Source organism: Rothia sp. 27098_8_161, from assembly GCF_041432905.1.
Lineage (GTDB): Bacteria > Actinomycetota > Actinomycetes > Actinomycetales > Micrococcaceae > Rothia.
Window position 1 is genome coordinate 57672 of record NZ_JAPWAL010000002.1, and the last position, 57671, is coordinate 115342.

Annotated in this window: 48 protein-coding genes (2 of these 48 cut by a window edge); 26 read left to right on the plus strand and 22 right to left on the minus strand. The window is 59.1% G+C overall.

Annotated elements, in window-relative coordinates:
• A protein-coding gene (locus tag O3648_RS01060; RefSeq protein ID WP_371567880.1) for a peptide MFS transporter crosses the window boundary here: on the minus strand, nucleotides 1-274 show its start. The gene continues 1187 nt to the left of window position 1, outside the view; the window shows 274 of its 1461 coding nt (coding positions 1-274); its start codon is at nucleotides 272-274; its stop codon lies beyond the left edge, outside the window.
• Nucleotides 275-507: 233 nt separating this feature from the next.
• Here O3648_RS01060 and O3648_RS01065 point away from each other — a divergent pair, with 233 nt between their 5' ends.
• The 5 genes from O3648_RS01065 to O3648_RS01085 all read left to right on the plus strand — a co-directional run bounded on the left by O3648_RS01065 (nucleotide 508) and on the right by O3648_RS01085 (nucleotide 5045).
• A complete protein-coding gene (locus tag O3648_RS01065) occupies nucleotides 508-840 on the plus strand; it encodes a rhodanese-like domain-containing protein (protein ID WP_279741896.1) in 333 nt (110 codons plus the stop codon).
• Nucleotides 841-867: 27 nt separating this feature from the next.
• Nucleotides 868-2448, plus strand: a complete 1581-nt coding sequence (locus tag O3648_RS01070) for an anthranilate synthase component I family protein (protein ID WP_279788267.1) — start codon at nucleotides 868-870, stop codon at nucleotides 2446-2448.
• Nucleotides 2449-2513: 65 nt separating this feature from the next.
• Nucleotides 2514-3095: an orotate phosphoribosyltransferase gene (pyrE, locus tag O3648_RS01075; protein ID WP_005507935.1), complete on the plus strand. Its 582-nt coding sequence runs from the start codon at nucleotides 2514-2516 to the stop codon at nucleotides 3093-3095.
• Between the two features lie 123 nt (nucleotides 3096-3218).
• Nucleotides 3219-3965, plus strand: a complete 747-nt coding sequence (locus tag O3648_RS01080; RefSeq protein ID WP_279788269.1) for an RNA methyltransferase — start codon at nucleotides 3219-3221, stop codon at nucleotides 3963-3965.
• Nucleotides 3966-4187: 222 nt separating this feature from the next.
• Nucleotides 4188-5045, plus strand: a complete 858-nt coding sequence (locus O3648_RS01085) for a hypothetical protein (protein ID WP_371568016.1) — start codon at nucleotides 4188-4190, stop codon at nucleotides 5043-5045.
• A gap of 206 nt (nucleotides 5046-5251) precedes the next feature.
• Here the strand turns inward: O3648_RS01085 and O3648_RS01090 are convergent, their stop codons facing one another.
• From O3648_RS01090 to O3648_RS01100, 3 genes are all read right to left on the minus strand, one after another.
• Nucleotides 5252-6304, minus strand: coding sequence for an ornithine cyclodeaminase (locus O3648_RS01090; RefSeq protein ID WP_279754444.1), 1053 nt, complete (start codon nucleotides 6302-6304; stop codon nucleotides 5252-5254).
• A gap of 279 nt (nucleotides 6305-6583) precedes the next feature.
• Nucleotides 6584-8179: an amino acid permease gene (locus O3648_RS01095; RefSeq protein WP_371567885.1), complete on the minus strand. Its 1596-nt coding sequence runs from the start codon at nucleotides 8177-8179 to the stop codon at nucleotides 6584-6586.
• 306 nt (nucleotides 8180-8485) lie between these two features.
• On the minus strand, nucleotides 8486-8872 hold the full coding sequence (locus tag O3648_RS01100; RefSeq protein WP_279741890.1) for a cobalamin ABC transporter ATPase: 387 nt from the start codon (nucleotides 8870-8872) through the stop codon (nucleotides 8486-8488).
• 261 nt (nucleotides 8873-9133) lie between these two features.
• On the opposite strand from O3648_RS01100, the gene fbaA reads away from it, so the two are divergent.
• Nucleotides 9134-10159 carry a class II fructose-bisphosphate aldolase gene (gene fbaA, locus O3648_RS01105; protein ID WP_012902702.1) on the plus strand — a complete coding sequence of 342 codons (1026 nt, stop codon included), beginning with the start codon at nucleotides 9134-9136 and terminating at the stop codon, nucleotides 10157-10159.
• A gap of 202 nt (nucleotides 10160-10361) precedes the next feature.
• Here the strand turns inward: fbaA and O3648_RS01110 are convergent, their stop codons facing one another.
• Nucleotides 10362-10946 (minus strand): arsenic metallochaperone ArsD family protein, encoded by a 585-nt coding sequence (locus tag O3648_RS01110; protein ID WP_279790779.1) that lies wholly within the window; start codon nucleotides 10944-10946, stop codon nucleotides 10362-10364.
• Between the two features lie 337 nt (nucleotides 10947-11283).
• Here O3648_RS01110 and O3648_RS01115 point away from each other — a divergent pair, with 337 nt between their 5' ends.
• From O3648_RS01115 to O3648_RS01125, 3 genes are all read left to right on the plus strand, one after another.
• Nucleotides 11284-11796, plus strand: a complete 513-nt coding sequence (locus tag O3648_RS01115; protein WP_279741888.1) for a PTS glucose transporter subunit IIA — start codon at nucleotides 11284-11286, stop codon at nucleotides 11794-11796.
• 343 nt (nucleotides 11797-12139) lie between these two features.
• Nucleotides 12140-12583 (plus strand): glycerophosphodiester phosphodiesterase family protein, encoded by a 444-nt coding sequence (locus O3648_RS01120; RefSeq protein WP_371567888.1) that lies wholly within the window; start codon nucleotides 12140-12142, stop codon nucleotides 12581-12583.
• A 187-nt stretch (nucleotides 12584-12770) separates the two neighbouring features.
• A complete protein-coding gene (locus O3648_RS01125; protein ID WP_371567890.1) occupies nucleotides 12771-14432 on the plus strand; it encodes an NAD-dependent succinate-semialdehyde dehydrogenase in 1662 nt (553 codons plus the stop codon).
• Between the two features lie 215 nt (nucleotides 14433-14647).
• Here the strand turns inward: O3648_RS01125 and O3648_RS01130 are convergent, their stop codons facing one another.
• Together O3648_RS01130 and O3648_RS01135 are read right to left on the minus strand one after the other, a co-directional pair.
• Nucleotides 14648-15757, minus strand: coding sequence for a sucrase ferredoxin (locus tag O3648_RS01130; protein WP_371567892.1), 1110 nt, complete (start codon nucleotides 15755-15757; stop codon nucleotides 14648-14650).
• Nucleotides 15758-15871: 114 nt separating this feature from the next.
• The gene (locus O3648_RS01135) at nucleotides 15872-16495 is read right to left on the minus strand and encodes a TetR/AcrR family transcriptional regulator (RefSeq protein WP_371567894.1); all 624 of its coding nucleotides are present in this window, start codon (nucleotides 16493-16495) and stop codon (nucleotides 15872-15874) included.
• Nucleotides 16496-16654: 159 nt separating this feature from the next.
• Here O3648_RS01135 and O3648_RS01140 point away from each other — a divergent pair, with 159 nt between their 5' ends.
• Nucleotides 16655-17806 (plus strand): ABC transporter permease, encoded by a 1152-nt coding sequence (locus O3648_RS01140; protein WP_371567895.1) that lies wholly within the window; start codon nucleotides 16655-16657, stop codon nucleotides 17804-17806.
• Between the two features lie 132 nt (nucleotides 17807-17938).
• Here the strand turns inward: O3648_RS01140 and O3648_RS01145 are convergent, their stop codons facing one another.
• Nucleotides 17939-18757 (minus strand): UDP pyrophosphate synthase, encoded by an 819-nt coding sequence (locus O3648_RS01145; RefSeq protein ID WP_371567897.1) that lies wholly within the window; start codon nucleotides 18755-18757, stop codon nucleotides 17939-17941.
• 406 nt (nucleotides 18758-19163) lie between these two features.
• On the opposite strand from O3648_RS01145, the gene O3648_RS01150 reads away from it, so the two are divergent.
• From O3648_RS01150 to O3648_RS01160, 3 genes are all read left to right on the plus strand, one after another.
• Nucleotides 19164-19556 (plus strand): RNA-binding S4 domain-containing protein, encoded by a 393-nt coding sequence (locus tag O3648_RS01150; protein ID WP_279754454.1) that lies wholly within the window; start codon nucleotides 19164-19166, stop codon nucleotides 19554-19556.
• An 85-nt stretch (nucleotides 19557-19641) separates the two neighbouring features.
• Nucleotides 19642-21033 carry an MATE family efflux transporter gene (locus O3648_RS01155; protein WP_279754456.1) on the plus strand — a complete coding sequence of 464 codons (1392 nt, stop codon included), beginning with the start codon at nucleotides 19642-19644 and terminating at the stop codon, nucleotides 21031-21033.
• 126 nt (nucleotides 21034-21159) lie between these two features.
• Nucleotides 21160-21816: an NAD(P)H-dependent oxidoreductase gene (locus O3648_RS01160; protein ID WP_279754458.1), complete on the plus strand. Its 657-nt coding sequence runs from the start codon at nucleotides 21160-21162 to the stop codon at nucleotides 21814-21816.
• A gap of 258 nt (nucleotides 21817-22074) precedes the next feature.
• Here the strand turns inward: O3648_RS01160 and O3648_RS01165 are convergent, their stop codons facing one another.
• The 7 genes from O3648_RS01165 to O3648_RS01195 all read right to left on the minus strand — a co-directional run bounded on the left by O3648_RS01165 (nucleotide 22075) and on the right by O3648_RS01195 (nucleotide 29974).
• Nucleotides 22075-24582: a heavy metal translocating P-type ATPase gene (locus O3648_RS01165; protein WP_279754564.1), complete on the minus strand. Its 2508-nt coding sequence runs from the start codon at nucleotides 24580-24582 to the stop codon at nucleotides 22075-22077.
• Nucleotides 24583-24774: 192 nt separating this feature from the next.
• Entirely contained in the window at nucleotides 24775-25161 is a 387-nt protein-coding gene (locus tag O3648_RS01170; protein WP_005504270.1) for a hypothetical protein, read from the minus strand.
• 29 nt (nucleotides 25162-25190) lie between these two features.
• Nucleotides 25191-25406: a heavy-metal-associated domain-containing protein gene (locus O3648_RS01175; protein ID WP_279754460.1), complete on the minus strand. Its 216-nt coding sequence runs from the start codon at nucleotides 25404-25406 to the stop codon at nucleotides 25191-25193.
• A gap of 63 nt (nucleotides 25407-25469) precedes the next feature.
• The gene (locus tag O3648_RS01180) at nucleotides 25470-25907 is read right to left on the minus strand and encodes a metal-sensitive transcriptional regulator (RefSeq protein WP_256500171.1); all 438 of its coding nucleotides are present in this window, start codon (nucleotides 25905-25907) and stop codon (nucleotides 25470-25472) included.
• Between the two features lie 264 nt (nucleotides 25908-26171).
• Nucleotides 26172-26837 (minus strand): hypothetical protein, encoded by a 666-nt coding sequence (locus O3648_RS01185; RefSeq protein WP_371567902.1) that lies wholly within the window; start codon nucleotides 26835-26837, stop codon nucleotides 26172-26174.
• A 499-nt stretch (nucleotides 26838-27336) separates the two neighbouring features.
• On the minus strand, nucleotides 27337-28047 hold the full coding sequence (locus O3648_RS01190; protein WP_371567904.1) for a DUF6318 family protein: 711 nt from the start codon (nucleotides 28045-28047) through the stop codon (nucleotides 27337-27339).
• 424 nt (nucleotides 28048-28471) lie between these two features.
• Nucleotides 28472-29974, minus strand: coding sequence for a Sau3AI family type II restriction endonuclease (locus O3648_RS01195; RefSeq protein WP_314078116.1), 1503 nt, complete (start codon nucleotides 29972-29974; stop codon nucleotides 28472-28474).
• Nucleotides 29975-30167: 193 nt separating this feature from the next.
• Between O3648_RS01195 and dcm the strand changes: the two genes are divergently transcribed.
• On the plus strand, nucleotides 30168-31487 hold the full coding sequence (dcm, locus tag O3648_RS01200) for a DNA (cytosine-5-)-methyltransferase (protein ID WP_371567906.1): 1320 nt from the start codon (nucleotides 30168-30170) through the stop codon (nucleotides 31485-31487).
• A gap of 77 nt (nucleotides 31488-31564) precedes the next feature.
• Here dcm and O3648_RS01205 read toward each other — a convergent pair whose 3' ends face one another.
• Nucleotides 31565-32647 (minus strand): HNH endonuclease, encoded by a 1083-nt coding sequence (locus O3648_RS01205; RefSeq protein WP_371567909.1) that lies wholly within the window; start codon nucleotides 32645-32647, stop codon nucleotides 31565-31567.
• Nucleotides 32648-32982: 335 nt separating this feature from the next.
• Here O3648_RS01205 and O3648_RS01210 point away from each other — a divergent pair, with 335 nt between their 5' ends.
• The gene (locus tag O3648_RS01210; RefSeq protein ID WP_371567911.1) at nucleotides 32983-33423 is read left to right on the plus strand and encodes a hypothetical protein; all 441 of its coding nucleotides are present in this window, start codon (nucleotides 32983-32985) and stop codon (nucleotides 33421-33423) included.
• Between the two features lie 147 nt (nucleotides 33424-33570).
• Here the strand turns inward: O3648_RS01210 and pta are convergent, their stop codons facing one another.
• Together pta and O3648_RS01220 are read right to left on the minus strand one after the other, a co-directional pair.
• Nucleotides 33571-35661, minus strand: a complete 2091-nt coding sequence (gene pta / locus O3648_RS01215) for a phosphate acetyltransferase (protein ID WP_371567914.1) — start codon at nucleotides 35659-35661, stop codon at nucleotides 33571-33573.
• Nucleotides 35662-35854: 193 nt separating this feature from the next.
• Entirely contained in the window at nucleotides 35855-36478 is a 624-nt protein-coding gene (locus tag O3648_RS01220) for a GNAT family N-acetyltransferase (RefSeq protein ID WP_371567916.1), read from the minus strand.
• A 140-nt stretch (nucleotides 36479-36618) separates the two neighbouring features.
• On the opposite strand from O3648_RS01220, the gene O3648_RS01225 reads away from it, so the two are divergent.
• The 11 genes from O3648_RS01225 to O3648_RS01275 all read left to right on the plus strand — a co-directional run bounded on the left by O3648_RS01225 (nucleotide 36619) and on the right by O3648_RS01275 (nucleotide 51042).
• Nucleotides 36619-37497, plus strand: a complete 879-nt coding sequence (locus O3648_RS01225; RefSeq protein ID WP_371567918.1) for a spermidine synthase — start codon at nucleotides 36619-36621, stop codon at nucleotides 37495-37497.
• Nucleotides 37498-37628: 131 nt separating this feature from the next.
• Entirely contained in the window at nucleotides 37629-38576 is a 948-nt protein-coding gene (gene pheA, locus O3648_RS01230) for a prephenate dehydratase (RefSeq protein WP_371567920.1), read from the plus strand.
• A gap of 101 nt (nucleotides 38577-38677) precedes the next feature.
• Nucleotides 38678-39985, plus strand: a complete 1308-nt coding sequence (gene serS / locus O3648_RS01235) for a serine--tRNA ligase (RefSeq protein WP_371567922.1) — start codon at nucleotides 38678-38680, stop codon at nucleotides 39983-39985.
• Between the two features lie 223 nt (nucleotides 39986-40208).
• The gene (locus O3648_RS01240; protein WP_371567924.1) at nucleotides 40209-41297 is read left to right on the plus strand and encodes a diacylglycerol kinase family protein; all 1089 of its coding nucleotides are present in this window, start codon (nucleotides 40209-40211) and stop codon (nucleotides 41295-41297) included.
• Nucleotides 41298-41926: 629 nt separating this feature from the next.
• A complete protein-coding gene (locus O3648_RS01245) occupies nucleotides 41927-43063 on the plus strand; it encodes an acetate/propionate family kinase (protein WP_371567926.1) in 1137 nt (378 codons plus the stop codon).
• A 252-nt stretch (nucleotides 43064-43315) separates the two neighbouring features.
• Nucleotides 43316-44947, plus strand: coding sequence for a M48 family metalloprotease (locus O3648_RS01250; protein ID WP_371567928.1), 1632 nt, complete (start codon nucleotides 43316-43318; stop codon nucleotides 44945-44947).
• Nucleotides 44948-45194: 247 nt separating this feature from the next.
• Nucleotides 45195-46190, plus strand: coding sequence for a bile acid:sodium symporter family protein (locus tag O3648_RS01255; protein WP_371567931.1), 996 nt, complete (start codon nucleotides 45195-45197; stop codon nucleotides 46188-46190).
• Nucleotides 46191-47049: 859 nt separating this feature from the next.
• Nucleotides 47050-47850, plus strand: coding sequence for an exodeoxyribonuclease III (locus O3648_RS01260; RefSeq protein ID WP_279754480.1), 801 nt, complete (start codon nucleotides 47050-47052; stop codon nucleotides 47848-47850).
• Between the two features lie 302 nt (nucleotides 47851-48152).
• Entirely contained in the window at nucleotides 48153-49115 is a 963-nt protein-coding gene (locus O3648_RS01265) for a metal ABC transporter substrate-binding protein (RefSeq protein ID WP_254756574.1), read from the plus strand.
• A 211-nt stretch (nucleotides 49116-49326) separates the two neighbouring features.
• Nucleotides 49327-50157, plus strand: coding sequence for a metal ABC transporter ATP-binding protein (locus tag O3648_RS01270; protein WP_371567933.1), 831 nt, complete (start codon nucleotides 49327-49329; stop codon nucleotides 50155-50157).
• Nucleotides 50158-51042, plus strand: coding sequence for a metal ABC transporter permease (locus O3648_RS01275; protein WP_279788314.1), 885 nt, complete (start codon nucleotides 50158-50160; stop codon nucleotides 51040-51042).
• An 87-nt stretch (nucleotides 51043-51129) separates the two neighbouring features.
• Here the strand turns inward: O3648_RS01275 and O3648_RS01280 are convergent, their stop codons facing one another.
• The 4 genes from O3648_RS01280 to O3648_RS01295 all read right to left on the minus strand — a co-directional run.
• Nucleotides 51130-51861 carry a metal-dependent transcriptional regulator gene (locus O3648_RS01280; RefSeq protein ID WP_279788315.1) on the minus strand — a complete coding sequence of 244 codons (732 nt, stop codon included), beginning with the start codon at nucleotides 51859-51861 and terminating at the stop codon, nucleotides 51130-51132.
• 193 nt (nucleotides 51862-52054) lie between these two features.
• Complete coding sequence (locus O3648_RS01285; protein WP_371567936.1) at nucleotides 52055-52675, minus strand: recombinase RecJ; 621 nt, start codon at nucleotides 52673-52675, stop codon at nucleotides 52055-52057.
• 241 nt (nucleotides 52676-52916) lie between these two features.
• Entirely contained in the window at nucleotides 52917-54158 is a 1242-nt protein-coding gene (locus O3648_RS01290) for an MFS transporter (RefSeq protein ID WP_279742233.1), read from the minus strand.
• 612 nt (nucleotides 54159-54770) lie between these two features.
• Nucleotides 54771-57671, minus strand: partial view of a DEAD/DEAH box helicase gene (locus O3648_RS01295; RefSeq protein ID WP_371567940.1) — the 3' portion only. The gene runs 159 nt beyond the window's last position; the window shows 2901 of its 3060 coding nt (coding positions 160-3060); the start codon falls outside the window, past its right edge; its stop codon occupies nucleotides 54771-54773.

The window sequence follows — 57671 nt, forward strand, 5'->3', positions numbered from 1 at the left end:
GGCCGAGGAGACGGTCACCGAGGATGCCGCCAAGAATTGTCATGAGGTACACGACTGCGCCGTACGCGCCGATAACGCCGGTGGCGAGGGCCTGGTCGAGGCCCAGGCCACCCTTGTCGGCGGTGTAGTACAGGTAGTAGATCATGATGCCCTGCATGCCGTAGAAGGAGAAGCGCTCCCACATTTCTACGGTGAACAGGTTTGCGAGCATGCGTGGGTGGCCGAAGAAGGTCTTGGTTTCCTTGGGTTCGGCACCTGTGGTGGTGTGAGACATGTTGGAAATCTTTTCTCTGAAAGCCCAGGGTTCTGTGTGACCCGGGCAATATGTGTTTAATTCTATATCCTTATAGGTGCATACGTATGCACCACGTCCGAATCTCACGCCCCCACATACCGGGCTAGATGCATCACGCACCCCCAAAGCGCTAGAGTGGAACCACAACTATGCCCACCCGGCACCCCGCCGTGCCGACCGGCTCATCCTAGTTCAATTCAAAGGAGAACCCCATGACCGCTGTACCCCAGGTTGACCCCCGCGACGTTCCCGCAGACGCAACCATCATCGACGTGCGTGAAGACTACGAATGGGAGGGGGGCCATGCGACCGGTGCCAAGCACATCACCCTCGGTACCCTCACCGAGCGTCTAGCAGAACTGCCCGCACCCGGCGAAGACTTCTATGTCATCTGCCACGGTGGCGGCCGTTCGAACCGTGCGGCAACCTTCCTGCGCGAGCACGGCTACGCCGCACACAACATTGCAGGCGGCACCAGTGCGTGGTTCGCAGCTGGCCTGCCGATGACCAGCGAAAACGGCGAAGCACCCGCAGTCGTTCACTAAACCGCCAGTTCGCCTGCACGCCATACAATGGAGTCCGTGACTGAAAATTCCGCGGACCGTATTTTTTCTACCCCGAACGCTCCCGCTTCTGCGTCCCCGCATGCCCTGCCGAGTATTCTGCAGAGCACCCCGTGGGATGCGCAGACGCGGGAGCTTATCGTGCGCCCGCTTCCTTTCGCGGTGAACTGCGAGGACGCGTACCCGCTGCTGACCGGTGGTGCCAAGTATTCCTTCTGGCTGGATTCGGCGCGTGAAGAGTCGCCCATGTCGGTTGCCTCGTATGTGGGTGTGGTTCCGGCGAAGCTGTCGCCTTTGCGCGTGGATTCGGCGCGTGCGGCGGCTGAATCCGGTGCGGAAGACCCCTTCGCCCAGTTGGAGACGGCGCTTGCCTGCGCACCGCGCGTGCACCCTGATGTTGCGGCGGCGACCGATCTGCCCGCGGGTTTGCGTGGCGGTTACGTGGGCTATTTCGGCTATGAGGCACGTGCCGCCATGGGCCTGGAGCACGGCCACCCGGTGCCGGGCTACCTGCCGGCGCATGAGGCGCCGACCCCGGATTCTCTGTGGTTGCCGGCGGTCCGCTACCTGGTGCATGAGCATGCCCGCCCGGGTTGTGCGGCGCGTAGCTGGCTGGTGGGCGATGAGTCGTGGTGTGAGGCGGCGGAGCGGCTACTGAGCGCGGTGCTGACTCCGGAGGGGGAGTGCGCCTCCGAAACTACTCCCGTAAATACTCCCGGCAATGCCCCCGAGCTTACCGAGCCTCTGCTCTTCCCAGCACCCGCCGCGGAAGCCTACATGGACGCCGTTCGCGCTAGTCAGCACGAAATCTACGAGGGTAACAGCTACGAGGTGTGCCTGACCGCGCAGACGAATGCGCGCATCCAGAATCCGAGCCCGGAGCTTTTCTTTGAGCTGTACCGCCGCCAGCGCGCCCACAATTCGGCGCCGTATGCGGCGTATCTGCGGTGCGGTGATTTTTCGGTGCTTTCTTCCTCGCCGGAGCGTTTTTTGAGCGTGGATGAGCAGCGTAACGCCCAGACGAAACCGATTAAGGGCACGATTGCTCGTGGCGCCACTCCGGAGGAAGACGAGGCTGCTGCAGCTTGGTTGCGTACCGATGAGAAGACCCGCGCCGAGAACCTCATGATTGTGGATTTACTGCGTAATGACCTGTCCACGGTATCTGACCCGGCGTCCGTGCGCGTGCCGGTGCTCATGGGTGTGGAGAGCTATTCGACGGTGCATCAGCTGGTGTCTACGGTCAGCTCGCGTCTGCGTGAGGGTGTGAGCGCGGTGGCTGCCGCGCAGGCATGCTTCCCGGGTGGTTCGATGACGGGTGCCCCGAAGCCCTCGACCATGCAGATTATTGAGGGTTTGGAGAGTCGCGCTCGCGGCGTGTATTCGGGTGCTCTGGGCTTTGTGTCGGTGGATGGTTCGGCGAATCTGTCGATTGTGATTCGCACGCTCGTGGCGCACGATGAGGGCACGGTGACTCTTGCCGCCGGTGGCGCGGTGGTTGCTGATTCGGATCCTGCCGCCGAGTATGAGGAGATGCTGACGAAGTTGCGTGCTGCGTTGCCGCCGTCTGTGGGTCGCGTGGTGGAATAACCTAGCGCTGAAATAGCACAGGGAATAGCCTGCGCCGCCTGCGCGTGAGCCGCTACACTTGAACTATGACTAAGCTTTCTGAAAACCTCCCTATTGAAGAAGCCCGTGAACGCCTGCGCCAGCTGATTTCTGAGCTGGCTGTGGTGCGCGGGCACGTGGTCCTCGCCTCCGGCAAGGAAGCCGACTACTACGTTGACCTGCGCCGCATTACCCTGCACCACGAGGCTTCTCGCCTTGTCGGTCAGGTCATGCTGGATCTGCTGGATAAGAACGGCATCGAGTTTGAGGCTGCTGGCGGTCTGACCATGGGTGCTGACCCGGTGGGTACCGCGATTATGCGTGCCGCTGGCGATCAGGACCGTGCGATTGACGCGTTTGTGGTGCGTAAGGCTCAGAAGTCTTACGGCATGGGCCGTCAGGTGGAGGGCCCGAGCGTTGAGGGTCGCCGCGTGGTTGCTGTTGAGGACACCTCCACGACCGGTGGTTCTGCGCTGACTGCTGTTGAGGCGCTGCGTAAGGCTGGTGCTGAGGTTGTGGCGGTTGCTGTGATTGTTGACCGTGCGACCGGCGCTAAGGAGCATGTGGAAGAGGTTGCGGGCGTTCCGTGCCTGTACGCGTACTCGAAGGATGAGCTGGGCCTGGACTAGTCTCTGCTGGCTTGGACTAGGACCTTGTGAATTTTTAAGACGTTCCCGTTGCGGCGGGTGAACCCGTGCCGCTGGCTGCTGTGTGTGGCTGGTGGTGCGGGTTTTTGTCTGTAAGATGGCTCTGTGGGCGCCGGAGTGGCGCTGGTTGTTGGCGTGAAGGTGGTTGTGATGATTGAGAATCGTGAGGCGGCTGAGGCCGTGCCTGCTGTGCCTGCGGAAGCGGCTGTAGCTGAGGGTACTGAGCAGGGTACTGCTCGTTTTGAGGTGGGTGTGGGTCCGTGGGAGGGCCCGTGGCCTGAGGGGGACCATTGGGATGAGGAGCTGCTGCGTGAGGGCGACCGCCGTAACGTGGTGGATAAGTACCGTTACTGGTCGATGGACGCGATTATTGCTGACCTGGATACGCGCCGCCATGATTTTCATGTGGCGATTGAGAATTGGCAGCATGATTTGAATATTGGCACGGTGGTGCGTACTGCGAATGCGATGTTGGCGAAGGAGGTCCATATTATTGGGCGTCGCCGTTGGAATCGTCGTGGTGCGATGGTGACGGATCGTTATCAGCATGTGCGTCATCATCCGACGATTGAGGATTTTGTGGCGTGGGCGCAGGCTGAGGGTCTGGAGATTATTGGTATTGATATTTTTCCGGATTCGGTGCCCCTGGAGACGTATGATCTGCCGAAGAAGTGTGTGCTGGTTTTTGGGCAGGAGGGCCCGGGCTTGTCGGAGGAGCTGCATGCGGCGGCTAGGGATACTCTGTCGATTGAGCAGTTTGGGTCGACGCGTTCGATGAATGCGGCGACGGCTGCGGGTATTGCGATGCATGCGTGGGTTCGCCGCCATGTGTTTGGCCAGATCCCGTCGTAGTTTGGCGGCTGTTTATGAGGTGTTTAAAGGTTCCGATGCGTTGTGTGCGCGTCGGAACCTTTTTCGTTGTGGTTTGGGCGGCTTAAACCATGCATGGAATTACCTAGGCATGTTAGTGTTAATGCAAGTCACAGGAGATGTGAGAACCGCACTCTCAATTTCAGTTTGGGACATGCGATGGATTTCCTGACTTCGGCTCGCTAATGATTGCGGGTTGTGGGTATGAATGACCGTGACGTCATTCCCCTGAAAGGGTTGGTAACAATGAAGAAATCTGCTGCTCTGTTCGCCTGCTTTGCTTTAGCTTTAAGTTCCTGCGCCGCTGCGCCTAAAGATACTAGCCTCAAAGCCCAGCTGGATTTTGAAAATAACTATATTACTCTTCCGCTCGACGAATACGATATGAGTGACCAGGCCGAAGATATAACATATAGGGCGTATTTGTTGATTCTTAAAGAGTGCTATGCGAAAAAAGGATACGATTTTGAAATTCTAGAAAATGGCTTGGTTTCTGGCAACGCCTCCCAGTACGGCTCCTGGAACGTGAAGCATGCGGCGAATCATTTTACGTCCATCCAAGTCAGAGATGAGCAGGAAAGGATTTATAAGAGCATCCCTGAAGACGTCAGGGCCAGCTGCCGCGAAGAGCATCGGGAAGAACTGGATATGCTCTATTTTGATGTGGCTGATGAGGAAAAGTACCGCCCCGTCGAGCGTATCCGTGGCGAAGCGTACCAACGCGCGCAGGCTGACCCTGAATGGAAGAAAGCCCGCTCAGATTGGTGGGACTGCCAGCGTCAGGAAGGGTTGACGCCTCGCACCGGGGACGGTGAATGGACGAGCAAAGAAACGGCCAATCTGAATGCTGATGATCCCAAAGTGTTGGAGGAGGTTATCCGCCTGGCAACCATTGAAGCTCAATGTAGTGAGAAGGTGAGGTTGGCTCAGCGTTTGGGTGATCTTGAGGCGTCCTATCAGGGGCCTTTGATTGAGAAGAATCAGGCGTTGCTGAATGCTTTGAAGGCCGATCGTGATGCGAAGATAGCGAAGGCGCGTGAAATTATTGCCACCCGCCAGTAGCCGCAGCCACCTGAAAGGCAGAACGGGCGAACCAGCCGCGGATAGCCTCCAAGAAAATCCGTGCATACGAAAATTTCACAAGAAGGAGCCGGGGAGTGTCACCACTCCCCGGCCCTCACTTTATTCACTCTCAACCTCGCAGCCTACGCCGACGCACCTACAGGCTCGCCAGCTCAAGGCCACTCAGCGTCAGGTTACTGAGCCCTTTAGCCCACCGGAACGTTAACGTTCACCAGCGAGTACAGATCCTTCGGATCATCCGGGCTAGCAACCAGGTCAATGAACTGCTGCAGGTCGGTGTCCTGCGTAGCCGCACGGGCATAACGCAGACCCGAGAAGTCAGCAATCGCGAAGCCCACCGAATCAAACAGGGTAATCTGCTCATCCGACACGCGGCCGGGCTCCTCACCGGTCAGAACCTTCCAGAACTCCACCACGGGGAAGTCCGGGTCCTTCTGCTGAATCTCGCCCTCAATGCGGGTCTGCGGCGGGAACTCAACGAACACGGTGGAGCGGTCCAGAATTTCGCTTTCCAGCTCAGTCTTGCCGGGGCAGTCGCCACCAATAGCGTTCAGGTGCACGCCGGGCTTTACCTGGCGGTCCAGCAGAACCTTCGCCTGCTGCTTATCTGCGGTGCAGGTGGTGATGATGTCGGCATCCTGAACAGCCTCGTCCACGTCCTTAGCCAGGTGGATGCGGAAGCCCAGCGGCTCCAGGTTACGGCGGAACTTCTCCATCGCGTGCGGATCAACGTCATAGACGGATAGGTCCTCAATGCCGAGCACCGCGCGCATACCCAGCGCCTGGAACTCAGACTGGGAGCCGGTACCAATCATCGCCATCTTCTTCGAATCCTTGCGTGCCAGGTGCTTAGCAACCATGGCGGACACGCCAGCGGTACGCAGCGCGGTCAGCAGGGTCATCTCAGCCAGGAACACGGGGTAGCCGTTGTCCACGTCAGCGAGCAGACCGAACGCGGTCACGGTCTGGAAGCCGCGTGCCGGGTTGGACGGGTGGCCGTTCACGTACTTGAAGGAGTAGGTGATGTTGTCGGAGGTGGGCATCAGCTCAATCACGCCGAAGGGGGTGTGGGAGGCGACGCGCGGGATCTTGTCGAAACTCTGCCACTTCTTGAAGTCTTCTTCGAGGAAGTCGACCATGCCGGCAATGATGTTGCCTACGCCGTCCTTCTGAATCCACTTCGCCATCGAGGCGACGTCAACAAATTCCACCGCGTGTGCGTTAGGACGTTCAGTCATGATTTTCTCCTTTGAATATCTGCACAAAATTTCTTTGTGCATCTGATGGTCACTGCGGATATCTATTATCTCAAAATATATTGCAGGACACACCGTATTAGAAATGCTGTAGATATATACTTTGCTTTATGTATTACACGGATGTAATACGGAAGCGAACACGAAAAGACGTACGGGGAGGGGGTTCTAGAGTCTAGAGCTCCTAGACTAGGGCTAGGGTCTAGAACCCCTCATTCGCCTTCGCCGGGATATTACCGGGATTACAGGCAACCGGTCGGGTTAGCTGCCCTTCGGGTTGTCCTCGTCCTCAAACTCACCCAGGTCAATGTGGGTACGAGGCTCTGAAACGAGCTTCTTCACCACGGGGCGGGCAGCAATCACAGGCACGGAACCGGTGTAGCCTTCACGGATGCGAGCAATCTCGTAGACGCGGTCACGAACCGTGTACCAGCCGATAATCAGCAGCGGGATAACCAGCAGCAGCGATGCCAGGGTGTAGGTGCCCACCGGGTAATCCAGAGCCATCAGCACCAGCACAACAGCCAGGAAGCCCATCACAGCCCAGTCGCTGAAACGACCGCCGGGTGCACGGTAGTTGGGGCGCTTGTACTTGCCCTCGCCGATCAGCTTCAGGTATTTCTGGTGCGACATTGCGATAGCCGCCCAGCTAGCCATGGTGCCCACAGATGCGATGTTCAGCACGACCTCGAACGCCTGCTCGGGAACGAAGAAGTTCAGCACAACACCGAAGAGGCCCACCACACCGGTCAGCAGAATACCTGCCACCGGAACGCCGGAGCGGGACACCTTGGTGGCGAACTTCGGTGCCGAACCGGCAACACCCATCGAGTGGAGGATACGGCCGGTGGAGTACAGGCCAGCGTTCAGTGAGGAAGCAGCCGCGGTAATCACGACCAGCTGCATAATCGGTGCGGTGCCTTGAATACCGATAGCGTCGAAGAAGGTCACGAACGGCGACTCTGCGTCCTTGTATGCGGTGTAGGGCATGAGCAGGCAGAGCAGAACCACGGAACCAACGTAGAAAATCGCAATACGCCAGATCACGGTGTTGATAGCACGGGGGATAACCTTCTCAACGTTCTTGGTTTCACCACTGGTGGTGCCGACCAGCTCAATACCGGCGTAGGCGAACACAACACCCTGAACCACGATAAGAGCGGGAAGAATGCCGTTGGGGAAGAAGCCGTCATTGGCTGCAATAAGGCTCAAGCCGGGGGTGACGCCGTTGATGGGTTCACCGAAGACCAGGTACCAGATACCTACCGCCATGAAGGACAGCAGGGCAAGAATCTTAATGAGCGCGAACCAGAATTCCAGCTCACCGAAGAGCTTCACGGAGATGAGGTTCAGAGCCACGGTGACGATAACGACGATGAATGCGCTAAGCCACTGGGGAATGTCTGCGAAGAACTGGTTGTATCGACCGAACCAGCTGATGTAGATGGCGATAGCGGTGGCGTCTGCAACGGCGGTCATTGCCCAGTTCAGCCAGTAAAGCCACCCGGATACGAATGCAGCCTTTTCGCCATAGAATTCGCGGGTGTAGGAGACGAAGGAGCCCGAGGAGGGGCGGTGAAGAATCAGCTCGCCGAGGGCTCGAAGAATCAGGTAGCCGAAGAAACCGATGACGGCGTAGATGACGGCGAGCATGGGGCCTGCATCCTGCAGGCGGCTACCGGTGCCCAGGAACAGGCCGGTACCAATTGCGGAACCGATGGCAATCATCTGGAGCTGACGTGCGCCAAGCCCCTTGTGGAAGCCTTCCTGTTCGTGTGCAAACGGGTCGTCTGTGGGGGGCTTAGTGTATTGATCCGCTGCAGAAGTCTGCGGATTCTTGTTCGGTGAGGTGCTCATGCTATACCTCCTTGAATAGTTACATCTGGAGCACGTGCTACACGAAATGTGGTTGGGAACACGCCTGTGAGTTGTAATGACTATAGCACGACAATTTGGTTAAATATAATCCGCGTCACGTAACAATTTATATACATATAATGCATATCTTGTGAATATATTTGGTTCATGTTGTATTGTGTGGTTTTCATTGTTTTGTGAAATAGATTAATTGAACTCTGAGTTTAAAAAATCAATTCCCCCACCAGTGCACAGCACAAGAGCACCCACAACGGGGTGCTCCAGCAACCTATTCAGAATGGGGAGTTAGCCCTCTAGCAGGCGGTCAATCTTCGCCCGCAACGCACGCTCACGACGATTCAACCACCACCAGCTCGGCCAACGCATCAATGACTTACGACCCACCTGCACGACCGAGGGGAGCTTCGCCTCCGCAAGCGCCACATCAATCTCGTGGTCGCTCGCACCCTCATCACGCATTTTCTCTATTAACTCAAGGGATTTCGCCATATCGCCATGCCCCAAAACATGACGACTCTTACGTTCCAGAACCTCATCCAACAGGGCGCGCACCGGGGCAATAGCCGCCGCATTCGGGTGCTCACGCTCAGCACGACGCTGCGCCTGGCGGGCACGCTTCTCACGCTTCGCGTCGAGCTGTTTCGGATTATTTTTAGCGCTCGCCTTGATCATGGGAGGATCCTTTCGCTGCGTCCGGGTGATGTGTATGCTGACCTGCGCACAGAATACATCAAGTCATTAACACCTCTACTTTACCGCGGTATTTGGCAGAACTTTTATTGCGGTAAACCCAAAAAAACCCACAAAAAATTAGCGATAAATAAGTCGTATCTTGGTAAAATAGTGTGAGTAGGAGGCGTCTCGCGCGCCAACAAAATACGGTGAACCGGCCCAATATCGGTAACCGGTCGCATCTATCCAAGGAGTCAGCATATGGCTATTGCAACCCCAGAAGTTTACGCAGAAATGCTGCAGACCGCGAAGGAAAAGGGCTTCGCGTACCCCGCAGTGAACGTGACCTCCTCCCAGACCCTGAACGCTGCTATCCGCGGCTTCGCAGAGGCTGGCTCGGACGGCATCATCCAGGCATCCACCGGTGGTGCAGCATACTGGTCCGGCGCTTCCAAGAAGGACATGGTCGTTGGCTCCCTCGCCTTCGCAGCATACGCACGCGAAGTTGCTAAGCAGTACGACGTGAACATTGCACTGCACACCGACCACTGCCCCAAGGACAAGCTGGAAGGCTTCGTCCTGCCCCTGCTGGCAGAGTCCGAGAAGGCTGTTGCTCGCGGTGAAGACCCCATCTTCAACTCCCACATGTGGGACGGCTCCGCAATCGACCTGGATGAGAACCTGAAGATCGCTGCTGAGCTGATCGAGCGTACCTCCAAGGCAAAGCTCGTTCTCGAGGTTGAGATTGGTGCTGTTGGTGGCGAGGAAGACGGCGTTGAAGGCGCTATCGACGACTCCCTGTACACCACCGTTGCAGACGCAATCAAGACCGTTGAGGCAATCGGCCTGGGCGAGAAGGGCACCTACATGGCTGCTCTGACCTTCGGTAACGTTCACGGCGTGTACAAGCCCGGTAACGTTCACCTGCGCCCCGAGCTGCTCAAGGAAATCCAGACCGAGGTCGGCGCTAAGTACGGCAAGGGCGACAAGCCCTTCTACCTGGTCTTCCACGGTGGCTCCGGCTCCACCGAGCAGGAGATTGCAGACGCAGTGTCCTACGGTGTTATCAAGATGAACATTGACACCGACACCCAGTACGCGTTCACCCGCCCCGTTGCTGGCCACATGTTCAGCAACTACGACGGTGTGCTGAAGGTTGACGGCGAGGTCGGCAACAAGAAGACCTACGACCCCCGCGTTTGGGGCGCAGCTGCAGAGGCAGGTATGGCCGCACGCGTGGTCGAGGCTTGCCAGCAGCTCGGTTCCGTCGGTACCTCCATCAAGTAAGGTACTGTTCGCCCGCCGCAACCTCCGTAGGTGTTGCCGGGTGCGAACCTAAGCTTCTTTAAGCGAAAACGGTGCCCGCTTCCTCATGACGAGGAGGCGGGCACCGTTCTTTTAAATTTCAGGTGAGAGTCAGCCGGGGCAGGGACTCGCGTTAGTTCCTGTGCTGGGTCTCAACAGGGCTCTTAGTTGGGTAGGGGTGGGTTTACTTGCCGCAGCCGCAACCACCGCAGCCGCAGCCGCCGGACTTCACAGCCACCGAACCGGAGGTGGGAATACCGTCGCCGGTGTCGCCGCCCATGAGGTTCACACGGTTGCCAATCTCGGGGCCGCCAATCGGCTGGGGTGCCTTACCCGCCAGGGTTGCCGCGAAACCTGCAGGCTCCGCCAGAGGGCTCAGGTTCGGGATCATTGACGCCGCCGGGGAGCCGGAGGGGCCGCACGCAGCCGCTGCCGCATTAGCCTTCGGCTGAGCAACCAGGTGAGCGCGGGAGAAGCGCTTAATCTGCTCGGCGGTCGGGTACGCGAAGGACACCTTCACCTCACCGTTGACGAGCATGAGCGGCAGAACCGCGCGGCCGTTCATCTCAATCTGCTCGGCGACCGGTGCGCACTCTTCAAATGCTGAAGGGTAGGAGTCGGTGGAGTACACCTCAATGTCCACGCCCGAATCCAGCGCCTCCTGCGCGGCACCCAGGAAGATGGAACGCTCCATATCCTGCGGATCCTCCGGGTTCTCGCCGGGGCCCGGAATAAATACTTCAAGAACGGTCTCAGCCGCTTCAGTCATCAGTTCAGCCTTTTCTCTCTTATGGGCACCGACTCGGGGGAGGGTGCCACTCCTTCACTAAGTGTACTCGCGACCTCAAGAGTGTAGAAGTGTGAGTCGAAGTTCCAGATTTGCGGAATATTTGCAGAATTCGAGTCGAATGACTCTCAGCTCATGAGCTGCAGGTTCAGGTGTTGTATTCTGAGTGCATATGCACCGGAGTGTGCGAACCCTGCAATATCCAGACAGGCGCCGCCCGATGCGACACTATAAGGCAACGACGCCCGCATCCGACGCGGACGCATCAGCGCTACAAATACACGCTATTCATAGCGCCACACGACCAGAAGGAGCATATATGTTTGGTTTCGGTAAGAAGAAGAAGGAAGCTGCCGCACAGGAAGCATCGTCCGCAGACGTCTACGTCGCACCTGCTACCGGTGAGTACCTGCCGCTGAGCGAAGTTTCCGACCCCGTTTTCTCTCAGGGCGTTATGGGCGATGGCTACGCAGTGAACCCCACTGCAGGCACCATCGTCGCACCCGTTGCAGGCACCATTGCACTGATTCAGGACACCCTGCACGCATTTATGCTCCGCACCGAAAACGGCGGCGAGGTACTGGTCCACATCGGTATCGACACCGTTGAGCTCGGCGGCGACGGCTTCACCAAGCTTGCTAACGTAGGTGACAAGGTTGAGGCAGGCGCCCCCATCATCGAGGTCGACTGGGCAGCTATCGAGGGTCGCATCCCCTCTAAGGAAACCATGGTGATGATCACCAACACCGCAAAGTTCAACATCTCCAAGGACTCTGAGTCCCGTCGCCCCGTCGCAGCCGGTGAACGCGTTGCTCAGGCATCCAAGAAGTAAGCTGAACCAGCGAAAATAGCTCAGCTTCAACAGCGGCGAAAACCCGCGAAAATACTCAACGCAAAAGGTCGCGTCCTGCAGGCTCAATCGGGCTACAGGCGCGGCCTTTTCCGTTATACGAGAAATTTTTTTAACGCCGCATGAAATACCGCTATTAAAAACAGCGGAAAAGGAGGAACACATTCACCCGTATGGCACAGTGGGTAAGAATGAGGTGCATGTAATACCCTATTTGCCTGTGAGTGCAGTGAATCACCGATAAAAATCATTATCCTACATGGAGTTGCAGCTTGAGTTGAGGGAATCCGGACCCTCAACTCATAAACGAAAAAGAACCACTACAGTGACTGCATTCCCGAAGATCTCCAAGAATCTGCTGAGCCGTCGCGGCTTCATCGGTGCCTCCGCCCTGGCACCCGCTGCCCTCATGTTCCAGGCAGGCGAAGCCCGCGCCGTAGCCAGCACCCGCGCACATCAGCTGCTCTACAAGACCGATGAATTTTTCATCGCCCACCGCGGTGACGGCAACATCAGCCCCGAGCACACTGCCTTCGCTTACGCAGAGTCCGTACGCCGCGGCGCCCTCGCCGTCGAAATTTTCGTACGCACCACCAGCGACGGCCAGTTCGTCTGCATGCACAACACTAACATCAAGCACACCACCGGTGCGTCCATGGACGTGCGCGGCCACACCCTCGCCAAACTGCGCCAGCACAAGGTCAACATGCGCAAGAACCTGGGTGAAAAGACTGACCTGTACGACATCCCCACCCTCGAAATACCATGAAGCTGCGCCAGAAGGTCACCACCGGCCAGGTAGTGAACTGCAAGGTGGAGAGAGCGGGCGAGGGTGCGTAGGGACGCGGGGATGTCTATGTGGGCGGGGAAGACTCGCAGGGTAGGGGAGCGCGCGGGACTAGAATTAAAAGCGTCAGAGTCGACCGCACCGGCCGCCCCAACCCGAAAGGCACGCCATGACCACCTCACCCGAAAGCTCCGCCGAGAATCCCGCCGCAAAGACCGCTGCGAAATCCGCCTCGCTGCGAGGCCGCACCGAACCGCACATGCAAAGCATCAACATGCCGCAGCGTGAACCTATCGACCCCTACGAGCGACCCTCCTACCCCTTCTTCTACGTGCCCACCGATCTGCTCATCGGCGGCAGTTGGGTCACCGGCGACAACGGCTCCTTCCCCGTACACAACCCCTCCTGCGGCCAAATCCTCGCGCACGTCGCCGACGCCAGCGTCGAACAGGGTATCGAAGCACTCGACGCCGCCTGCGACGCCCGCACCTCATGGGCGGCAACCAGCGTCCGCGAACGCGCCGACATCCTCAACCACGCCTACACGCTCATGACGCAACGCACCGAAGTCATCGCCCGGCTCATGACCCTCGAAATGGGTAAGCCCCTCGACCAGTCCCGCGGCGAAGTCGCCTACGCGGCAAACTACCTGCGTTGGTACGCCGAAGAAGCCGCCCGCAACTTCGGCCGCACCGCCGTCGCCCCCGAATCCGGGCTGCAAATCACCACCGTACGCCGCCCCGTCGGCCCCTGCCTGCTGATTACCCCCTGGAACTTCCCGCTCGCCATGGCGGCACGCAAGGTCGCCCCGGCGCTCGCGGCGGGCTGCACCGCGGTGCTCAAGCCCGCCTCCCTGACTCCGCTCAGCTCCCTGTACTTCGCGTCCCTGATGCGTGAGGCGGGCCTGCCGGACGGCGTGCTGAACGTGGTGACTACCTCCCGTACCGGTGAGGTTGTCTCCGCGCTGATGGCTGATGAGCGCCTGCGGAAGGTCTCGTTCACCGGCTCCACCGCGGTGGGCCGGACCCTGCTCGCGCAGGCCTCGCAGAACGTTCTGCGCACCTCTATGGAACTGGGCGGCAACGCACCGTTCATCGTCTTTGAGGACGCGGATATCCCCGCCGCCGTGGAGGGTGCCTACGCGGCGAAGATGAGGAACATGGGCGAGGCGTGCACTGCCGCCAATCGATTCATCGTGCACGAGGACGTTGCCGAAGAGTTCACCCGCGTCTTCGTGGAGCGTATGGAGGCGACCGTCGTGGGTGACGGAGCCATTGACGGAACCGAATGTGGACCGCTTATTCAACCTTCAGCGGTTGAATCCATGCTTTTTATGGTGGAAGATGCCCTGGGTAAGGGTGCGCTCCTTGCCTGCGGCGGGTATATTCCCGAGCTTGAGAAGAATGTTCCGAGCGATACCGGCGGCATGCCCAGGAACCTCAACAAGGGCAACTTTATTCGCCCCACCGTGCTGACCGGCGTGACTGATTCGATGCGTGTGTGGCGTGAAGAAATCTTCGGCCCCGTCGCCCCGATTGCCACGTTCAGCGGCTACGGCGAGGAGGGAGAACGCACCGCCCTGAAGCTTGCCAACGACACGGAGTACGGCCTGGCGGCGTACGTGTACACGAGCAACCACCCGCGCTTTACGCGCATGGCGGCTGGCCTGGAGTTCGGCCTGATCGGTTACAACTCAGGTGTCATCTCGAACGCCGCCGCCCCGTTTGGCGGTGTGAAGCAGTCCGGTATCGGTCGTGAGGGCGGCCCCGAGGGACTGGAGGAGTACACCGAGCTGCAGTATATCGGCGCGCCGAACCCGTTCGCCGGATAAGCCTGTTTGCCGGATACAGCGAGATGCCGGCTGCGACGAACCCTGGATGACGAGCTCTGGATGACGAGCTCTGGATGCAGTGAAGCCCCGGCGGGCACCCGAGAAGGTGCCCGCCGGGGCTTTGCGCTGTCTAATCATGCGCGGGTGCTAGAGCTGGTACTGCCTAGAAATGACTCTGCCTAGAGCTGGCCCAGTGCTTAGAGTTGGCGCGGGGGTTATATCTGGTGCAGCGCGAGCAGCTTGCGGCTGAAAGCCTCTGCTGGACCCTTGCCACAGGAGTTGGGACGTGGCTCCAGGGCGACCTGCTCGAAGAAGGTGACCCAGGTGCGTCCGTCGGTGTGGGAGGTGAGTGCCGCCTCCAGGGTGGGGTGTTCGATGGTTTCTGCCGGGGGCTTGATACCAGCCCCGCGGAGTGCGTTTAGTGCCTCTACTGCCGATGTTTCACGTGAAACCAAACCTCCAGAGGTTACTTCTTCACCCTTTTTCTCTAGTTCGAGGCGTACGGCAACCTCCGCCGCCTGCTCCACCGGGGTATCCGTGCTGCGCCCACGCAGACCGTGCAGCGACGGAATAGCGCGACTCGCCAGAGATAGGTACGCCGCCAGTGCCGAAGGCTCCGAGAGACGACCGTAGGTGTAGCCGGTGGGCAACATAATGCCGACCGGGGCGAAGCGGTGACCGCCCGTATGTGAGCACTCCCAGACTGCGTTCGCGGGCAGGATATCCGTCAGATGCGCCGCAATAGGTCGACCGCGTAGCGCGCAGCAACGGTCACGCTTAGAATGGGCGCATACGAGAATGGCGGGGGAGTCCATGAGCTCCGCGCCGGTCGCCTGAATCAACTCCTGCGGGTTGTCCAAGGGCAGCTTGAGCAGTTGCTCGGGGGTGCTCACGCTGAAGGAGTAGAGCTTCTCCCCACCCGGGGTGCAGAGCGCGTAGAGCACCCGGTGGGTCGGGTTGCCAGCTGCATCCGGTGCGCCGTGCAGTACGCGCCCCTCCCTGCCAGTCTGACGGATGAGTAGGAACTTCAGCCCCGCCTGTGAGACTGCCTCGCCCAATGCCGTCGAAAGCTTCTCACCGAGGGTGGATCCGTCCAGTACGTCGCGGCCCCACTGGCCCACGTGTTCGAGTGCCAGCCAGGCGGTGGCGCGTCCAGCAGTGCCACCGAGTGCTTCGTCGTCGTAGAGGGAGCAGGAGTCCGCCGGGATGCTCGTGGTGCGGGTGCGTGAGGAGAGCTCATCGGAGTGCGCGGCACGCAGATTATTTAGCTCAGTGGGGTTGGTGGCGTGCGGTTCGGGGATGGCGGGGGTGCAGGATTCAGTCATAATTCCTCGATTCTACGCCTGCAGATGATGAGGGCACTATAGTGCCGAAAAATCGCCAATAAATCTAAAAGACAACCGTATCGGGGTGATTTTTGGGGATTATCGGGCGGTCAACTACTCAGGAAGAAGTGCCAAAGCGACGCGGTAGAGGCGATCTTTCTCTTCGGGGGTGCCAAGGAAGGAGCGGATCATGTACCCCTGGAAGACCATCATGAGGGCGTCCGCGGTGTCGCGGGTGTAGTCGGCGATGAGTGCCTCCTGCTCGGGGGTGCGCTGCGCCGGGTCGGAGTTGATTTCGTGTAGAACGCTCAGTTGTTCAGCTGCCCAGGGGGTGAGGGTTTTTACGATGATGCCCTGCAATAGAGGAATGACCTCCGCGGTTGCCTTGGCAATTTCGGGTACGTGGAGCGATTCAAGGCGGATGCGCAGCATGGCGGAGAAGTTCTCGTTAACCAGCTGGTTGGTGTATATGGTTTCGAGGATATCTTGGGGTCCGGTGCCTTCGGGGAGTGCGGCGTAGAGTTCCTTGATGCGGTTGAGGCGTTCGTTAATGGCGGTGGTGAGGATGTCTTCTTTGCCGGTGAAGTGCGAGTAGATGGATCCGGAGGACAGGCCGGAGGCCTTGATGATGTCGCTCATGGAGGTGTTGATGTAGCCGCGTTCGAGGAAGCAGGTGATGGCTGCTTCGATGATTTGGGTGCGACGTGCGGCTTTGGTGGCGTCTGTTAGTCGGGGCATAGTTCCAGTCTAGGGGGTGAGGGACCCGGAAAGCATAAACACAATACCAATTCTTTTTGTGACATTGCAAACAAAATAGCTATTTTGTTTGCTTGCAACAAAAACCGGGGGTAGAGTTCTATCTCGTAAACGAAATAAGCATTTTGTTTGGAGATTATCATGAACACTGAAACCACCGCTGTAGTCACCGCGGAATCGGTGACCCCGGCAGCCCCCGAACGCTCCTCCTGGATTAAGGTCATCAGCACCTCCCTGCTGGCATCCCTGATCGTTGCGGTTGTTATCCTCGCCTTCACCTGGCCCACCAAGACTATGGAGGCAAAGAACCTGCCCGTCTCTATCGCGGGTCCCGAGGTGACCGTCAGCCAGTTTGAACAGTCTCTCAAAGACAAGGGCATTGAGACCTTTGAACTGAAGCAGGCTTCCTCCCGTGAAGAGACTGAACAACAGATCAAGCAGCGTGAAACCTATGGCGCAATTATCTTCACCGAAGGCGCCGCACCCGAGGTGCTGACCGCCCCCGCCGCCAATGCCGCAGCAACCCAAATGCTCAACGGTGTAGCCGCCCAGCTGAACGCGCAGATTCAGCAGAAGGCACTCACCGCTAAGACTGAAGCCCTCACCCAGGCAGTGCAGGCTGGCGGTGAGCAGGGTGCCCAGGCCGCCGCGCAACTGGAGCAGATGAAGGCGCAGGCCGAGCAGGCATCCGCCATGGCGGTGAAGACCACCGCCGTGGTGCCCCTGAGCGAGAGTGACTCCTCCGGTACCGGCCTGGCTATTGCCGCTTTCCCCCTGGTTATAGGTGGAATCCTCGGCGGCGCGCTCTCCCTGACCCTTATCAAGGGCACCTGGCGCCGCTTTGCTACCGCAACCCTGTATGCTGTCATCGCCGGTGCTGTGAGCACCCTAATCCTAAGCACCTGGTTCGGTTTGATTCCCGGTGATTTTGCAACCCTGCGGGCAGCATTTGCCGCAACCTATTTGGCGACCGCATCCTTCATGATTGGTATGGGCGCCCTACTGGTTCCCGCCGCTGGCTTGGGTCTGGGTGCGGTGGTGACCATGTTCATCGGTAACCCGATTTCGGGTGCGTCCATGCCGAGCGTGTTCCTACCCGGTGCGTGGGGTCAGATTGGTCAGGTGATGGTTCCAGGTGCCTCCTCGACACTGCTACGTTCCATCGCGTACTTCCCGGAGGCTGCAACGAGCGGCCAGTGGCTGGTACTCGGCTCTTGGATCGCGTTCGGTCTGCTCGCCGGCGTGATTGGCTGGGCCGTCAAGGAACGCCGCACCGCAACGGTGGAGGCATAACCACCGCGGGTTGGATAACCGGCGCAACGTAGCCGGCACAATATGGCCGGTACAAGGTAAGAAGGGTGTGCGCCATGTTCACTGAACACGGCACACACCCTTTTCTGTCGACTTACCGACTGTTATGCGCTGTTACTGGTTGTCGAGGACGTACTGCTTGAACTGCTCGTCCCGGCGCTTGAATTCTTTAAGCTCATTCTCCAGGGCTGCCTGGTTCTTGGCGACGAGCGGCTTCTGGTACTGCGCCTCCAGGTCGTAGAGCTTCTGCGAACGGCCTACATCCTGATTGCACTGCGCTTCGATGACTGCGATTCGAATTTCTTCTTCGGAGGGGGTGGTGCTCTGAGGAATGTTCTTTTCTTCCTTGACGGTCATCTCACTATCGGGGGTGAGGCCCTTGTCTTTGACGCATCGCTTCCATTCGTCGTCGAGGGATTTTTTGAGCTGTCGATCCCCTGCGGCGTCTCGGGCATCGGTCTCCAAACGTCTATACGTGGCGGAGCCGAATGGTATCTCTCCAATTTGCTTCATCTCATCGATGGCGCGCTGATAACATTCGGTCCTGACATCCTTCCCGGGGTCGGAGGAGGGCGCAGGGGAGGACAGATCCAGCGTATTCGATTCATTGGGCTCGTGGAGGCCGTATTTTTGGGCGCGCTCAACATTCCAGAATCCGTAGGTCCTGCCGTAGTTCCTGCCGGCCCCCTCGGTGCGGACAAACATCTCGTAGTGCTGCCCGTGTTCGGCAAAACACTTTTTGCGTGCCAGCTCAAGGGCCTTGGTGAAGTATTCGTCCTTACCGGTGGTGTCGTATGCATCCAGGGGTAGGATCACCTGGTCATTTTCTACGTCGAAGATTGCTCGGGCGCTTTCGTCCTTCTCCAACGGAGGGCCAAAAGAGCACGAGGAGAGCGTGAGGCCCAGCAGGATTGCGGCGGTAGCTCGCGCCAAGTTACGCCTTGCGCCGGTAGGCTCTGTATTGTGGGTAGGCGTTGCACTGCCGGTAGACCTCGTGAGGTGGCTAGACATGGTGTATCTCCAATCTGTTACGGGGAGCCTGTGGCGTCGCGGCCACACCCCCCTGTAGACCACGCGAACTAGGTGGTCTTGAGAACACTTCTTGAGAAGGTGACTTAACAATACCCCCTAGTGGGGCGGGTTTGCGCTCAATAGGCTGGTGCGTGCAGTAGAAAATTTTCTGCCGCATGGCGGTTCGTCACGGCTCAGCCCGGCGAAACCATGCTCGCCAATGCCGGCAAAAATACGGCGGAATCACGGCGAAAACAGTGCAAGCGCAGGACGGGTAGGCGGGTGTACCTGATTTGGTGCCCCGCCCGCCTCGCGCCACAATGAACACATGACCGCAGAAGACACCACTGCACTAACCAGTGCCAGGCTCGACCTCTGGCTCTGGTCAGTGCGCATCTTTAAAACCCGCTCCCTCGCCGCCGACGAATGCAAAGGCGGCCACGTGCGCGTCAACGACGCCCCCGCCAAGCCCTCCCAAAAACTCAAAAAAGGCGACATCGTCAAGGTTCGCTACCCCGGCTGGGAACGCGTCTTCAAAGTCGAAAAACTCCTCGTCAAACGCGTAGGCGCACCCATCGCCGTCACCTGCTACGAAGACCTCTCCGGCCCGCGCCCCGCCTACCTCTCCATGCCGCCGGTCGCCAAACGCGAACGAGGCAGCGGCCGCCCCACCAAGAAGGAACGCCGCGCCCTCGACGAACTGCGCGGCCGAGGGGCCTAAAGCGCATCTCACACACCTATCTCGCAGAGTGCACCTTGCCCCACGCGCAGGCACTCGCCGCGGCGGCAGGGAGTAGCCTAGAAGGATGAGCACACAGAAGCACCCGAATACCGAACCCGCTGTGAACACCGCCGAGCCTTCGCTGAACCGGCGCATCCTCGCCCTCGCCGTACCCGCCTTCGGCGCGCTCATAGCCGAACCCATCTTCGTACTCACTGACTCCGCACTCATTGGCCAACTCGGTAAGGCGGAACTCGCCGGCATGAGTATTGCCGCCACGCTCGTCACCACGGTTGTGGGCCTCATGAACTTCCTCGCCTACTCCGTCACGCCCGCCGTGGCGCGCGCCTTCGGCGAGAAGAACCTGCGCCGCGCCTGGCAGATCGGCGTGGACGGCGTGTGGGTCGCCTTCGGCCTCGGCATGCTCCTCATGATCGCCGGATACGCCTTCGCAGACCCGCTGCTGCGCGGCCTCGGCGCGACCGACGAAACCATCAGCTACGCCCTCGACTACCTGCACCACTCACTCTGGGGCATCCCGCCGATGATGATTATCCTCGCGCAGGTCGGCACGCTCCGCGGGCTGCAAGACACCGTCACCCCGCTCAAAGTCGCTACGGTTGGCACGCTCGTGAACATTGCGCTGAACTGGCTGCTCATCTACCCGGTCGGCTGGGGCGTTGCCGGTTCGGCGACCGGTACCTCCCTCACCCAGTGGGGCATGGCTGCCGCCCTCGGCATGGTCATGATGCGCGGCACCCACGAGCACGCCGTCCGCTGGGCACCCGACCTTGCCGGCATGCGCTCGGTGCTCTCGCTCGGCTCCTGGCTCATGCTGCGCACCCTGTCCATGCGCATCGCCTCCCTGCTGACCGTGTTCGTCGTGGCGCGATTCGGCACCGAACACACCGCCGCCTACCAGCTCGGCATGGGTGTATTTAACCTCTTCCTCTACGCCCTGGACTCCCTCGCCATCGCCGCCCAGGCGCTACTCGGCAAGGAACTCGGCGAACGTGACCTGGCTGTGGAATCCGAGCGCGTGAAGGTGCGCCAGCTGAAAAACCGGCTGCTGCGTATGAGCCTCATCTACGGTGTTATCACCGGCCTGATCTGCCCGCTCATCGGCTTCTTCGGCTCCTGGATTTTCACGCAGGACGCGCAGGTGGCGTTCCTTTTCACCATCGCCACCGTCATCATCGCCCTCGGCCAGCCCATCGCCGCGTACGTGTTCACCCTGGACGGCATCCTCATGGGCGCGCAGGACGTGAAATACCTGGCAATCGGCTGCTTCATCATGCTCGTCATGTACGTGCCCGTTATGCTCGGCCTGCACTGGGCTGTCGGCGCCGGTGCCATGGATGCGCTCGCCGGGTATTGCGGCCTGTGGGCGGCGTATATTCTGTACTTCCAGGGAATCCGCGCGGTCATTTTCGGCCGCCGCGCCCGCTCGGATGTGTGGATGAAAGCCGGTGCCTAAACCCTTCGAACCTGACTGCTTCGGAACATACGTGCTCTGGGCGTAATGGCTCACAATTAGACCGCCCGCCCCCTCCGCAGGTGTAGCATGACAGGGTATTGAAACCCTCATGTAAAGGATGAAACCGTGACCGTAACCCGCGAAGAAGCCCTCGAAATTTTCGCCCGCCGCCGCGCAACCCGCGCCTACGATCCCGACCGCCGCGTCAGCGACGAAGACTTCGCCGCAATCCTCGAATTTGCGCGCCTGTCGCCCAGCTCCGTCGGCACCGAACCGTGGAAGTTCCTGGTCATCCAGGACCCCGAACTGCGTGAAAAGCTCAAGCCGATTGCCTGGGGCATGGCGGGCGCCCTTGACGACGCTAGCCACCTGGTCGTACTGCTGGCGAAGAAGGGTCTGCGCTACGACACCCCGTGGATGCGCCGCACCCTCGAAGGCCGTAACCTCACCGAGGAGCAGATGGAGGCCGCACTCGAACGCTACGGCAACTTCCAGAAGAACGACATGAAGGTCCTGGAAAGCGACCGCGCGCTCTTCGACTGGGCATCCAAGCAGACCTACATTGCCCTGGGCAACATGATGACCGGCGCCGCAATGCTCGGCATCGACTCCTGCCCCATTGAGGGTATGAACTACGAAGCAGTGAACGAGCTGCTCGCTTCTGCAGGCCTGTTTGACCCGGAGGAGTACGGCCTGTCCGTGGCTGTGACCTTTGGTTATCGTGCCCACGAGATTGCCCCGAAGAGCCGCCGCTCCATCGAGGACCTGGTGACCTGGGCCTAAGGTACTGCCCGGGTTTTAGGCGAGGTTTTCTTGCCGGGTTTTTGAGCTCGGGCTTTCGGGAGGGGCGTTTGAGCTAGGTGTTCACGCCTGGTGTTCAAGCCGCCGCCCGTGAAAACTAAATATAAAGAAATGCACCGCCTTTACACGGGCGGTGCATTTCTTTATATCTTTTACCGTGCAAAAAGCACGGTGAGATGCGTTTTTGAATTTTTCGTTTGAAATCGCGCGGGGCAATTCATTCTGTATAACGGCAGGGCGCTACTTCCTAAACGCCGTCAGACGCATAGAATTCAGCACCACAAATACCGAACTAAACGCCATTGCCGCAGCCGCAATCATCGGGTTCAGCAGACCCGCCACAGCGACCGGAATAGCCGCCGAATTGTAGGCGAACGCCCAGAACAGGTTCGACTTAATGGTGCGCAGCGTAGCGCGGGAGAGACGTAGCGCCGTCACCACCGAAGCAACATCCGAACGGGTCAGCACAATATCGGCTGCCTCCGCGGCAACGTCCGTGCCCGAACCCATCGCAATGCCCAGCTCAGCAAGAGCCAGCGCCGGGGCATCATTCACGCCGTCGCCGACCATCGCCACGCGGTGACCGGCAGCCTGCAACTTCTCAATCACCTGCGACTTACCCTCCGGGGTCACGCCGGCGTACACGTTCTCAGCCGAAATGCCGACCTTCGAGGCGACCGCCTGCGCAACCTGCGGGGCGTCACCGGTGAGCAGGATCGGCTCCAGGCCGAGCTCACGCAGCTGCGCCATGGTTTCTGCCGCCTCCGGCTTGGGAGTGTCGGCAACCGAAATCATGCCGACCGGCTGCAGAGCGGAGGTGCTGCTCGGGGTATCATTCGGGGCCTCGCCGCGGGCGACAACCACCGTCGTCAGACCCGCCCGGCGAGCCTGATCCAGCAGGGCCAACTGAGCCTCGCTCAGCTGCGCACCCGCTGCCTGCAGGTACTCGGGAGTACCCACCACAACCAGCTGGGAGGTGCCATACTCGGCGCCTTCACCCGCGCCGCTCAGCACGCCGCGCACGCCTCCGGGAACACCCTCAAAGCCGCTCACACTCGGCGCCGAAGCACCCTCCGCCAGCACGCCCTGCTCACGGGCAAAACCGGCAATCGCGCGAGCAATCGGGTGCTCACTCAGCGCCTCCACGGCGGCGGCATCACGCAGAACAGACAGGGAACGCTCGTTCTTGGAACCGGTAGAATCCGACGAAATACCGGACAAGTCACCCACCGACTCATAGTCACCAAAGGTGCCGTAGAACGCCACAGACATCTCTCCGGTCGTCACCGTACCGGTCTTATCCAGCACCACGCGATCAACCGTGCTCGTCGCCTCCAACACCTGCGCATTACGAATCAAAATGCCCAACTGCCAGCCGCGACCCGTACCCGCCAGCAGCGCCGTCGGAGTAGCCAAACCCAAAGCGCACGGGCACGCCACCACCAGTACCGTCACTGCCGCATTAAACGCCGCCGCACCGTCACCAGAAACCAGCCACCAACCGACCAGTGTCAGCGCCGAAATCACCAAAACCACCGGCACAAACACCGCAGAAACACGATCTGCCAAGCGAGCAATCGGAGCCTTCGTCTCCTGCGCGCTCGCCACCAGCTCACCCATCTTCGCCAGAGTCGTCTCAGCGCCCACGCGGGTCGCACGCACCGTCAACGAACCAGACGTATTCACCGTCGCACCCGTGACCGCATCACCCGGATGCACCTCAACCGGCACAGACTCACCCGTCAACAGGGACGCATCCACCGCCGACGAACCCTCAACCACCACACCATCCGTGGCGATCTTCTCACCCGGGCGCACCAAGAACAGGTCATCCGGCATGAGGTCCTCCACCGGAACCTGCACCTGCTTCGTCACGCCCTGCTTATCGGTGCGCAGCAGAGTCGCCTCCTTCGCACCCATACTCAGCAGGGTGCGCAGCGCCTCCGAAGAACGATCGCGAGTACGGTGCTCAATCGCGCGACCAATCAGCAGAAACAGCGTCACCATGGACGCCGAATCAAAATACAGCGGCGCATGGTTGCCGGTAAACATCGACCAGAAACTACCGTCTGCATGATGCACATGCGCCGTCAACTCCGGGTTCATGAGCAGCTGCGCCAGCGAATAGAAATACGCCAACACCACACCGAGAGATACCAGTGTATCCATCGTGGACGAGCCATGACGCGCATTAATAAGCGCCGCACGGTGGAACGGCGCAGCACACCAAAATGCAACCGGCGCCGTCAGAACCGCCACAACCCAACCCCAATTCGGGAACTGGAACGACGGGAACATCGAAATCAAGAAAATCGGCACACCCAAAATCGCCGCATAAATAATGCGGTCAGTGAAGCCGCCATTCATGCTCGGAGTGCTGTGATGGTTGCCGCCGCCGGATGCGCTCGCGTTCGTTCCAGCGCCCGCGCGCGGCCCGTTCTTAAGGTGCGCCGCGTAGCCGGCATTGTTGATGGTCTCAACGATCTGTTCGTCGCTCACGCCCTCAGGTACGATGACGCGCGCCGACTCCAGCGGCAGGTTCACCGCCGGGTCAACGCCGGGGATTTTGCGGAGCTTACGCTCCACACGACCCACACAGGATGCGCAGGTCATACCCTGAATATCCACGTGAATGATTCGGGTGGACTCCGTTGATTTTACGGTTGTTCCGGCAGGATTAAAAAGAGAGCGCTCACTCTGTGATGAGGGTTCACGGGTGGTTGGTGAAGGCTGTGTAGAAGACACAATACTTCCTTAAACTTAAAAAAGGGGGGTAGAAGAAGGTGCACGAAGCCGGGGGAGGGGCCTCGAAGGACCCCGTCCCGGATAGTGTATGGTGTAGTGTTTAGGGTGCAGTACTGAGGGTGTCGCGCGAGGGCGAAAGCTGCGGGTAAAACAGCGAGGCTGTAAACGCGGCGGCGGGAGTAATGCTGTGGTGGCTTAGTGGTCGCCGGGCAGCCCATCCGGCCTGCTCGTATGCGGGCGAATACCGGTCACCTTCGCGCCACGATCAGACACACCGTAGGCACGTTTCACGGCAGCCCGCGGGAACGGTGAAGCGTTCGCCTTCTCGCGCGCTTTCACGCCCTGCTCGTGCTCGGCGGAACGTTTATTCGCGCTCGTGCCGCTACGTCGTGCGGCGCCGGGCGCATCCTCACGCGCCGTATATTCGGGGCTCTGCTTCACCCACGAATCGACCAGCGCCGCATCCAGATTCATCTGCCTGGCCACGCGGGTGATCGCGTCGCGCAGGTGCATGTTTTCGGTGCCGACAAGGGTGCGGACCGCGCCAACAACCATCGCAATGTACTGCGGAGGGTAAGCCATGATGACTCCTAATCGAGCCGGTTGCCGCGCTAGACGGTAGGGGTGTAGCCAGCCTCCACGATAGCGTCTGCAACAGCCTGAGTGTCGAGGGTGCCCTCGTGCTCAATGGTCACGGTGGAGATGCCGTCCTTGACGACGTCCACGGTCACGCCGGTCACGCCGGGAACTTCGCTGACCTCTTCGCTGACGCTCATAGCGCAGTGGTTGCAGGTCAGGCCGGTTGCCTTAACGGTGGTGGTGCTCATGATGATTTCCTTTCGGTAATGGGTTAAAAACTTGGGTCCGCCCGGTGTTTAGGTGCGGGGCGTTTAGCTGCGCATGAGACGGGAGATCGCGGCGGTTGCCTCTTTGACCTTGGCTTCTGCGATGGTCGGGTCGCCGGTGCGTTCGGATTCGACGGCGGCGCCGGTTACGCAGTGACCGATGTGCTCTTCGAGTAGGTTCAGAGAGACTGCGTGGAGCGCCTTGGAGACCGCAGCAACCTGGGTGAGGATGTCAATGCAGTACTTGTCTTCATCGACCATGCGGGCGATGCCGCGAACCTGCCCTTCGATGCGGCGCAGGCGCTTGAGGTGCGCCTCTTTGTTGGAGGTGTAACCGTGCTGGGTTTTGGGTGCCTCGCCGCTGCAGCATGCGCCGGTGTGCGCCTCGGTGGGTTCCTCAGTGGGGTTTTCAGTGGGCGTGCCGGATGCGGTGCTGACCTGGGTGGATGTGCTGTGACAGCACTGGTTGCTAGTGGTTTCCATGGCTTCATTATATACCCTAGGGGGGTATGCCACAAGGGGGTGTTACGGGTTGTTACGCGGTATGGGTGTGTGGGCTCGTTGGTACGGGGATTCTTCGATAGGTTACGACCCTGTCGATAGATTAGTGTCTTCATTGCGGGTTAAAGACCCACCGCGAAGACACTAACCTATCGAAAACCTCTGTCTAAAAAAGCAGGCGGCCCCGGACGCTTACATGTCCGGGGCCGCCTGCTGCGGTTATTTATATGTTGGGTTAGAGTTGGTTTACATATCGGGCCAGTCGCGGTGCAACGAATATTCCGTATCCCTATCACCGCTATCATTCAGGTGCCAACGCTGACCAGTACGAATATCAGCCTTGCGCAGGCGCGGGTTCGGGTTGTCCGGCTTGCCCATCGTCGGGTCGTTCTTACAACCCCACCTGGTGTCGTCGTAGCTGCAGTCACCTGCCACGCGGCCAACATCGGTCCACCACACACGCACCAGCAGCGGGTCACTGGTCGCCTGCGGGGTCACCATCATCATCTGCCACGGACCACCATCCACACGGAAACGAGCAGTGTAGTGCACGGTCGCGTACGCGTGAAAGTTGCCAGAACGCTTGTAAGCGTAGCTGGTATCCGTTCGGCGTGGACGTTCGCGAGCGTAGGTGAGGGAAGGTTCACCAGCGGTGTAGTGGGTTGCCTGGTCGCCGTTGCCGTACTCGATGACATAGGAGGAGGGCATGAGCTCAATTTCGACGTGTCCGGCGAGCATGTCTGCTTCGAGGCGGTAGGGGCCTCCGTCGTTCACGTAGAAGTTGATCTGGTCGCCCTTGTGGACGTTGGGGTCGCCTTCTGCTCGTCCGGTGCCTGTGGGGTTGTTGTAGGACTGGTGCAGGGTGGGCTTGCCGGGTTCTAGCGATTCTGCTGCATGACGGATTTCCTCCATGACTTCTTCGTAGGTTGGGCCGGTGGGGCCGGGGCTGTCGGCACTGGTCAGGGTGCGGGTATCGTTGGGAACGCAGGTTTCTGAGGTGGGGCTATGCTTGCCGAGGCCACCATCGATATAGGTCCCATCGTCACGAACGATGAGATTGTTGAGTTTTACGTGTCCAATCTTCCCGCCCTTACCTACGCAGCCAAGGATGTTAGAGTCACTTTTGGAACGAATTAGGGTAAGGCCGTTGGCGCCTTTGGTGGTGTAGGTGCTAGGTTCTGAATTGGATTGCTGAGACGTATATTCGCTGTCAGACTTATTTGTTCCAGTTGTTGGTTCACCTACAGGTGCGTTTTTATCTCTTTTTACTCTTTGTGTTTGGCAGACTTTAGCGCTTTTATCTGAGGAGCATTCTTTTGTAGTAACATCTGCAATAACAGGACCAGGATTTAAACATAAGACCTGCAAAGCAATAAAAATGGGAAGAATAACTTTACGTGTGCTCATCGCCTTAATCCTCTACTGATTCGTAGCGTAGAATCTCCCACTGTTGACCATTATGCTTCAGTTCAAATTTAAAAGTGTTCTTAGTCTTATCCTTATTTTCCCACCGGCGCCAACTACCATCGGACTCAACATAAGTTTCGTAATCCCACTCACGGTAAGCCTTCCAAAAATAGGTTTCACCATCTTCTGACCATGGATTTCCGTCAGCAATAAAATGGTCTACTCCTCCAATGACCCAACCACCACTAGCGTAGAGATCCTTAATATCTTCATACGCTTTCAATTCATTTTCATATGAAGGTGAAATAAACTGGCGTGCTTTTGTGAAATCACCGGTTTCGGTACCGTAATTTGCCCACTGAATCCATGCGTCCAAAGTCTTGCGGAGACCTTCTAGGGATTTTTCGCGGTATCCGTCTTCAGGTGCGGTGGGTTTGGGCACGTTCTGGGCCGGACCATATTTGTCGGCCTTACGGTACTCTCCATCGGGCGCCTTCGATCCACCCGAATAGCCTCGAACAGTAGACGGGGTTGCACTCGCCGAAGGCGATCCAGACGCAGCGGCAGTAGCCGAGGTGGTCTCACTCGGCGCCGCGGAGGCGGTGCTTGCCGCCTCGTTATTTGCCTGCTGGCCGCACGTCGCAAGCAGGGCGCCAAGGCCCATGAGTGCGCCGCTGCCCAACAGGGTGCGGCGATTGAGAATGGTCGAATCCATAGAAGATACGCTCCTATCGTCGGTGATGGTGTGTTATTTAGCTACTGGTCAGGCCGTCTTTCGCAGGTCAAACTGACTACCGGAAGAAAAACAGCCCCGTAGTGCACCCAGCAAACGCGTCAATGCGCTATGGAACACTACAGTTACCACCCTACCGCATGTTTGTCGTCGTTTGTATTATTTTGAGGATGGTGACGGTGGTTGGTCATTATTAAGGTTTCTCAATGTTTTATGCGTCAAATAAATCTGCGCCCTCGGAGGTGCCGCCTCAGCAGAAATTGGACCATAGGCTAGTATCTTTGACCATGGTTTTTAACTACGACCAAAGACGCTAACCTATGGCACAATTTTTCGGCACGGTAAAACAAAAACGGCCCCGGACGCACACGCATCCGGGGCCGCCTGCTGCGGTTATTACATTCGGTTATGAGTCCCATTCACCGCGCAAAATCTGCTGAACGAATTTTTTGGGTAGCCAGAAGGAGTGCTTCGTGATGTGGCGACCGTCGGGCAGTTCGTCGGTGTCCTTGAGTTTGCCTTTTCCGACAAACTCGCCAGGCTTAACTTCGTAGTAGGTCTGGGAGGCGTGAACCTTCGTAAAAAGGTATTCGTTCACCTTGCTCTGCGGGAAGTTAGTGGAAACCTTAAACCCATCCTTACCGTTCGGTTTGACCGTTAGTTCAACACCTCGATTAATGATTTCCTTCGTCTCTTGCCATACCCTCATCAGCTCAGATTCGAGGGAATCGGGGAAACCCCAGAACTTGACCTGATCCAAACAGAAATCACCGAATCCGTTCTCGCGGAAAACAACAAACATAAATTTCCTCGAGAAAATCTCGGCGTAAATATGGGACTCTTCCCACTCTTTTTCATTCGCTAGTTCAATAAAACGGTAGTTCTTAAAGGGAGAATCCTCCTTAGGGAGCCCGTTTTTGTCAACACGAATAGCGCGAATATTCATGTTTGCCTTTTTAAATTCGGCAGTACTATCAATATCTGAGGAAAGGCCTAGAATTTTTCTTACAAGAGTACTGTTGCGACCCTTGGTGTTAAAGTTAACATCAAACTCCTTGCAGAGTTCTTTCTCGCTCTGGCCCCGGTACTTCAAAAGCTTTTCTTCAATAATCTGGGTAAAAGGCTTAGAGGTATCCTGGGCTGCTTTAGCGATACTTTCCTGTTCCTCCTGGCTGAAAACCTTGGTGCGGAGGAGGGTTGTCATATAGCTACTCTTGAGCGACCAGGCGCGCCTATTGGCCAGCTCAAGGCCATGGGGTTGGGTAGTGCGGTCCTTGTCTTTACCGGCACCCTTGCGGCAGGTTGAAAGGTACATGCCGTCAGATTCGGAAAGCTCGTGTGCGCGTCCGTCCAGGACTTTCTGGGTAATACGTTTATAGTCCTCGAGAATGGTAGGCATATCCTCTTCGGGCCAGTCAAAAAGGAAAAATTTATCGGCGATATTATTCAAAATATCGCGATTCTTTTGATATTTATAAAATAGAAGTAAAATATTTTGGCACTTATGCCAAAGATGCGTCTGATAAAAATCGTCTAGGTTTTCCTCGTGAAAATTAAACATGCTGAGGACTAGACGTTCTTTGGCGGAAATAGTGCCGTTTGCGTTCACTCGGTAAGGGGTCGTTTTGATTTCGACCTTTGCGGTGGGAATATCGGGTTCCGGGGAATTATTGGGGTCAATCCCATAGGACAGCTTTTCAACGAGGTTGCCGTAGATTCCCTTGGAGAACTCACTAATTTCCTTGCGGGCGACCATTGAGGGAGTGCCCTTTTTCTTATCTTCATAGGTTTTGTACTCGGAGTTCTGGAATTCTTCCAGGATGTCACGGAGCGTGCGGTCGATGAGATTCTCCTCTGTGTATTTGAGGATGCTATCAATATTCGAATTGTCGTAATCGAAAAGGCCCATGGTCGGTTTTCCTTTCGGAAGTAGAGGGGTAGCGGCGGTGCTGTTTCTTGCTCTCATGCTACGCCAGATACGATTGCTGTGCTCTTTGGCTCATCACGGATTCTTGTATAACCCACTTGATCTGAATAGCTGTTCTATGCTATGGTATTAGTATTCGAATATATTTACAGAGGACTATAAGGACTACTGACTCATGGATCAGAAAGCCACCAGCAGTAGCCAGCCTATCCGAGTTATCGAGCTTTTCGCCGGTGTAGGTGGCTTCCGCTTAGGATTTGAAGGCTATTACGCCAACGGCATGACCCTGCCCTCCGCAGGCCCCTTCACGACTGTCTGGGCGAACCAGTGGGAGCCCCCGGGAACGGTCGGCCGCCAGTTTGCGGCCCGCTGCTACCAGGAACGTTTCGGTGAAGAAGCAAACCTCGAAAACCGTGATATTCACGCCGTACTTGATGATGTTGAGGCGGGCCTCTACGAAATTCCTGACGCTGACCTGCTCTGCGGTGGCTTCCCCTGCCAGGATTACTCGGTTACCAAGCCCCTTTCGCAGTCGCACGGCATTGAAGGTAAGAAGGGTGTGCTCTGGTGGGATATTCACCGCGCGCTCGAACTTAAAACCCCCAAATATGTTGTTCTGGAGAACGTTGACCGCCTGCTAAAATCGCCCGCTAAGCAGCGAGGTCGCGACTTTGCCATTATGCTCTCCTGCTTCTACGCGCTCGGCTACAGCGTCGAATGGCGCGTTATCAACGCGGCAGAGTACGGCCACCCGCAGAAGCGTAAGCGCGTCTACATTTACGCCGAACATAACGCCCCCGAATGGGATTTGTCGCGCCGTATCACCCACACCGGTGTTTTGGCAGAAGCGTTCCCGGTCAAAACTGCAGAATCTGAGGGTCTTCTCTCCGTCTTCGAAGAGCTCAATGAGGCCGATGAGTTCACCATCTCCGATGACCCCTACTACGAGACGGAACACTTCGGAATCGGTGCTAAAACCTCACCCTTCCAGATTGCCGGTGTCATGCAGAACGGCACCGTGCTCACCAGCAAGGTAGAGCCCGACTATCGAGGTGAATTTAAGACGCTCGGTGACGTGGTTCTTCCCGACTCTGAGGTGCCGGAACAGTTCTTTATTGCCCCTGACAAGGTTCCTTCTTGGGAGTACCTCAAGGGCGCGAAGAAGGAAAAGCGCATCAATAAGGCAAGCGGTTTTGAATACTTCTACACCGAAGGTTCAATGTCTTTCCCGGATCCGATCGACCGCCCGGCGCGTACCATTCTGACTGGCGAAGGAGGCTCGGGAGCTTCCCGTTTCAAGCATGTTGTGATTGGTGATTCTGGCGCGTACCGCCGTCTTGTGCCCGATGAGTTGGATCAGCTGCAGGGCTTCCCCCGTGGCTGGACTGACACCGGTATGAGTGACGGTAACCGTGCTTTCTGCATGGGTAATGCCCTCGTGGTGGGTATCCCGCACGAAATCGGTAAGGCTATCGCCCGCCGACACAACCAGTAAAAACGCACAGGAGGTGCAGTAGCCCAAAAGCTACTGCACCTCCTTTTGCATGCCCGGCGGCCTAAGCCAGAGCCGATCTAGACTAGCGCCTCATCAAGCCAGTTCAAGCCCGAGCGGTGCTCATCCAACAGTTCAAGAGCTCGGTTAGGCAACTCGACCTTCAGGCGGGCACCCGCCAATGACTGGTACTGCGTATTCCCCAAACCGGGGTGCAGAAGAAGAGTCCGCGAAGAACTCACGCCCACCAGCTCACTATCAAAAAGCTTATGCAGATCCTTGCGTAGAAGCAGACCCTCATCCACACGGTGCTCACCCTCGCGCGCATAGCTGTACAGGTGCGCCGCATCCAGTGCCGCAGTGTGGCAAGCGCCCGTAAACGCACACATGCTTCCGAAGCGGTTTAGTAGCTGCTGACGGAACTGCGGCTGACCTTTGCGAGCCCTGACGGTGCGCATCGTAAAACCGCCACGAGGATTCACGGGTACCCCGTGAGCATCCCCCAGAGGAAGCAGGTGAATACCCGAAGTGTTCAGGCTTTCAAGCCAGTCAAGGACTTTCCCAGTATGGAGGGCAACAATGCTGTTCTGAGTGTTGTACTTGCCCGGCACACTCAGGTCCTTGAATGAGTCCTTATCCGCTGCGCCGATAAGCTCAGTCCAGGTATCACCGTAGTAGGCGATAAACCGCTGAACCTTCTCGGTTTTCTGTGGCGGATTCTTATGCAGGCGTTGCTCCGGCTTGAGATTGTCTCTTCTCAGGCACTTTCCATCGCAACGCCACAGCTCATCGGATTTGAAGGTGATGCGGGTACTCCCACAGGTAGGGCAATACGTCATGACCTTATCGGCTTCGTATGACTCAATTTTTCGGATAACTGCTGATCCGAGAAGAATCGAATTATCTCGAATCAGCACGAAGTCACCCTCTCGAACGTTCTTGTGATTGGGAACTTTCGAGTCGTAAACGTAGCGGAATTCTAGGGCGTCATCGTAGATTTTTCCGCTGGCGGCGCTGCGGTTCTCTTCGTCGGGAACGGAACGTAGCAGCCACGCCTGCGGGAGCCGCATGTCAGTTGCGGCGTGTTTGCTCGGGAGGCTGAGGGTCGTCACCACGGACGGGAGAACGAGGTCCGGCAGTGAGGGCGTTGAGTTGTTATCCATAGCAGCAGCCTAGCAGCCCGGGTGGTTTGCCGCTGCTTGGGTGGTCACCGGTTCACGGGGTAGGAGAGGTGGGTGGTGGAATCCTGTAATTACAAAAATTCTGCCCCGCATCCTCCTTCACACACCCTCCTCGAAAAGCCACATGTGTTTCGAGAAGCCACGTAATATGTTGCTTTTCGAAACACATGTGGCTTCTCGGCGCTTAAACTTAGCGCCCCACATGCACAACATTCACCAGTAAAAATGCTATTGATTCACATCACATGCTGGTGTTCTTAGGTATCCTTGGAGTAATACTCAGACAGAAGCTCTCCCTCCACTTCGAAAGGGGCCGCATGAAAACCTTCTGGACCAACCTCCCCCTCACCATCCGTGCGGCAGTCATCTTCTGCTACGGCTACGCCGTGGTGCGCATCCTCAACCTCTTCGCTGAGGCGGGCACCGCACCGCTGACCCCGCGCACATTCTTTGACGGTGCCCTCACCGCCGTGGTCGTCGTCGGTGCTCTCGCCCTGTACCTGGGTAACGCGCTGGGTGCCGCCCTCCGTGCCCGGCGAGAAGGCTACGAGCCCCGCCCGGTCGGCATCATCGTCGCTTATGCCCTCTTCGTGGCGGCGTGCACCTACCTTGCCTGCCGCCTCATTGCCTACACTGTGGAGGCGGGTCTCACCTGGCTCTTCCCGCCCGCCCTCGGCCAGGTTCTGGCCGCCGTGGGTATGGCTGTTCTTGGCGTGATTAACTATGTGCGCCTTGACCGCCGCACCCGCAAAGCCTAACCAGGGGAGCGGCACCAAAAATCCCTGTAATTACAAAAAATCTCCCGCACCGGGTGGAGCACACCTTCACGGTATGCCCCGCCCAGTGCGGGAGATTTCTATATCAACGGACCGCTGCAGCCTTCACGCTACAGCGCCGCGTGCACCTTACAGGCTCTGTGCCTGAATTGCGGTAATCGCAACGGTGTTGATGATGTCCTCAACGGTGGTACCGCGCGACAGGTCGTTCACGGGCTTACGCAGACCCTGCAGAACCGGGCCCACAGCGGCAGCACCCGAAGACTGCTGAACAGCCTTGTAGGTGTTGTTACCGGTGTTCAGGTCGGGGAAGACGAACACGGTAGCTTGACCAGCGACCTCGCTGCCGGGCAGCTTGGTCGAGGCAATGGACATGTTCGAAGCGGCGTCGTACTGGATCGGGCCCTCAACCGCGAAGTCGGGGTTTGAAGCGCGCACGAGCTCGGTTGCCTCACGCACAACGTCCACGTCTGCGCCAGCGCCGGAGGTGCCGGTCGAGTAGGACAGCATAGCAACCTTGGGGGTGACGCCAAACTGGCGTGCAGTCTCCGCGGATGCCTTCGCAATGTCGGCGAGCTGCTCTGCATTGGGGTTCGGGTTCACTGCGCAGTCACCGTAGACCAGAACGCGGTCTTCCATCAGCATGAGGAATACGGAGGAGACGATCTTGGTGCCGGGGCGGGTCTTGATGAACTCGAGCGAGGGGCGGATGGTGTTCGCGGTGGTGTTCACGGCACCGGAAACCATGCCGTCGGCGATGCCCTTGTAGACGAGCATGGTGCCGAAGTACGAGGGGTCGGTCATGCGCTCGCGAGCAGCCTCGATGGTAACGCCCTTGTGTGCACGCAGCTCAGCGTAAGTTGCTGCGAAGTCCTCGGAGTACTCGTTGTTTTCGATGTCGATGATACGAACGGTGCTGGGCAGTTCGATACCTTCGGCCTGGCAAATCTCTGCGATCTTGGCGGGGTTGCCGAGCAGGATCAGGTCGCAGAAGTCGCGGCGTGCAATGATTTCGGATGCACGCAGGATTCGTACGTCGTAACCCTCGGGCAGGACCACGGAGCGGCGGTTTGCGCGTGCGGTCTCGATGAGGTTGTGCAGGAAGCGCAGCGGGGTCATGGATGCGGGGCGCTCAATTTCGAGGCGGGCGAGCAGTTCGTCCTTGTTGACGTGCTCATCCCAGCCGCCCATTGCTGCTGCAAGCTTGCGATGGTGGCCGCTTTCGAGGGTGCCGCGGACGCGGGAGACTGCGCGTGCAGACTTGAAGGTGTCCTTGGTGGTGGACAGCACGGGGAACGGTGCGTTGTCGATGAGGGAGCCGACCGCGGTGTTCTTGCCGGGCAGTGCGTCCAGGCCGCCGGTAAGCAGCACGCCGGAGGGTGCGGGGAAAGTCGGTGCCAGTGCGGATGCGAGGGTTGCTGCGACGATGTCTGCGCGGTCGCCGGGGACGATGACGAAGTCGCCGTCAACGAACTGGTTCAGGAAGTTGGAGACGTTCATTGCTGCGACCTTGATGCCGTGGATGTCGCGGCTGAGGTCTTCTGCCTTGATGCCTTCGGTGTCGAGCTTGAGGGCTTCGGCAACCTCACCGACGGTGGGCGCGGTCAGTTCGGGGATTTCGGGCAGTACGTAGACGGGCAGGTTTGCGTCGCCGCGCTTGACGGACTTTTCGATTTCTTCGCGCAGTTCGGGTTCTGCACGGCCGACGATGATTGCGAGCAGGTCTGCCTTAGATGCGAGCAGTTCGGTGCGTGCCACGTCGACTGCGGTGACTGCTTCTTCGACGGCTGCCTCGTGTGCGCCAACGATTGCGACGACGGGCAGGCCGAGGTCACGTGCAACCTGGACGTTTAGGTCAAATTCGACTGCGAGCGCGTTGGCGGGCAGGTAGACGCCGTCGACGATTACGACGTCGCTGTTTGCTGCGACCTTTTCGTAGGCGGAGACTGCGCGTGCGGAGATTTCTTCGGTGTCGCCTTCTGCGATGAGTGCGAGTGCGTTGGTCATGGAGACTGCGCCGCCGACCTGCTCTTCGGCCAGGCCGAAGTGTTCACGGATGAGGCGTGCCATGGGGTCGTCGGCGATGGTTGCGCCGTCGAAGACGGGGCGGAAGAAGCCGACGCGGTCTGCGCGCTTGATGAGGGAGTCTGCTAGGCCCAGGGCAACGAGGGACTTGCCCGAGTTCTGGGACATAGCGGAGAGGTAAAGACCGGTGGTCATTGTTTTACTGTCCTTCTATGCGATGTTCGGCGCTGGGTCCCGCGGTTGCGCAGGGGTGTATGTGCTCCTGTGCGCGGGTGCGTCGAGCTTATATGTCATCTTCTATCTTAAGGCGTAGTGGGGATGGTGCCTAACAGGGTGTGCGGTGCGCTGCGTCATGTGGGCGGGCTGTTTCCCTGTTGTGGTGTGCCGTTTAGGGGTTGAGGATGCGTGTGTATCGGAGGCTGTGGCCGGGTTCCCAGGAGCCGCGTGCCGCGAATTTGATGCTGCTGCGCTGGTAGCCGAGGCGCTCATAGAAGGAGAGCGCTCGTTCGTTTTCTGCCATGACCCACAGGTAGGAGTTTTCGTCCGGGTAGATGACGGATTCGTAGAGTGCCTGTCCGAGGCCGGTGCCGTGCGTGTGGTTGAGGGTGTACAGGTGCGTGAGTTTGCGGGTGCCTGCGGGCAGTTCGGGGAGGTTATCTGCGCGTTCAAGTTCCCAAGCGGATTGTTCGCATAGGGAGAGCACCAGGCCGACCGGCTTATCCCAGTCGATGAGCGCGCCGATGGAGCAGGAGAGCCCGCCGTCGGGAGTCCAGCCGGGTACGTCGTAGGCGAAGAAGCCGCGCACGGTGGGGGAGGCTAGGTGGCGGTGGAAATCTTCGAGGTATTCGTTGCGTTCGGCGCGGTGGCGGGCGGTGAAGCTTTCCCCGAGCCTGTCGAAGTAGATCGGGTCGTAGGTTTGCTCCATGCAGTCCAGCTGCAGGTTGACGTATTTTTCGGCGTCAGCCGGTTCAATCGGTGCGAGCGCGTAGCGGCCCTGACATACAAATCCCATGGGGTCTAGTCTACTCAGCTAGCCTCTGTGGAGGAGGTTTGCCGTGGGTGCGTACGCTAGGGGCGTGCGGGTGGCAGCTAGTGGGGTGTGGCGATGAGGCGGCTCTGTTGCTTTGGGTCGTGTCGGTTAGGCTAGTGGGTATGGCGAAAAAGAGCAGGGCACCGAAGAAAAGCCAAAGGGCGCAGAAGAACCGCATTGACGATACTGAGAACACCCCCATGCAGGGTGCCATCGCTGGCGTGTACCCCATCTCTACGGGTGAGGCGGAGCTGGTCCCCGACGGCTACCACGCCGACGGCTGGCTCCTGCTCATTAATGGTGTACAGTCCTCCCACGTAATTGTGGGCGAGCCTCGTCAGCTGGATTTTGAGTACATGCGCTGGATTGCTGCGGTCGTCTCCTCGCACGTGGAGGAGCACCTGGACGCTGCGAAGCTGCGCATCACTCACCTGGGCGGCGGCGCCTGCTCCATGGCGCGCTATTTCGCTGACCTGTACCCGACCAGCCGCAACACGGTCGTTGAGCTGGACGCCAAACTCGCCGAGTACGTGCGCGCCTGGTTCGACATTCCCAAGGCACCGCGCGTGAAGATCCGCGTGGGTGAGGCGGGTGCCGTCACCGCAACCTTCGCGCCCGCATCCCGTGACGTGCTGATCCGTGACGTGTTCGCCGGGGACACCACCCCCGAGGCGCTCACCACCGTCGAGTTCGCCCTCACCGTTGCTGAGTCCCTGGCACCCGGCGGCCTGTACATCCTCAATTGCGGTGACGGGCCGGTGCTGACCGGTGCCCGGGCCGAGGCGTCCGCCCTGCTTGAGGTGTTTGAGTATGTGTGCATTGTGGCGGATTCGGCAATGTTGAAGGGCCGCCGCCGCGGCAACGTCATTATTGCTGGCTCCCACGCGCCCCTGCCGGAGGCTGGTTCCGTGCAGGCTGCCGCTATCGCCCGTGAGCTCATGGGTGGAGGCGTGCCCGCCCAGTACTGGGACACCGCCCGTGTACGCCAGTTCGTGAGGTAGCGGTTTCAGCTGCTATATAGATTTTTCGGCCATAGGTTAGTGACTTTGGTGGGGGCTTTTAACTACCGCCAAAGACTGTAACCTATCACCGAAATCGGCGGCCCCTCCACAGCAGACGCTACTATAGTGGCATGCGATACACCTACCTTGGCCCCTCCGGCACCTTCACCGAATCCGCCCTGCTGAGCGTCCCCGGCGCATCCGACGCCGAACGACTCCCCGCCACCAGCGTGCCCGATGCGCTCGCACGCCTGAACGCGGGCGAGGTGGACGCCGCCATGGTGCCCATCGAAAACTCCGTGGAGGGCGGCGTGAGCGCCACCCTAGACGCTATCGCAGCCAGCGAAGGTGTACGCATTATCTGCGAGGTGCTCGTACCGATCCGATTTGTGCTGGTGACCGCGAAGCCCATCAGTATCGAGGACGTTAAGACCATCTCCACCCACTCGCACGCCTGGGCGCAGGTACGTGGCTGGGCGCAGGAGAACGTGCCCACCGCCGCCTACCTGCCCGGCTCCTCTACCGCCGCCGCAGCTGTCGGTCTGCTCGAAGAGGGCTGCACCTATGATGCGGCAATCTGCTCCCCGGCACTGCTGAACTACCACCCAGAATTGCACGTGTTGCAGGATAATATTGGCGACAACAAGAACGCCGTGACCCGCTTCGTGCTGCTCTCCCGCACCGCCGACATCCCCGAACCGACCGGATCAGACAAAACCACCCTAACCGTGCCGCTACCCACCAACCGCGCTGGCGCCCTGCTCGAACTGCTCGAACAGTTTTCCGTGCGCGGCGTGAACCTCTCCCGCATCGAATCGCGCCCCACCGGCGAAGGCATGGGCTCCTACTCGTTCAGCATCGACGCCGACGGCCATATTTATGAGGCACGCATGCGCGACGCCCTGCGCGGTTTGCACCGTGTCTCCCCGATGCTGAAATTCCTCGGCTCCTACCCGCGCGCCGACCACGAAAACACCGAAGTCGATGCCATCCACTCCGACGGCTCCTTCGACGCCGCACACGAATGGGTCGAGTCGCTCTTCCCGAACGGCCGCCCCGCACACCTGCAGCGCCACTAGCGGCACCGGCGGTACCACCAGCCGCCCACCGCTAGACACCCCCGCACCTACCCGCGAAAACCCCGCCCACAACCCACCGCAAGATTAGGTAGGATAAAACAGTGATTGATATTAACCTCCTCCGCGAAAACCCCGACCTCTTCCGCGCCTCCCAGCGAGCACGCGGTAAGGACGAAACCCACGTCGACCGCATCCTCGAAGCCGACACCGCACGCCGCACACTCATCGGCGAATACGAGACCCTGCGCGCCGAACAGAACGCCTTCGGTAAGACCGTCGCAAAGGCACCCAAGGAAGAAAAGCCCGCCCTCGTTGCACAGGCTAAGGAACTAGCAGCCCGCGTCAACGAAGCAAAGGCAGCCTCCGAAGCAAAAACTGCTGAATACGAGGAACTAATCAGCAGTATCGAAAACCTCATTATCGACGGTGTACCGGTTGGCGGCGAAGACGATTACGTAGTCGTTAAGAAAGTCGGCACCCCCCGCGACTTCACCACTGAAGGCTTCGAACCGCGCGACCACCTCGAAATCGGCGAACTCGTCGACGGCATCGACATGGCACGCGGTGCAAAGGTCTCCGGCGCACGCTTCTACTTCCTCAAGGGCCAGGTAGCACGCCTCGAACAGGCACTCATGTGGATGGCGCTCGACCTCGCAACCGAGCACGGCTTCACCATGATGACCACCCCCACCCTGGTACGCCCCGAAATCATGAACGGCACCGGCTTCAACGTCAAGCACGATGACGAAATCTACCGCCTCGAACGTGACGACCTGTACCTGGTCGGCACGTCCGAGGTGGCGCTCGCCGGTTACCACACCGACGAAATTCTCGACTTCGAGAAGGGCGCGAAGAAGTACCTGGGCTGGTCCTCCTGCTACCGCCGCGAGGCAGGCTCCGCAGGTAAGGACACTCGCGGTATCATTCGCGTGCACCAGTTCAACAAGGCTGAAATGTTTGTCTATTGCCCCGCTGAGCAGGCAGAAGAGATGCACGAGAAGCTGCTGTCCCTCGAAGAGGAAATGCTGCAGCGTTGCGGCCTGGCATACCGCGTGATTGACACCGCCGCAGGTGACCTGGGCACCTCCGCAGCACGCAAGTTCGACTGCGAGGCGTGGGTCCCTACCCAGGGCACCTACCGTGAGCTGACCTCCACCTCTAACTGCACCACCTACCAGGCGCGCCGCCTGAACATCCGCGAGCGCACCCCGGACACCGTAGATGAGGCAGGCAACGTGCGTAAGGGCCGCACCCGCTCCGTAGCGACCCTGAACGGTACCCTGGCGACGACTCGCTGGGTGGTTGCCATCCTGGAGACTCACCAGCAGGCTGACGGTTCTGTTGTGATTCCGGAAGCACTGCGCCCGTACATGGGTGGTGCCGAGGTCATCCCCGCTATCGCTGAATAAGGGATGCCTGCTGGAGTGAGTCTCCACTCCGGCGGGGGATTTGGTGCCTCGCGCGCTCGCACCCGGCTCCCTCATCTGTACATGGGTGGCGCCGAGGTCATCCCGGCAGTAGCAGCTGAATAAGGGAAACCCCGCCCGCTGAGTAATCTCACAACCAGCCGAAAAACCCGCTCACCGCGTAAACGGTGGGCGGGTTTTCGCGTATCCCGGTAGTCTAAGAACTATGCCTCTATACCGTAAACTCCTTGGTGTTTCTGCGGTGGCGGCTCTGACCGCCTCCGTCACTCGTGCCCGCCGTGAAGCGCGCCGACGCGCTATCGAACTGGGCGCGCCCTTCGGCGTTCTGCCGACCCTGCCCACCGGTGAGGCACAGCGCGTGGGCGTGGTGTACAACCCGAGTAAGCCCGGCATTGTGGCGGCTATTGAGATTCTGGAACGTACCCTCGCGGCGAACGGCCACCCGCAGCCGCTGGTGCGCACCACCCGTGTGGACGAGCCCGGTTCTGAGGCAGCCCGTGAGCTGATCGCTGAGGGTGTTGACCTGCTGATCGCTGCCGGTGGTGACGGTACGGTGCGTGCTGTCGCGGCGGCGCTGGTGCATCATGAGGGGCGTAAGCCACGCCTGGGTATTCTGCCGATGGGTACCGGTAATCTGCTGGCGCGTAACCTGTATATTCCGGTGAGTGACGTGGCGGCGTGTATTGATATTGCGCTCAATGGTACAGGTCAGGCCGTTGATGCGGTTGAGATGACGACGATGAACACCCCCGGCGAAGAAACCGAACACACGTTCTTTGTGATGAGTGGTGCAGGCTTTGATGCGCTCGTCATGAACTACACGAACGAGGACATTAAGGCGAAGTTCGGGTGGGTGTCGTACGTGCAGTCCGGCATGAAGCACATGCTAGGCGGGTCGCACCCGGTGCGTATCAGTGTGGATGGTGCGCCGTTCCGTACTCTGCTGATGCGGTCGGTGCTGATCGCGAATTGTGGCCGCCTGCAGGGCGGTATTCGCCTGGCTGATATGACGGATGTGCATGACGGCAACCTTGAGGTGATTGTGGCGTCGCCGCGTGACCTGATGGAGTGGGGCCTGCTGATGGCGAAGGTTGCTCGCCGCACGATTCTGGGTTCGCCGCGCATTGAGCTGCCGGTGATTCGCCATATGGTGGGGTCTGAGGTGGTGTTGGAGTTCCCGGATGGTGTGCAGCCCGTTGAGGTGGATGGTGACCCGGCACCGTCAGCGTACCGTATTAGCGCGCGCGTGCTGCCTGCCGCCGTGGAGGTGGCGGTCCACCCCGAGGTGCTATAGCGGGCGTGGTGAAGGTGCTGGGGGAGAGGTCGGCACCACCCCGAATCACCAATTTGTGACCTGGATAATGAAAAAAATCGCGGATTTTTTCACTATTTCCTGAAAATTAGGGAGATAGTGAAAAAATTAGCGATTTTTTACACTATTTTTCTTGCTATTCCCGTATTCAGGGTGGCAACCTCCGGCACCCGAATACCCTGGAACAGTCATCGTTTCTAGATGCTACGCCCCAACAAAAACCCACGTATCGGTTCGGTGGTGTTGGGGGATGTAGCGTTGGATGCGTCAAGGCCAGCCGCCACTGGCGGCGGGTCACCGTAGACGAGTAATCGTCTACTCATCCCTTTTATATATGTATACGTGTGGGAAACTGAATATTTTTAGGCTTCTGCTAGGCATTGTGCCTTGTGGCTAAGTGTATTCCGGTATGCGCGGGGATGAGCCCTGGCGTGCCCCTAATCATTCATCCTTCGGTAGCTTCTGGCACCCCACCACACCCGCACCTCACTAACCCCACGTCTGCCCCTAGTAAAAACTCCCGGCAAAAACACTGTCGGGGCCGTCTCGCACGCAGGCTCGAAAAGTGCGAGAATGGAGCGGAAAAGAAAACTACGAAAGAAGATACTTTCATGCTTATTCTCGTTGTGAACGCCGGTTCTTCCTCCCTGAAGTACCAGGTGCGTGACACCTCCCTGCCCGAGGCAGAGCAGATGCTGACCTCCGGCCTCGTCGAGAACATCGGCACCGATGTGCCCAACCACGAGGTCGCATTCGACATCATGTCCGAGAAGCTTGAGCCCGTCCTGCACGGCCGTGAGCTGCAGGCAGTCGGCCACCGCGTGGTGCAGGGTGCAGAGAAGTTCACCCACCCCACCCTGCTGACTGAGGAAGTTGTCCAGCAGATTGACGACCTCTCCCCGTTGGCACCGCTGCACAACCCCGCACACGTTCAGGGCATGCGCGCAGCAATGCATAAGTGGCCCTCCCTGCCGCAGGTCGCTATCTTCGATACCGCGTTCCACTCCACCATGCCCGAAGAAGCATGGCGCTACGCAATCCCCTACGACCTGGCAGATAAGTACAGCATCCGCCGCTACGGCTTCCACGGCACCAGCCACGAGTATGTCTCCCACGTTGCAGCTGACATGCTCGGCGTGGCTCGCGACGAGTTCAACGGTATCGTCGCACACCTCGGTAACGGCGCGTCCGTGACCGCTGTGAAGGGCGGTAAGTCTGTTGACACCTCTATGGGCTACACCCCGCTGGCTGGCCTGATCATGGGTACCCGCTCCGGCGACATTGATCCCTCGGCACTGACCACCATCCTGATCCGTGAGGGTATTGACGGTACCCGCCTGGATACCATCCTGAACAAGGAGTCCGGCCTGCTCGCACTGGCTGGCTCCAACGATATGCGTAAGGTTTTTGAGTTTGCAGAGTCCGGCGACGAGCGTGCACAGCTCGCACTGAACATGACCGCATACCGCCTGGTGAAGTACATTGGCGGCTACAACCTGGTTGTTGGCGGCGCGCATGCGCTGATCTTCACCGCTGGTATCGGTGAGAACTCCGGTGATTTCCGCAAGCTGGTCCTGGACCGCCTTGGCGCACTGGGTGTCAAGTACAACGAGGAAGAGAACGCTAAGCGTTCCCCCGAGCCGCGCGTGATTTCCACCGAAGATTCCGCTATTAAGGTGCTGGTCATCCCCACCAACGAGGAGAAGGCTATCGCTGAGGCTACCGAGGAACTCGTCAAGAGCCTCTAAGCCCCACGCACCCTGCCGTGTAGGCGGCTCAGCGTAAAGTGATCCGCCGTGGCGCCCATTCTGTATGGGTGCTACGGCGGATTTCTTATGCCCGTAAGGCTGTGTGCCCCGGCGCTGTGTATTCCGATGATGTGATGTACCGTAGCGTCTCGAATGGGCATTCTATGAGAAAAAGCGTATTCACATTCACTAGCACATGCCCAAAAACGATAGAGTGGAATCAGATAACACTCGATACGAAGCGGACGAGACATGACTCAACCCCCTGAAAACCACCAGCAGCCTGGCGGGCAGTTTAACACCCAGCCCGGCCAGCAGGCATTCCACGCCCCCGGTGAGCCCCTCCCGCAGGACCTCTCCGCCGGCTGGCTCCCCGAAGACGAGCGCCAGAAGCCGGTCAGCCCCCTGCCCCAGCCGAAGCTATTCGCCTACCAGTCGATGCTGCCGCCGAAAGTGCTGCACGCGTTGCGTCACCCCTCCGAAATTCCGTGGCTGGTCGCCGCCTACGCGGTCACCGCGGTCGGCTACATTGTGCTGTTCATGGCGCTGGCTGACCTGTTCAGCTCGATGATGCATTACATCTTCAGCTCAACCGGTGAAGGCTCGGTTCGTGTACCTTCTTCCGGTAGCACCACGGCAAGCATGGAAGACCTAATTTTCCAGACGGTTAGCCTGCTCCTCCTGGGCCCGATTGCCATCTTCATCGTTCGTGCAATCTACTACGCGCAGCAGCGTGTGCGGGGTGTGCGCATCACCCCCACCCAGTTCCCTGAGGCGTACCAGATGCTCGCCGAAGCAGCTGAGGCGGCAGGTCTGCGTCGTGTACCGGACGCGTACGTTGTTCTCGGTAACGGCACCATGAACGCTTTTGCGGCGGGTCACGGCTTCCGCCGCTACATTTGCCTGTACTCTGACCTGTTCGAGATTGGTGGTAAGTCCCGTGACCCCCAGGCGCTACGCTTCATTATTGGCCACGAGGTTGGCCACATCGCCGCAGGTCACGTCGGTTATTTCCGTCTGATTTTCACTATGCTGTTCAGCCAGATTCCGGTGCTGTCGAGTGCACTGTCCCGCTCGCAGGAATACACCGCCGACAACTTCGGCTACCGTTTCTGCCCCGAGGGTGCTGAGGGCGCTGTCAAGGTGCTTGCGGCAGGTAAGTACCTGAACAAGCAGGTTAACTTTGATGAGCTTGCCGACCGTGCCGTCACCGACCGCGGCCTTGCCGTCTGGTACGTGAACCTCATAGCAAGCCACCCCATCCTCACCTGGCGTGCGCATGCGCTGCGTGACCGCACCCAGCCCGGCCGCCTGTTCTGGCGCCCGACTGAGAACCCGGTCAAGGACACCGTACCGCGCGTTCCTGTCCTGATCCCGGCGGCGGAGCCGGTGCACATGTGGCCCGATCCGATTCAGTCCACCGAGTTCATGCGTGAACACCAGGACATTTGGGCAGACCACACCCTGGAAACCGTGGATGTGTACTCTAAGCCTGAGAACGCCCCCGAGTTCGATGCGAATGCTACGCTGTTCGCTGGCTGGCTCACTGAGCAGGCTCGTGCCTTCCACGGCCAGCGTTGGGATGCGTACGCTGCCGCCGGTGGCGCTCCGGCACCGGGTGCTCCGGGTGGCCCGCAGGTGCCCGCACCGGGTCAGCCGGCGTACAGTCAGCAGCCCGGCTTCGGTCAGCCTGCCGCAGGCCAGAATGGTGCTGGTCAGAACGGTGCAGGCCAGCCTGCCCCTGAGCAGCCTTCTAATGGCCAGCCTAACGGCCAATCTTCTAATGGTCAGACTGCTCCCGAACAGTACGGTTACGGCCAGTACGGTAGCGGCCCCTCTGAGAGCGGCCCGTACGGTTACGGCTTTGACGGCGATAAGAAGTAGCCAGTAGCCGCCCGGGTGCGCTCTAAGCGCCTGCCTGAGCCGCACAGCTCAATAACCTTCACGAACCCGTCGGGGTGCCTGAGGCGCCCCGACGGATTCTGCCGTTAACCGCCTCCTCACAGGCTCGTAGCCGGTTGCTACAGCTATTCGGGTTACCTGGCATGAGACGCCCGTAACCTTCAACTACCCCGCCTACAGCTGAGATACACCCGGCACTCCCGAACCTGCACACAGACACAGGTCTAGAATGGTCAGCATGCTTTCATCCCTTCGCTCTATCAAGCTTGATCCGCTACTGACCATGCTCATTAGCGCGGTTATTCTCGCAATTATCGTACCGGTACGCGGCGACTTCGCAGAATGGTTCAGCACCGGAACAAAGTTCGCGGTCGCCCTGCTGTTCTACCTGTATGGCGCTCGCCTCTCCACCACGGAGGCCATTCGCGGCCTAACCCACTGGCGTCTGCACCTGATGATTTTGAGCTGCACGTTCGTGCTGTTCCCCCTGATCGGTTTGGCGCTTTCACCGCTGCGTTTTGTACTTGGTGATGGGCTGTACATGGGCATACTGTTCTTGACCTTTGTGCCCTCGACCGTGCAGGCGTCAATTGCGTTCACTTCGATTGCGGGCGGTAATGTGGCGGCGGCGATTGTGAGCGCCTCGCTCTCCTCGATTGTGGGTGTGGTGGCGACCCCGCTGCTCGCCATGCTGCTGATGAACACGGGCCATATTGAGTTCTCCGGAACGGTCTTCCTGGATATTGCTATTCAGCTATTCTTGCCGTTTGTGCTCGGCCAGCTGACGCGCCGCTGGGTGGGCGAGTTCGCCAAGAAGCCGACCACCAAGTGGCTGGATAAGTTCTCGGTCATGATGATCGTCTATTCGGCGTTCTCCGCTTCGGTGGTGCAGGGTGTGTGGACGCGCGTGGAGTGGTGGCAGATCGCGTTGCTGGTCGTCCTCATGGCGATTATTGTGGTGTTCATGCTGTGGCTGACTGACCAGCTGGCTAAGCGTCTGGGCTTCAACCGTGCCGACCGCATTACAATTCAGTTCTGTGGTTCGAAGAAGTCGCTGGCGGCTGGCCTGCCGATGGCAATCATTATTTTTGGTGCGGGCTCGCTGGGTCTGATGATGCTGCCAATCATGATTTTCCATCAGGTTCAACTGATGATTTGTACCTGGCTTGCAGGCCGCTATGCGCGGCTGGATGTGGTGGGTGTCGCCTCCGCGAAGGAATCTTAGTAGGGGATTGAAGCTAATCTGCTGGGCGCTTGCCGGGTGTCTGTTAGAAGTGGCTGCCGGGGGGAGTGCTCATTGGGCGTTCTTCTGGTAGGTGCCCGACGGGTGCTATTCGGGGCCTCTGATCCTGTGAGATAAGCCTTGGATGAGGGGTTTTAATGGAGGTGCTTCGGATAGTATCAACCGGTTTATGAAGTGATATGGCGCGCACCGATAAAAATTCACCAATTAGTGCATTTATGTGCAAAATATGGTATTTGCACTGGTCGGTTGGTTTTCTGTGGATTATTTTCACTCCATTGCATAAAAGTAACCGGGGAGACAATCAACACTATAGGGTGTTGAGTGACACAAGCTCCCTAATTTTTGCCCTAAAACATTTTGTCGAGGGTTATATAGATGTGCATCTTGCTTGCAAGAATTTAGACTCACATGGGAACGGTTGAGATTCACTCCCCGCCCGTTACGTGCCTAAGTCAAGAAGACTGAACATACCAAGCCCGAAAACCGCTGGGCATCTCGCACGCTCCGTGCCTACCCCGAAATTGACCGTGACGGTGACGGCGTAGCCGACGTGGTGAACCCCCGCCAACCCCTTGTACTTCTCCGATTCCCTGTACATGCTCAATGCGTACGGCGATAGGGGCCTGAAGGTTGTGGACACTCCCGTCGTTGACTAGGAGTAATACCGACCAGCTTTTTAGTGCTGACTAGAGCATATATTCACCGCCCGCCGGCGCGACCCAATGGGTTGTGCAGGCGGGCGGGGCGCTGTTCTGGCAGGTTGTGAGTACCCATGCCGCTACACAATCGCCTGCGTACACTGAAAGGCGTCTGCGCTGCACCCGCTAAGCTAGAAGACATGAAGATTGCCACCTGGAACATCAACTCAATCCGCGCCCGCGAAAACCGCGTCGAAGACTGGCTCGACGAACACGATGTTGACGTGCTCGCCCTGCAAGAAACAAAAACCAAGGACGAAACCTTCCCCTTCGACCTCTTCGAATTCATGGGCTACGAGGTTGCACACTTCGGCCTGAATCAGTGGAATGGCGTGGCAATCGCCTCCCGAATCGGACTCGAAGACGTGCAGCGCGGCTTCGACAACCAGCCACACTTCGGCAAGCCCGGTGAACCCGAGGTGCTGGAGGCGCGCGCAATCGGTGCAATCTGCGGCGGCGTGCGCGTCTGGAGTCTCTACGTACCCAACGGCCGCGGCCTGACCGACCCGCACATGGACTACAAGCTCCGCTGGATGGAGACGCTCCGCCAGAACGTGCACAACGAACTGGTCGCCAACCCGCAGTCGCAGCTCGCACTGGTCGGTGATTGGAATGTCGCCCCCGAAGATGCCGATGTGTGGGATATTGACTACTTTCTGCGCAACGAGATGACCCACGTTTCCGCACCCGAACGCCGCGCCTTTGCCGCCCTGCTCGAAGAAGGCATGGTGGACGTGGTACGCCCGCACACTCCGGGCGAGTACACCTACTGGGACTACCAAGCGGGCCGCTTCACCAAGGATGAGGGCATGCGCATTGACTTCCAGCTGTTCTCGCCCGCGCTCGCCGCGCGCGTGGAACGTGCCTGGATCGATAAGGTGGAGCGCGCCGGTGAAGGCGCAAGCGACCATACGCCGGTTGTGGTTGAGATTGCCGACTAAACGGAGCGTATAACTTGCCGTAAAAACTGCGTGTAGCAAGGAGGCGGGGGGAGGGGTCCCTCGCCTCCTTGCTGTATCTGCTGGTGCTTTTGCCCTGGGTTTCTGCCAATATTTTAAAGTTTTCTGTATGGCTTAGTTGAAAAGTTCGCCTATACGAACTATTGTTAAATTCCGCCCGGGACGACAGGCAAAAGCGCACCATGATGCCTGCGCAGACACACCGTGTCCCTATCGTCCCGGCGCGGCAAATCCTACACATCAACCACATACTCAAACCCGTGACTTCCAATGAAGGATGCCTCATGAACGCTCTCATCCCCGCAGGCAGCAACACACGCCGCCTCATCCAGGCGCTCTGCGCCGCCCTCGCACTTACCCTGCTACTCGTACTCACCGGTTGCGGTAGCACTGCCAGCACCACCGAAGGCGCTAAGAGCAGCAACAGTAAGAAGACTGTGCTCACCACCTTCACCGTGCTCGCAGACATCGCTCGCAACGTGGCAGGCGACGACCTGAACGTCGAATCCCTCACCAAGCCCGGCGCAGAGATTCACGAGTACGAGCCCACCCCCTCCGACTTGCAGAAGGCGCACGCCGCTGACCTGGTGCTCGACAACGGCCTGAACCTCGAATCCTGGTTCGCGAAGTTCGTTGAAGAATCGAAAGCTAAGCACGTGACCGTCTCCGAGGGAGTCACGCCCATCTCCATTACCGAGGATGCCTACGCGGGCAAGCCCAACCCCCATGCTTGGATGAGCCCCAGCAACGTGCAAAAGTACGTGGACGTGATGATTCGCGAATTTAGCGCCCTCGACCCGGGCCACGCCGCCGACTACAAGTCCCGCGGTGAATCCTACAAGAAGCAGCTGCAGGGCGTGCGTGACGAGCTCGTCAAGGAAATCTCCACCCTGCCCGAGAACCAGCGCGCACTGGTCACCTGCGAAGGCGCCTTCTCCTACCTGGCGGCAGACGCTGGCCTGAAGGAAAAGTACATTTGGGCGGTCAACTCCGAACAGCAGGCGACCCCCTCGCAGATTTCCTCCGCGATCGACTACGTGCGCCAGAACCAGGTGCCCGCCGTGTTCTGTGAATCCACCGTCTCTGACAACCCGATGCGCCAGGTCGCAGACGCCACCGGCGCACGATTCGGCGGCGTGCTCTACGTGGACTCGCTCTCCGAGGCGAACGGCCCCGTGCCCACCTACCTGGACATGATTCGCTACGACGCACGTACCATCGTTGCGGGCCTCAAGGGCAACTCCTAAACCAGGCATAAACCCGGGCTAAACCAGGGTCAAACCCCGCATCGAAACCCCGGATAAACCCCAAACCCCCGATAGGATAGGAGGGGCGGTTGTCTTCTTGGCTCCGCTCCTCCCACGCCGTTAACACCCGCTCACACAGCATCCACTCACCAACACTCAAGCAAGTACACCCGCCTCACGCATACGGTGACCACCAGAAAGAACACAAGGAATGAGCACTCTTCTCAGCTGCGAAAATGTGCATGTGAACTACGGGCCAGTCCGCGCCCTCACGGGCGCATCCTTCACCCTGGACACCGGACGTATCTGCGGCCTGATCGGCATGAACGGCTCCGGCAAATCAACCCTCTTCAAAGCCATCATGGGGGTCGTGCCCATGCACGCCGGCAGCATCACCCTCGACGGGCAGCCTGTCGGCGGCAACCGCACCGGCAGCCGCAGTAAGAACGCACACCGCCACCGCGCCGGACTCGTCAGCTACGTGCCGCAGAGCGAAGAAATCGACTGGACCTTCCCCATCTCCGTACGTGAGGTGGTCAATATGGGGCGCTACCGTAACCTCGGCATCACCCGCCACCTGCGTGCCGCAGACCGTGCCGCTGTGGATGAGGCACTCGCCCGCGTGGAACTGACCGACCTTGCCGACCGTCAGATTGGGGCGCTCTCGGGCGGTCAACGTAAGCGCGCCTTCGTGGCACGCGCTATCGCCCAGGGCGCCCAGTTGCTACTGCTGGATGAGCCTTTCGCCGGTGTGGATAAGCGCAGCGAGGCGATGCTCATTCAGGTCATCAAACAGCTGCGTGATGAGGGCGCGACCGTGCTGGTCTCGACGCACGACCTGGCGACCCTGCGCCAGTTCGCCGACGAGGCGCTGCTGCTGCGCGGTGAGATTTTGATGCACGACACCCCCGAGAAGGTGCTCGCCCCCGAGAACCTGGTGCGTGCCTTCGGCATGGAAGTAGACACCGGCACACCGGTCGCTGTCTCCACAGCTACTACCTCCGGCAATACTACAAACAGCTCTGCGGAAGGGAAGAACTAAATGGACATCCTCAACTTTCTGGTAGAGCCGCTGACCCTGCCCTTCATGCTCCGCGCATTCGTGGTTACCATCATTGCCGCTGCCGTCTGCGCCCTGCTCTCCTGCTGGCTTGTGCTGCTCGGCTGGTCTCTCATGGGCGACGCCATCTCGCATGCGGTGCTGCCCGGCGTGGTGCTCGCCTACATTTTCGGTGCACCCTTCGCGTTGGGTGCGGTCATTGCCGCGCTCGTGGCGGTGGCGCTCATCGGCGGGGTGCGGCGCAGCGGCCGCGTGCGCGAAGACGCCGCAATCGGCATCGTGTTCACGACCCTCTTCGCGTTCGGTCTGGTGCTGATTTCGGTCACGCCGTCGAATACCGACCTGAACCATATTCTCTTCGGTAACGTGCTGGGTGTGTCCTGGTCGGATGTCTGGCAGGTAGCCGTCCTCGCGGTGGTGGTTGCCACCGTGCTGCTGGTCAAGCGCCGCGACTTCGTGCTGTACGCCTTCGACCCGGGCTTTGCGCAGGCGGTTGGGTTGCGTCCGCGTCTGCTCGGTGCGCTGCTGCTGATTATGCTGGCACTGACCTCTGTGGTGGCGCTGCAGATTGTGGGTGTGGTGCTGGTCGTGGCGATGCTCGTCATCCCCGGCTCTACCGCGCGCCTGGTCACTGACCGGTTTGTGCCCATGCTTCTGGTGAGTGTGGGTGTGTCCCTGGTGGGCACGCTGACCGGTCTGTACGTCAGCTACCACGCGGATGTATCCCCCGGCGGTGCCGTGGTTGTTACGCAGGGTATGCTGTTCGCCCTGGCGTATGTGTTTGCCCCGCGCTACGGTCTGCTGGGCAGGATGCGTGCCCGCCGGCTCAACACTGCTGCAACGAAAACTGAGCTGTCAGCTTCCTAAGAAAGCTCACCACATACAGCAATAGGCGGAAAGTCCCACCGTGGGGTTTTCCGCCTATTGCTGTCTTCTGAAGGTTTAGTCGCGCTTCTACCGGACCGTGCGGGACACGAACAGGGAGGCGGTCGCCTCCGCACCCAACGGAATAATCGTGCCGCCGGGCTTTACTACGCCGGCTACGTCCGTCTCGTGCAGGTTGCCGGAACCGGCACCGACCACGCTCACATTCACCGCCTCCGAGAAGGGCGCACCCTCCTCAATGTGCAGGCGCACGCCGGGCACAAAACCTTGGCCCTGCAGGTAACGCAGCAGGCGTGGGTCGTCATCGTTAATGCGTTCGAGCACGACCGTTTCGCCGGGTTCGCACTGGCTCAGCGGCACGGTCTGCGGAAAACTAATATGCCCTGAAGCGTCCGGGATCGGGTCGCCATGCGGGTCGCGGGTCGGGTGCCCCAGCAGGGTGTCGATGCGGTCCACCATGAAGTCGGATACCGCGTGCTCCAGAACCTCCGCCTCGTCGTGCACACGGTCCCAGGTGTAGCCGAGAGTCTCAACCAGGAATGTCTCAATGAGGCGATGGCGGCGAATCATCGCCAGCGCGTAGGAGCGGCCGGTTTCAGTGAGCTCAATGGCGCCGTAGGGCTGATGCTCAATCAGATCGGCGGCAGCCAGGCGCTTAAGGCCGTCAGATACCGAAGAAATGCGCAGGCCCATGCGCTCTGCCAGGGCGGATGCGGTGGCAGGGGTTTGGGTCCATTCTTCGAGGCTCCAGATTTCCTTGAGGTAGTTCTGGGTGCTGACGGAAAGTTCTGAGAGAGGCATAAAGATAAGTTTACCTTTTCGCTGGTTTTGCCCGTCGAGTTGCAGGGTATCCAGTGCGGGCTTAAAGAGCATCCCGCCCGGTGGTTCACCCCTGGCAGGGGGCGACCATCACGGGCGGGATCAGGTATTCGGTTCTGCGCTGACAGGTACGAAAGGCTGGCAGGCGCGAAAGAATGAGGGATGCGCGGCGGCGTTAGGTGGCGCGGCGGCGCGAACCGTCAATACGGGTCAGTAGTTCGATGAGTGCACCGCGTGCCGCCTGCTCCTCATGCCAGAGGGAGCGGACGAGGGCACGGCTGACCGCCTGGGTAGTGATGCCGAGTGCGGTTGCGGCTGCTTTCTGCTGGCCGCGCACGCCGGGTACGAGCAGGTTTACCACGCGCCATTCGGCTTCGGTGCGGTCGGCGCATACGCGGTAGAGCAGACGTGCGGAGCCTGCGGCAAGGTCGGCAAGGTGGCGGTTATCGGCGCTGATGCTGATGCAGCGTACGGGTGCACCTCCCTGTGCTTCTTCGACGGCGAGGCGTGAGAATTCGAGGGCATCGCCGGTGCAATCGGTGGTGCTGACGGCGCCGAGTGCGCCTGCGAATCGGGGGATGTTGAGCTCGCCGATTCCGATGCCGACCCAGAAGCCGTTATCGCGCGCGGCAATGAGCGCCGCGTGTAGTGCGTCGCTGGCGCGGTCGAAAGCGCCCTGAATTTCGTCAGGGTATGTCTGGGCGAAGGCAACACGCGGGTTGAGCTTTGCGAGTTCGTCCGACAGTGCAGTGAGTGAGTGCTGTGCGGAACGTTGAATGAAGGTTAGAACGAACACCTTCCTATTATGCCGTAAAACCTTCAACAAGCGGCGTAAGGTTCGCCGTAATACCGGCAACATTTAAAACCCCAAAAATGCGCATTGATAAGGGGAATTATTGTAAGCGTGCACTGTGTGCAGAAATCCTCAAAAGGACGTAGAACACCCCCGAAAGGAAAATAATTTTCATGCAAGTGCACGTTGAATTATTCGCTTTCGGGGGTGTTGAGTGGAGTTGATAGACGGGGCTATCGTGGAACTACTGTGCGTTCGTTACCTGCGAGATATGGGGCAGCTGACGTAGCGGCTTCTGGAATACCATCACCACCAGCGACAGGAAAATGAACACCGCGTAGAACAGTGCCGTGTACGTAATGCCCCAATCAACAATGAGGAAGCCTGCCAGCAGAACAGCCAGCGGGGTCAGCGCCATGTTCGGGATGCCCTGCACCGAGTGCACGCGACCGATCATATGCTCCGGGGTGGATGCGTTAATGTACGCAATGATGCTCGAATTGAAGGAGGGAAGCACAATACCCGCCAACACAATCAGCAGGCACACCGCCCACAGCATCGAATGAACCACCGGCAGCAACAGGTAGCAGGCCGACATGATAGCCAGGGAGGTGATACCGAGCGGGCCGAGCGCAAACTTCTCGGTCAGCGGGCCGACCAGGAACGAACCGAGCAACACGCCCACACCGAAGGCGCTCGCAAAGATGCCGATGAAGAGCGGGTGTGCGCCCTCCAGGGTGTAGTAGTAGATGAAGGTGAGCGGAATGCCGACCGTTCCAAAGTTTGCAAGCGTTGAAACGAACGCAATGGACACCAGCACCTTGTTTTTCAGGATGTACTCGAAACCGGCTTTTGAGTCCTGCCAGAAGCTGGTTTTCTCGCTCTCCTCCTCTTCCGCGGGCTGCCGACTAGCGCCGTAGCTCTTGGGTGCGACGATGAACGCCAGCAGGTTGACGACCGCGTGAACTGCGGTCATGAGCACGGTCGAGAAGCCGATAATGATGCCGGCGACCGGGCCGCCCAGCAGGTTGGCGGTGGACTCGCGCGTCTCACCCATACCGGATGCGTACCCTAGGTGTTCCTTGGGGACTACGCGGGTGATGATGGACTGTTCACTCGGGTAGTCGAAGGTGGAAATGATGGCGGCGAGAGAGATCGTAATCACCAAAATGTAAATGTTGGTGACGTTGAAAACGAGGTAGAGAAGAATCGCTATCCAGGACAGCGACTGGCCGATACAGGACAGTGCCAGGCACTTTGAGGGGCCGATTCTATCGACCCACGTTCCAGATACTGCTCCGGCGCAGGTGGCGAGAACACCCGCGACGAAGAGGGTGATACTCGCAGCTTCGGGGGAGCCGGTTAGCGCCAAAATAATGATGGGCGTGGTGATATAGCTCATCGAGTCTGAGAGCTGGTTGGCTCCAATGGCGAAGAGAGTATTTCGAAAATCTCTATTCTTGAGTAGCTCGGTGTTGACACTCATGGGGGACCTCCACTATGTATGAATTACTGTAATCGAACATATTTTGATGTATTGATTTACCTAAACTTTGCGGCTTAAGTTTGGCAAGATACCTAATTCCTTCATATGCGGCAAGTGATCCAGATATAAGGACTATAGGAGATATTGCAGCATTTATCTCTGGAACTTTATCTGTATGAGCTTCCTCGTAACCTAGACGAGGGTCGCTACTTCCTGAAGTGTCAATCCAAGAAAAGAATTCACGACTTCTTGAGCTCATCTTCGGATGAGGTAATCAAATCCTGAATATCGAGTTCCATTGGTGTTTCTTTCGACAGATAGTCATCTATGGCTATCGAATCTTGGTTGAGTGATTCAGCTCAACCCCCAACATCTGTTGGTGTCTTAAATCATAGTGGAGATATGAGTCATATGCATGAACTCATGTTGAAAAACTTTCCTCATTTTGAGTATTGACATTAGGGTTAGATTGACTATAACTCATTCTTGGTGCTTCCACCCAACCGAACCCTGAATGAACCCGGCTGAACCCGATTCCGGGCACGCCAAAGACGCCCGCCACCGGTCAGCCCCGCAACGCAGCGGGCAGGGGCGGGGGAGTGCAGAAGAGCACTACTCCACCAGGCCCGCGAAGCCCGACAGAGCCAGCACCTCCTTAACATCCTGTGGCACCGAACGCGCCACCCACGGCGAATGCACCAATACCGCCCGCCACTGACCGCGCGACACCGCCACATTCAAACGATTCGGCGAGAGCACAAACCCGGCACCGCGCCCAGAATCAACCCGCGACGACGCCAACGACACCAACACCACCGCAGCCTCCTGACCCTGGAACTTATCCACCGTACCCACACGCACGCCAGCACCCGAAGAATCAGCCAAATCAGCCGCAATCAGCGCCTCACGCACACAATCAACCTGTGCGTTATACGCCGCCACCACAATGCAATCCTCCGCCGCCAACGGGCGCGGCGCAGCACCAGCTGCCGGAACCCACTCACGGCCCAACAACTCGCGCACACAATCCACCACCGCCTGCGCCTCCTGCACAGAACGCACCGAACAGCCCGCATGCTCCACCGGATACGACACCACACCCGGCGCAACACCCTGCAGGGCACGACCATCCGTCGCCGCAGCGCTCGCCAACGCGCCATCATAGGACAGCCACGACACCCGCTCGCACAGCGCCGAATCCATGCGCCACGACTCACCCAAGAAATAGCCACAACGAGGATCCAGCGCCGCCGCCCCATCAGACAACCAACCCAACGCCGAAACATCCACCGGGTACGGATGCACACCCGTCGACACCTGCGGCAACTGCTGCGGATCGCCCAACAGCAGCACCGAACGTGCCGCACGGGCCGCCGCCACCGTATTCGTCAGAGAGAACTGGCCAGCCTCATCAACCACCAGCACATCCAACGACCCGGCAGGCACGCGACGCTCACTCACGTAATCCCACACCGTGCCGCCAAACAGCAGGCCGCCCGCACCAGAAATCAGCTCCACCAGCTCAGAATCAGACACCTCAGACCACGGGGCGTCCGGGGTTACCGACTTGCCGCGCAGACGCACCGCACGTGAAACATCAAAACCATCACGGGCGCAGCACGCCAACATAAGATTCTCAATCACCGCATGCGACTGAGCCACCACGCCCACCTTCGCGCCCTCCGCCACCAGGCGCGCAATCACATGCGAGGCGAGGAAAGTCTTGCCCGCACCGGGAGGGCCCTGAACCGCCACATAGGAGTGGTCGAGAGCGCGAACCGCCGCGTGCACGGCATCCACCGTGGGCAGGTCAGAGGCGGAAAAATCAACCTCACGGGGTAGATTTTCTGCATTTTTGGCGTTCGAGGCGCCCTTCTTTAGGCGCGGTGCGCGGCGGAACAGCAAATCCGCGGAGGCGCTCTGTACCCCCGTCAGGGAAGCCGCCGCATCGAGTACGCTCGGCAGGGCGCTGGGGGAGGAGGGAGCCTCTGAGGGTTCGGAATCTTCATCGGTGATAGAGCCGCTAGGCATGAGGGCACCGTCGAAAAGCAACCTGTGCACATCAGACTGCAGAGCCGCCTCAATCGTCGCCGTAGACACCGGATCACCAGGACCAATACCCGAAGGCAGGGCGCCGTGCGGCTCATCCTTCACGCGGATGCGCTCCTGCAGAAGCACCTCCAGGAACTCACCGGGCAACTCTTCGACAGCCTCTGCGGTAGCCTCTGCGGGGTCCGCAGAACCCTCAGATCCGGCACGGAAACCGCTCTGCGTCACCGCCAGCATCCGTATGCCAAAGAAACCCGTCGCCGCCAACTCGGTGGGCATACGCTCATCCGGATTCGACGCACGGAAATAATTCACCTGCGACTCCATGCGGTCCAGCGCAATCTGCGGGCTCAACCCCGCCTCATACGCACAAAAAACCGCACGGTCAGAGGGCGCAATCACCAGGCTTGGGTCAGCCTCAATTCGCGCACGCAGCAGGCGCACCTGTGCCCCGCGCACACGATACCAGCCGGGGGCGTCCTCAACCTCGGTGGACTCCTTCATGGCGGCGGCAAGCGCCTCCAGGTCTGCGGGGGCATTCAGAAGAGCATGCGCATGCTCCGCCGAAAGCACCTGCACCCGATCAAGGTACGCGTAATCGCGGCTCGCCACCCACGCCGTCGGGCCGTCCTCCAGACGGCGAATGTGTTCACGCCAGAACGGGGCGCGCTCACGGCGGTGATAATTCGTCATGGACAGTAGCATCGCCGCCTCAAGTTCACCGGCACCCCAGCCGTGCTCCGCCGCGTGCTCTTCGAGGGAGGCGAGCTGGGCATCTAGTAGGCACTGCAGGCGGTACTGTTCGCTGTCGTTCTCGACTGCGGCGGGCACTCGGTACATGGCCGGATGCTCCTCAGTTTCAGGGTTTTCGGCAGTGTCTTCGGTGACGAGCTCCGGGGTGTCGGTCGCGAGGGCAAGAGGTGCCGCCGCGTTCAGGCAGGCCGGGCATTCGCCGCAGGTCAGTAAATATGGGATGTGCTGGGCAAGTTCCGCCGGTTCTAAACCCTCGTTCAGTGCCTGGGTGAGTAGTAGGAGACGCTGCTCCTGCAGGCGAATCAGCGGCAGAATACGCGCCGAATCAACCCGGTGAGGTTGACCAGTGGGGGAGGAGTGCGCAGTATGTTCGGTGGGCTCAGCGGGCTCTGATTTGGACTCATTTTCGTGCTCTAGATAGAGATCGAGGCGCACCGCGTTCTTGGCACTCTCGGTAGTGCTCTCGACGGTACCGGCGGTCAGCAGGTGCGCCGCCAGGGCACCGCGCAGTAGCGCACGATGCGCCGCCTCACTCGGGTGCGGGGTGCAGATGATTCGCGCGGCGCTGTCCGCGGTTGGGCATTCCAGGCGGTCAAGCTCCACCGTGTAGGTCAGCCCCTCCTCAGAGGTCGCCACCAGGGACACCGAGCGTGCTGTGCCGCCTGCGTGCTCACTGCCGACTACTCCACTGCTGACCATGCCACCTTCGGT

Coding starts and splice junctions, on each gene's coding strand:
- O3648_RS01225 (WP_371567918.1), top strand. CDS start 36,619: ATGGCGAAAAAGAGCAGGGCACCGAAGAAAAGCCAAAGGGCGCAGAAG.
- O3648_RS01085 (WP_371568016.1), top strand. CDS start 4,188: ATGAATGACCGTGACGTCATTCCCCTGAAAGGGTTGGTAACAATGAAG.
- O3648_RS01110 (WP_279790779.1), bottom strand. CDS start 10,946: ATGACTGAAGCGGCTGAGACCGTTCTTGAAGTATTTATTCCGGGCCCC.
- O3648_RS01290 (WP_279742233.1), bottom strand. CDS start 54,158: ATGAGTGTCAACACCGAGCTACTCAAGAATAGAGATTTTCGAAATACT.
- O3648_RS01205 (WP_371567909.1), bottom strand. CDS start 32,647: ATGGATAACAACTCAACGCCCTCACTGCCGGACCTCGTTCTCCCGTCC.
- O3648_RS01270 (WP_371567933.1), top strand. CDS start 49,327: ATGAGCACTCTTCTCAGCTGCGAAAATGTGCATGTGAACTACGGGCCA.
- O3648_RS01245 (WP_371567926.1), top strand. CDS start 41,927: ATGCTTATTCTCGTTGTGAACGCCGGTTCTTCCTCCCTGAAGTACCAG.
- dcm (WP_371567906.1), top strand. CDS start 30,168: ATGGATCAGAAAGCCACCAGCAGTAGCCAGCCTATCCGAGTTATCGAG.
- O3648_RS01135 (WP_371567894.1), bottom strand. CDS start 16,495: ATGCCCCGACTAACAGACGCCACCAAAGCCGCACGTCGCACCCAAATC.
- O3648_RS01220 (WP_371567916.1), bottom strand. CDS start 36,478: ATGGGATTTGTATGTCAGGGCCGCTACGCGCTCGCACCGATTGAACCG.
- O3648_RS01115 (WP_279741888.1), top strand. CDS start 11,284: ATGTTTGGTTTCGGTAAGAAGAAGAAGGAAGCTGCCGCACAGGAAGCA.
- O3648_RS01100 (WP_279741890.1), bottom strand. CDS start 8,872: ATGATCAAGGCGAGCGCTAAAAATAATCCGAAACAGCTCGACGCGAAG.
- O3648_RS01240 (WP_371567924.1), top strand. CDS start 40,209: ATGCCTCTATACCGTAAACTCCTTGGTGTTTCTGCGGTGGCGGCTCTG.
- O3648_RS01150 (WP_279754454.1), top strand. CDS start 19,164: ATGACCGCAGAAGACACCACTGCACTAACCAGTGCCAGGCTCGACCTC.
- O3648_RS01250 (WP_371567928.1), top strand. CDS start 43,316: ATGACTCAACCCCCTGAAAACCACCAGCAGCCTGGCGGGCAGTTTAAC.
- O3648_RS01095 (WP_371567885.1), bottom strand. CDS start 8,179: ATGAGCACCTCACCGAACAAGAATCCGCAGACTTCTGCAGCGGATCAA.
- O3648_RS01265 (WP_254756574.1), top strand. CDS start 48,153: ATGAACGCTCTCATCCCCGCAGGCAGCAACACACGCCGCCTCATCCAG.
- fbaA (WP_012902702.1), top strand. CDS start 9,134: ATGGCTATTGCAACCCCAGAAGTTTACGCAGAAATGCTGCAGACCGCG.
- pta (WP_371567914.1), bottom strand. CDS start 35,661: ATGACCACCGGTCTTTACCTCTCCGCTATGTCCCAGAACTCGGGCAAG.
- O3648_RS01260 (WP_279754480.1), top strand. CDS start 47,050: ATGAAGATTGCCACCTGGAACATCAACTCAATCCGCGCCCGCGAAAAC.
- O3648_RS01180 (WP_256500171.1), bottom strand. CDS start 25,907: ATGGAAACCACTAGCAACCAGTGCTGTCACAGCACATCCACCCAGGTC.
- O3648_RS01155 (WP_279754456.1), top strand. CDS start 19,642: ATGAGCACACAGAAGCACCCGAATACCGAACCCGCTGTGAACACCGCC.
- O3648_RS01195 (WP_314078116.1), bottom strand. CDS start 29,974: ATGGGCCTTTTCGATTACGACAATTCGAATATTGATAGCATCCTCAAA.
- O3648_RS01190 (WP_371567904.1), bottom strand. CDS start 28,047: ATGGATTCGACCATTCTCAATCGCCGCACCCTGTTGGGCAGCGGCGCA.
- O3648_RS01090 (WP_279754444.1), bottom strand. CDS start 6,304: ATGACTGAACGTCCTAACGCACACGCGGTGGAATTTGTTGACGTCGCC.
- O3648_RS01175 (WP_279754460.1), bottom strand. CDS start 25,406: ATGAGCACCACCACCGTTAAGGCAACCGGCCTGACCTGCAACCACTGC.
- pheA (WP_371567920.1), top strand. CDS start 37,629: ATGCGATACACCTACCTTGGCCCCTCCGGCACCTTCACCGAATCCGCC.
- O3648_RS01125 (WP_371567890.1), top strand. CDS start 12,771: ATGACCACCTCACCCGAAAGCTCCGCCGAGAATCCCGCCGCAAAGACC.
- O3648_RS01275 (WP_279788314.1), top strand. CDS start 50,158: ATGGACATCCTCAACTTTCTGGTAGAGCCGCTGACCCTGCCCTTCATG.
- O3648_RS01255 (WP_371567931.1), top strand. CDS start 45,195: ATGGTCAGCATGCTTTCATCCCTTCGCTCTATCAAGCTTGATCCGCTA.
- O3648_RS01170 (WP_005504270.1), bottom strand. CDS start 25,161: ATGGCTTACCCTCCGCAGTACATTGCGATGGTTGTTGGCGCGGTCCGC.
- O3648_RS01280 (WP_279788315.1), bottom strand. CDS start 51,861: ATGCCTCTCTCAGAACTTTCCGTCAGCACCCAGAACTACCTCAAGGAA.
- pyrE (WP_005507935.1), top strand. CDS start 2,514: ATGACTAAGCTTTCTGAAAACCTCCCTATTGAAGAAGCCCGTGAACGC.
- O3648_RS01130 (WP_371567892.1), bottom strand. CDS start 15,757: ATGACTGAATCCTGCACCCCCGCCATCCCCGAACCGCACGCCACCAAC.
- O3648_RS01070 (WP_279788267.1), top strand. CDS start 868: ATGGAGTCCGTGACTGAAAATTCCGCGGACCGTATTTTTTCTACCCCG.
- O3648_RS01140 (WP_371567895.1), top strand. CDS start 16,655: ATGAACACTGAAACCACCGCTGTAGTCACCGCGGAATCGGTGACCCCG.
- O3648_RS01065 (WP_279741896.1), top strand. CDS start 508: ATGACCGCTGTACCCCAGGTTGACCCCCGCGACGTTCCCGCAGACGCA.
- O3648_RS01185 (WP_371567902.1), bottom strand. CDS start 26,837: ATGGAGGAAATCCGTCATGCAGCAGAATCGCTAGAACCCGGCAAGCCC.
- O3648_RS01210 (WP_371567911.1), top strand. CDS start 32,983: ATGAAAACCTTCTGGACCAACCTCCCCCTCACCATCCGTGCGGCAGTC.